Genomic DNA, 57,671 nt, shown 5'->3' with positions numbered 1-57,671 from the left:
GCTTTGGTAACTGATAATCCAGCGAAACCGGCTTCGGCCTGGGGTGTGGAACATCTAAGCCCAAAAGAACGCGTCAAAAAAATTATCGATGCCGGGGTGGATATGTTAGGTGGGGAGTCTTGTGCGGAGTTGGTAGTCGATGTAGTCAAAGAAGGCAGCATTACCGAATCCAGATTGGATGAATCTATCCGTAGGATATTACACGATAAATTTGTTTTAGGACTTTTTGACAACCCCTATTTGAACAAAGAGGATTTAAAGGTTTTTAAAAATGAGTCTTTTAAGGAAAAAGGAAAGGAGGCGCAGCGGAAATCATTAGTGCTTTTAAAAAATGAAGGGAGCATTCTACCCCTTGACCAAAATATCAAAGTTTATCCTAGTGGGATAGATGCCAAAGCAATAAGCAAATATGCCATTATTGCTGCAACGCCTGAAGAAGCTGATGTCATAGTTCTAAAATTTGGAACGCCCTTCACGCCAGTTGAAGACCCAAAATTCTTTTTAGAGCGAATCTTTCATCAAGGCCGGTTAGATTTTCCAGAAGCCAAAAAGCGTGAGATGCTGAAATTGATTAATACCAAACCCACCATTTCCATATTTACCATGAACCGTCCCGCTGTAATCCCAGAAATTAATACTGGTAGCAGCGCTTTAATTGTTGATTTCGAATGCCAGGATGATATTTTAGCAGAATTGATATTTGGTAAATTCAATCCTACAGGAAAATTGCCTATTGAAATGCCTTCTAGTGTGAAAGCAGTAGAAGATCAATTGGAAGACGTCCCTCATGATTCGAAAAATCCTTTATATCGATTTGGCTTTGGATTGGAATTTAAAGAGAACAATCACTGACTGTAACAAAGCCTAAAATAGATTGCTTGCGGATTTCCTAAACGGAAATCACGCGCAAAAAGCTATCTTTAGGATCGGCTGGATTATCCTTCGGACGAATCAAAGCAACGAACCTTAGCCGAACCGTTATTTGTAATTAAATACAACCAATTAACTATTTAAAAAAATAGACATTATGAAAATCCGAATACAATTATCAATAGTTCTTTTTTTAATTGTTGGACATAATTCTAATTTATTCAGTCAAACGCATCAAAAGGATTTTGATTGGGACGAATTCAATAGGAAGGCAACTTATCTGAGTGATATTCAATTTTCAGCGGATGGCAATTATATTCTATACGCTAAGAGGAATTCAGATTTTGATTCAAATAAATGGGTTATTGAATATCATGTAATGAATATTTCGAACAAGAAGGATTCCATTTTAAATTTTGAACAAAAAGGTGTTCGTGAAATTAAATGGTCCCCTTCAGGGAAGTATTTGTCATTTTTGGCAACTGACGACGGTAAAAGTCAGATTTACGTGCAAGATTATTCAACAGGAGAAGTAAAAGCCATTAGTGATCATGACACAAATATTTCACGGTTTTACTGGAGTAATGACGAAAGCAAAATAGCTTTTTTATCAAAGGATACCCCAATTGAAAAAGAAGAAAATGAAAAATTTATTTCCGCCTTTGAAGTAGGGCCACAAGGGTATCTTAGTGACGATCAATACTTGCCTTCTCACCTCTATCTATTAGATGTTAAAACTCAAAATGAAGAACGATTGACCCAGGGAAAATGGACCATCAATTCTGCTATAAGCTGGGCGTTAAATGACGAAAAACTTGTGTTTACAAAAAAAGCAGATGCTTATTCTTCTCGCTGGAATGATTCTGAAATCATGTTTTATGATTTAGCAACTAAGTCTTTGATTCCTTTTTCCAAAAACAACAAATTTGAATTTAATCCTGAATTTACACCAAAGAATAACCGGCTGTTATTTTGGTATAAAACAGATAAAAATCCCGCAGGATTTACGGACTTATATATCAGAAATGAAGACAACGAATCGATAAATCTTAGTTCATCATTAGATAGAAATATAAAATCCTATGATTGGCTCAGTTCCGATGAAGGAATTCTTGCATATGGCCAAGACGGCACTAAAGATGGTGTTTGGATTATTTCTCTTGATGGCAAAATCAGAAATGCATCTTTCAGCAATTCTTTTGTGATTTCCAGTTTGACTATTAATAAAAATGGGGAAATAGTCTTAATAGGCTCTAAAGGGAATCAACCTTTGGAATTGTTTTATCTAAAAGATCATTCCTCTGCACCAATTCAACTTACTCAATATAATGACACTTTTAAAAAAATGAAACTGGGTAGCGTAGAAACCATTGAATGGAAAACAGATCTAAATTTAACAACAGATGGTGTAGTAACCTATCCACCAAATTTTTCAGCCGGCAAAAAATATCCCTTGGTATTGTTAATTCACGGAGGTCCTACTGCCTCATCAATGGAGTCATTTAATCCGGTAGCACAAGAGATGGCAAGGAACGGATGGATTGTATTCCAACCAAATTATCGCGGAAGCAATAACCGTGGCGATTCATTCCAGGAAGCTATTATGAATGATGGTGGCGAAGGGCCGGGCAGAGATGTAATGAAAGGCATTGAGGCCTTGAAATCCCGGGGATATATAAATGAATCCAAAATAGCGGTTACGGGTTGGTCGTATGGAGGTTTTATGACCTCATGGCTTATTGGAAGATATCCCGACTTCTGGAAAGTTGCAGTAGCCGGTGCCGCTCCAATCGATTTTACAGATATGACCAGTCTAAGTAATATGAATCTTACCTTACGTCATGCTATCACTAATTCACCATGGGTAGGAGATAACTACAAGGATCATTACAATATGTCCCCTTTAAAAAATCTATCTAAGATAAAAGCTCCAACATTAGTAATGTCTAAGGTAGAAGACCAGGTTGTAACAGTGACAGGATCATATAAATTATACCATGCTTTATTGGCAAATAACATCCCTACAAAGTTCATTGCTTATCCGGGAGGAGGTCATTTCCCTTCCGACCCTATAAATAGAAAAGATGTTTATGACAGGTGGATTAGCTGGTTAAAAGAATATTTGAATTAATAAAAACATGAAAAATATTCTGCTCTGCATTACTATCCTATTATTTATTTCCTGTGAAAGGAAATCGAACAAGGCATTGGAACTTTCGGAAGGAGTTTCGAAAGAACTTGCATCGTATCGAAAAAATCAGGTTTCAAACGTCAAATACCAGCTCTTCTTTAAAATTCCTTTAATAAAAGAAGACTCCATAAATTCCAAACTCATTTTAGAATTGTCAGTACATGATTTAAGTAAACCTCTAATCTTAGATTTTAAGTCGAACAAAAAAATACCTCAATCATCTATTGTAAACGGTAAAAGTGTTCCAATTCAATATCAAAAGGAACATTTAATTATCCCCGTTGAACATTTGGTAATAGGCAGCAATAAAATTGAAATCGAATTCATAGCAGGGGAAATGTCATTGAACAGAAACGATGACTATCTGTATACCCTGCTTGTACCAGACCGGGCAAGAACTTTATTCCCTTGTTTTGATCAGCCAAATATTAAAGCAACCTACCTGTTAAACATTAGTGCCCCGAAAGACTGGAAAGTGTTATGTGGGGCACCATTAGATAAAACTAAAGACAGGGCTGGTTTTGTAGAATATCAATTTAAAGAATCTGATAGAATGAGCACCTATCTATTCTCATTTGTCGCAGGAAAATTTGATGCCGTAAACTCAAGCGACACAAGATTCGAAATGTCTTTACTTCATCATGAGAAAGACAGTGCTAAAATTCAATTAAGTACCTCAAGAATATTCGATTTACATCAACAATCAGTTGACTTTTTAGAAAAGTACACGAACTATAATTTTCCATTTCAAAAATTAGATTATGCCTCCATATATAGTCATCCATATGGAGGCATGGAACATACCGGGGCCATTCAATACCGTCAATCTCCTCTCTTCCTGGATAAAAGTGCCACGAAAAAACAGAAATTAAGGCGTGCCAAACTAATAGCACATGAAACTGCTCACATGTGGTTTGGCAATTTAGTAACCATGCAATGGTTTAGCGATGTTTGGCTAAAAGAGGTCTTTGCTAATTTTATGGCAGACAAAATCGTAAATCCACAGTTTAAGAGTATAAACCACGATTTGTCTTTCTTTATCGACCATTATCCGGCGGCCTATACTATAGACCGCAGCACAGGGGCAAATCCCATCCGCCAAAATCTTGACAACCTCAACAACGCAGGATCGCTATATGGTAATATAATCTATCATAAAGCACCAATAATGATGCGCCAACTGGAGGCCCTAATTGGGAAAGACAATTTCCAAAAAGGAATAATAGAGTACATAAAAGCGTTCGAAAATGATAATGCGGATTGGAGCGATCTGGTAAATATCCTCGATAAATATTCGGTGTTAGATTTAAAGGAATGGAGTAATGTATGGGTTAATTCACCAGGGCGCCCCGTTATTGAAAGCACAATTCTCTATGATGATAGAAATAATATAAAATCCTTTGTTATTGAGCAGCGGTCAGAAAATAATTCCGGAAATATCTGGCCTCAGCTATTCGAAATATCACTTATTTATCCGGACAGTGTGCATGTAATAGAAGTTGGTTTAAAAAAACAAAAAATCCGGCTTACGGAAGCAGAGGGTTTGCCAAAACCAAATTACGTAATATACAATAGCAATGGACTGGGGTATGGCGTATTTCCTGTATCTGATACAGCCTTAGAATTTGTGTCAAAAGTCAACGATGAAATAGCCCGGGCAAGCATATACATTAGCTGCTATGAAAATGTATTAAACGGTAAAATATCCAAAAATAATGCGTTCGGAATTTTTCAGGAGGGGTTAAAAAAAGAAAAAAACGAGTTGCTGTTATCATTACTCTCCAACCAAATAATTCATTTATTCTGGACCTATTTTTCTGAAGAGGAACGAAATAAGAAACAAAGCGAAATAGAGGAACTCCTATTTGCCCGGCTCCAACAGGATGAAGAACCGAGTATTAAAAAAACGCTGTTTAATACATTTCAATCCTTTGCTTATAACGGGATTGCCAGGGATAGACTCTACAAAATTTGGCGTAAGGAAATAGTAATTCCCAAGCTGATTCTGAATGAAGATGACTTTACCGGAATTGCAATGAGATTGGCTCTTTTTGAACACCAGGGATCATCTGAAATACTTAAGGAAGCAAGGACTGTACTAAAAGATTCTAATAAGGTGAAACGATTTGATTTCCTTATGCCCGCATTATCTGCTGAAAATGAAATTAGAATGGATTTTTTCCGGTCATTGGCAGATGAAAAAAATAGGGAAAAGGAAAATTGGGTGCTGTCTGCCTGCTATTACATCCACCATCCTTTAAGACAAGAAACGGCCATTGAATCGCTAGACCTTAGCCTAAATCTCATTGAAGAAATTCAGCAAACCGGGGATATATTTTTCCCGAAAGGATGGTTAGACAACACCATAGGATTGTATTCATCCGGTGAGGCATACGCCATCTTAACGGAGTTTCTCGATGCTAATCCCAATCTAAACCCGCTACTCAGGTTGAAGATCTTACAAGCGACGGATGATTTATATCGAATTCAGCGTAACGTAAATGGGGCATCCTTAATCAAATAAAGAGTCTTGCTGCAGATAAAGAATTTATAAAAGTGATTGTGAAGGTTCTGCGTGAATCAATGTATGCATTGAAATCATTAGGTATAACTACTATGCTAAAAAGAAACAGATATCTGCAGTTTTTCCCTGATTTTTTTCTGGAATTCATTTTCGGAAAATTGCTTAATTCAGAGTATGCTGAAATTGCACTTGCCGGACATGCTGAGGCAGCTCGAACAGAAATAAGAGCCCTTGCAGATGGTTTCTAAGTTCTTTGTGAGAAATCAAAAGTCGACTATGGAACTCTTAAAAAGCTAACTAGTTATATCTAGTATAATTAAGCCAGGTGATGGAATGCACATAAATAGGTCCTTCTCGTACGGCCGTTTTGTGTAATTAGAATATTCATACTCCTTTGTAACATTCCGGAGTTTCCAACGTCCTATCCTCTATCAATCGACTATTCAATCCAAATATGAAATCAAATAAAAAAACCGGAAGGCTTGCAGGGCTATTGTTTCTACTAATTTTTATAACTGGCATAGTAGTCTATCAAATTTTGCAAGGCCCTGTATTATTTTCGGATGATTATCTAACCGCCACATCTGCAAACTCAACTGAAATCATTATTTCCACCTTGCTTTTATTTTTAAGCGGCATAACTTCTGTTGTTATAGCTGCAATTTTATTGCCAATTTTCAAAAAATATAGCACCCCCTTGGCTTTTATATATTTAGCATTTAACATTCTAAGCTTTATAGCTATAGCTATTGATAACATTAGTGTTTTATCTATGTTAGAGTTAAGTCGGGAGTACGTTGGAAATGGAAATGCTAATTCTGGCATATTAAGTACATTAGGTACTGTACTATATAAAAGACATTGGTGGACACACTACTTGAGCCTGCTGATTTCTTGCTTCCCACTTTTTATTTTATACTATACATTCTATGTATCCAAATTAATTCCAAAAGTCATTTCAATCTTTGGGATAATAGCTGTAATTCTAATGTTTATAGAGATATTATCTTCTATTTTAGGAAATAGCATTAGTATGAATATGCTTCTTCCATTAGGACTCATTCAACTAATTCTTCCACTTTGGTTAATTTTCAAAGGATTGAATTCATCAACTTTAAAAACTGAAAAATAATTACTGAATTAATTGTTATCTTGAAACTGAAGGATTTTAATACACGATAATGAAAAGACTACAAATTAATTTATGGACAGTTTTGGCAATACTCATACTAATGGTCGTTGGTTGTGAGTCTAAAACCAGGCTTATTTCGGGGGAAGGCTATACCGAAGTCAAAGGTGGACAAATATGGTATAGAATTGTTGGTGACAGCGACAAAACCCCGCTACTATTAGTACACGGCGGGCCGGGATTCCCAAGTTATTATCTTAATCCATTGAAAGAATTAGGTAAGGACAGGCCTGTAATTTTTTATGATCAGCTTGGTTGTGGAAGGTCAGAAACTGAGGTTGACAGCACTTTAATGACTGTTGAAAATTTTGTTGAACAACTTGAAACCCTTAGGGTAAATTTAGGGCTTGAGAAATTTTACCTATATGGTCATTCATGGGGTACTATGTTGGGAATGGATTATTATCTTAAATATCCCGATCGTGTAAAAGCATTGATCTTTGCAAGTCCGGCATTGAGCATTTCGAAATGGACAGAAGATACAGCAGAATTAATAAAGACACTCCCGGATTCCATCCAATCTGCTATTAAAGTTAATAATGAGAACGGAACCTATGATTCGCCTGAATACCAGCAGGCCATAAATGTATTTTATGAGAATTTTGTGGCTAAAAAACTGCCATGGGATGCCAATATGGATAGTACGTTTACAGGAGCAAATATGAATGTTTACAATTATATGTGGGGGCCGAGCGAATTCAATGCAACGGGGATACTAGAGGATTATGAACGGGGCGAACAATTAAAAGAAATAGAAATCCCTACCCTGTTCGTTTGTGGTGAGTTCGACGAAGCCAGACCTTCAACAGTTCGGCATTTTCAAAGTCTTGTGCCAAACTCAAAGATGGTGGTAATTGAGGATGCCGCTCACATATCAATGCATGATAACCCGGATGAAAACAACCAGGCAATCAGAGACTTTTTGCTGGAATTGGAGAATTGAATTTAAACATTATTCATATTGAGTTATTGTTGCGGTAGAAATGGAAGTATAATCAAACCCTAGGGTGGTAAATAAAAAAATATGCAGACAATATTAGGCGCAGGTGGAGCCATTGGGGTAGAACTTGCCAGGGCATTAAAAGATTATACCAATGACATAAGGTTGGTTAGTAGAAATCCGAAAAAAGTGAATGAGATGGATGAACTTTTTAAGGCAGATCTCCTCAATGCTTCGGAAGTAAAGAACGCCGTGAAAGGCTCATCCATAGTCTACGTTACAGTTGGGTTTCCATATAATTACAAAACCTGGAAAGAATGCTGGCCAAAATTTACAAAAAATGTTATTGGTGCCTGTATGGAATATGATTGCAAACTGGTATTTTTTGATAATATCTATATGTATGACCCAAACTACCTGAACCGTATGAATGAGGAGACACCCATAAATCCCCCAAGTAAAAAAGGTAAAATACGTGCACAAATAGCAGATATGATCCTGTCTAAAGTGAAAGAAGGAAAACTTACTGCCCTTATTGCCCGTTCGGCAGATTTTTATGGCCCGGGCATTAAAAACACAAGCATGTTAACAGAAACGGTTTTTAATCCTTTCTCTTCAGGCAAAAAGGCAAACTGGATGGCTTCACTAAACTATAAACACTCTTTTACCTATACTCCGGACGCAGCCAAGGCCACGGCGCTGCTGGGTAATACTGAAGAGGCCTATAACCAGGTATGGCATCTTCCTACAGCTAAAAACCCATATACCGGTCGGGAATGGATTCAGGCAATTGCAAAGGAAATGGGTGTTAAACCTAAAACTCAAACGGCTGGCAAATTTATCGTACGCTTACTTGGACTTTTTGTTCCCCTGATGAGGGAAATGCCTGAAATGATGTACCAGTACGACAGGGATTATGTCTTTAATTCGGATAAGTTTGATACGCATTTCGATTTTGAAGTCACCCCCTATTCAGATGGAATAAAGGAAATTGTACAATCAGATTATAGTAAATAGCAAAACGTAGTAATAAAATAATTAAATGAAGAAAATTGGTTTTTACATCGCAATATTCTTAATAGCTATAGCTTGTCAGACTCATACTAACATAGTATCTGTTGAGCCTGAGGGCCTGGACTGGCTCCCGGATAGTGAGGAATTCAAAGCTGGAGCAATCCTGGTACCGGAAAATCATGATAACCCGGATGGAAAAAAAATTCAGATTACGTATATCGTAATAAAAGCTAAAGACACCCTTTCCAAGGAGTTTCCAATGATCTTCTTTTCCGGTGGCCCGGGAGGCAATACATTAGGTCCCGGGATGATCCAATTTTTAAAGGAACACCCCCTGAGAAATAACCGTGATATCATTTTATTTGATCAGCGTGGTATTGGCTATTCATCTGCCATGCCGGATATGTCTTTTGATGCTTTTAATATTATGGCCGAAGATGCTAATGAGGAACAAGAACTGGCATTAACTGTTAACATGATAAGCAAATATAAGAAGATGTGTGAGGAGCAGGGAATTAGCCCGGAATACTATAACACTATACAAAATGCCAGGGACGTAGGAATGCTTTTTAGTCATTTGGGTTATGAGAAATACAATCTGTTTGGAGGTTCTTATGGCACACGCATAGCACGGGTAGTGCAGGATATGTTTCCGGACTATATTCATAGTTCAATCCTCGATTCACCTGCGCCACTAAGTGGTGATTTTCTTGTTAATAGACTTGACAGCTATTCGCTGGCTCTGGGTAGAATTTTTGAATTTTGTGATAATGATCCCGATTGCAAAACAGAATACCCAAGTCTAAAGGAAGATTATTTTAAAGCAATTTCCATTTTAGAGGAAAAGCCCTTAAAAACAAGCTTGAATGATTCTATAAATGTAACTATTAATGCCCAGGATGGGATTTATTTATTGCGAAGGTTGTTATATCAAAGTAACTCCAGGGAAAAGGCTCCTGAACTCATTAAAGCCTTTGTTGACGGTGGTGGTGAGGTAATTAATCAAGTTTTGGGGTTTGAATACCAGTTAACGGGCGGACTAAATCTTACAATGTTGTTGTCTGTAGAAAAATTCGAAAATTTTAATCCTGCCAATACCCCCGAAGTCATCTTGGAAAATTATAACAAATATCCTTTAATTCCTGTTAAACTGGGCTTTTTTGATGCTTTTTATATTGCCGGGGCCAATTGGCACAGCAACAATTTACCTCTGGAAGATCGAAAATTTCAGGATTCTGATGTACCCACCCTTATTTTTGTAAACAGGTTTGATCCTGTTACTCCACCAAAAAATGGTGCTCTTTTCAAGGAAAATCTAACTAATGGAACCCTGTTAATACTAGATGAAGGTGGTCACGGTGGTGGAAACCAGGAATGCAAAGACAAGGTTATGATCAATTTCATGAACAACCCGAATGCGAAACCGGATTTTTCCTGCCTTAATTTATTTGAAGAATAAAATTGAACAAGCAGTTTAGGCAATTGATCCCAAAGGTTCTTAAGTTGGAATTGCCTGAGTAAAAAGCTGTTTGAAGAATTCTACCAATATCACCAGGCAAATGGCATATCTCCAAGCTGGTATAAAAAATCTCAGGATGGCGTAAGTATTTTTTTGTTTTGGGACTATATTGCAATAAATTGTTACACCTTGATAGCTATAGATACCCAAACACCCTTGCCCTCACTTCAGAAATTACTGGAAGCCAACAACTGGTTAAATCCGAATGAAAAAATAAACACACTTTCAAAACCCGGGGAAGGTAATATGAATGTTGTACTCCGTGTAAAAACAAATCAGCGTTCATTTATCCTGAAACAATCACGCCCTTTTGTTCAAAAGTACCAGCAAATTGAAGCCCCGCTTAACAGAATAGAAGTAGAATATAAGTTCTATGAAGCCATTCAGGAAACATCCATAACATCTCACATCCCTGCAATTTTAGGTTTTGATCCAAAAAATTACCTCATGCAAATGCAAGACCTGGGGCAGTGTGAAGACATGACAGCTTGCTACGAGGATCGAGCCATCTCACAAGACATTCTTGAAAAACTGATCAACATAGCAGAAACTATCCATGAAGTAGGGCGAATAGATAATTTTCCCCAAAATTTAGCCCTCAGGGAGTTAAACCACAAGCACATTTTTGTATTGCCATTTCTGGAAGACAATGGATTTCAGTTAAATGATGTACAACAAGGTTTACAGGAATTATCGCTTCCTTATAAAAGGGATAATGCAATTAAAGCTGTTGTTAATAACCTTGGAGATATGTACCTTTCCAAAGGAAATGTTTTGATCCATGGCGACTATTACCCCGGCAGCTGGATGCAATTAAAAAATGAAGTTTATATCATAGATCCGGAGTTTAGTTTTATGGGTTTCAGGGAATTTGATCTTGGCGTTATGACAGCTCATTTAATTATGGCCACTATGGAGCCATCTTCCTTAAAAAAAGTAATGCAACTTTACAAGGCTGATGCAGATTCTGGTCTGGTTTCGCAGGTGGCAGGAGTTGAAATTATGAGGCGTTTAATTGGACTCGCGCAGTTACCGCTGGAAAGAACCATTAATGAAAAAGATGATCTTTTACAACTCGCCAGAAAAATGATTTTAGTATGAAATATACCCTTTTTATTATCGTCTTGGTTTTGTCCGCAATCTTATTATCATGCAAGGATCAGAAAACGCAAATAGATATCCCTGAACCAAAGAAATCTGCTTACGCCCAGGATTCCCTGGTTTTAAACAAGGAAGAGCTATATGATAAGATTCTGGGTGCACTGGTGGGTTCTGCAATTGGAGATGCCATGGGTGCATCTACCGAGATGTGGCACAGATCTGACATTCAGAATAAATATGGGTATATCACCGGCCTTACACCAGCAGAGCGGATTCAATCTCCAGAAGGAACCTGGGAGCATAACCTCAACGCCGGAGCAACTACAGATGATACAAGATGGAAGTACTTTATGGTTTCTTATTTTGAAACCTATTCACCCGGACTAAATGCGAAGAATTTTACAAAATTTATTATAGATTATTATAAATCCATCGCCTCAAAGCTTGGTGATAAAGAAATTCTGGCTTCGCCAGATGCCCTGGATGCCAGATTGGAAAAGGTAGATTGGATTAAAGAATGGGCCAGGGTGGCGCTCGCCTACCAGGAAAGTACAGAGGCGTACCTGGAGGCTCAGAATAGATTTTATGGAGGGGAAATGTCCTGTGCAGGCATGTTATATACCCCTATGTTTGGCTTATTGGAACCCAACCCGGAGATTGCATATCTCACAGCCTACCAACATTCCCTTTTTGATATTGGATATGCCAAGGACATTTCCGGACTGGTAGCCGCCATGACACAAATGGCTATGAGAACCACAAATATGGACTCAATACTCAACACGGCTGTCTTTATAGACCCGATGCGTTATCAGGACAGCAGACTTGTAGGACGACTTTCATACAATACCGCAGACGCCACCAGAAAATATGTGTACCTGTCCAGAGAAATAAAAGTTTCAGATTCCATCTTGTCAAAGGATACGATAGAAATGAAAATTCCTGATCATTATAATGGGACAAAAACGGATTGGGCACAGCAGGATTTTGTTTACAAATTATTGGAAGAAGACGAAAAGGCGATTGCTTTTCATGCCGGTGAGATCTGGCAAATATTAATAGCCGGACTGGCTTTTGGTGATGGCGATTTTGAAAAGAGCATTCAGTTTATTGTGAACTATGGCAGAGATAATGATACTGTGGCTGCAGTAGCAGGTATGATCCTTGGGGCAAAAGACGGATTTAATAAATTACCCCCTGAATTGCGCACCGTAGTACTTGAGGTTAACAAGGAACAATTGGGAATTGATCTGGAGGCACTAGCATCCAGAATGGTTGAAAGTATGATTCCTGAAACTGAAACTTCAAATTAAAATGGCTATAAAAAACTTTATACATGAAGATTTTTTATTGCAGAACTCTTTTGCGAGCAGGCTGTATCATGACTATGCCAAAGATCTACCCATCATTGATTACCACAATCATTTATCGCCTGAGAAAATAGCAGAAGACTACAGGTTTGACAATATCTCTGAGGTTTGGCTGCATGGTGACCATTATAAATGGAGAGCAATGCGTACACTAGGAATTGATGAAAAATATATTACCGGGAATGCCTCCGATTCAGAGAAATTTATGAAATGGGGGGAAACTGTTCCATATACAGTTCGCAATCCCTTGTATCACTGGACACATCTTGAATTAAAGCGCTATTTCAATATCGATGTCCTGCTGGACCAGAATAACGCAGAAGAAATTTACAACACTTGTTCTCAAAATTTACAAAGTCCGGATTATAGTACTATGGGTCTCCTGGAAAAAATGAAGGTTGAAGTCGTCTGCACCACAGATGACCCTTTGGATACCCTTGAATATCATAAAAAAGCGAGCAATAACGACCTCTTAAAATTATTACCCGCATTCAGGCCCGATAAAGCCTACGCAGTTGAAAATACCACCGTCTTTCTTGAATACCTGGGCAAATTAGAAGAGGTTGTTTCAGCCTCAATCCATACATATACCGATCTTCTGGATGCTTTAGAATCCAGGATAGACTATTTCCATGAAAATGGGTGCAGACTGGCTGATCACGGTTTGGATTACCTCCCTTATTATAAAAGTGAAACTTTCAATGTCTCTAAAATCTTTAGTTCTCTAAAAACTGGGGAGTCACTTAATTCGGATGAAGTTGCCTATTTTAAATCGGAGGTATTAAAATTTCTATCCAAGTGTTATCATGAAAAGGGATGGGTTCAGCAATTTCACCTCGGTGCGCTGAGGAATAATAACCAAAGAATGCTTCAACAACTTGGACCTGATACCGGATTTGATTCTATCGGCGATTTTTCACAGGCGAGTTCATTAGGGAACTTCCTGAATTATCTGGATAGCACAGATCAGCTAGCCAAGACTATTATTTATAATTTAAACCCGGCAGATAATGAAGTTATCGCCGCTATGATCGGGAATTTTAACGATGGGAGTGTAAAGGGCAAAATTCAATTTGGTTCGGCATGGTGGTTTCTCGACCAAAAAGATGGTATGGAAAAACAGTTGAATACTCTTTCCAATATTGGCCTGCTTAGTTGTTTTATAGGAATGTTAACAGATTCCAGGAGTTTCCTGTCATTTCCCAGACATGAATATTTTAGGAGAGTACTCTGTAACCTTATTGGCAAAGACGTAGCAAATGGTGAATTACCGGAAGATGAAAAATGGTTGGGCAAAATTGTATCCGATATTTGTTACCACAACGCAAAGGCCTATTTTCCATTTTAGATTTAGCAGTCCTTCAGGAATTTAACTTTCTTAAGTTATATTTGATAGTAATAAGTAATATTTAATCAATGTCTGATTTATTTTCTGTAGAAGACAAAATTATTGTCATTAGTGGAGCCACAGGGGTATTAGGTTCAGCTATATCAGCTTATCTGGCCCAGCAAGGTGCCAAAGTAGTTGCTTTGGGAAGAAATCAGGATAAAGTCAATACGTTAATCAGGGAAATTACAGGCACAAAGCATAAAGTAACTGCTTTGATTGCTGATGTAACCAATGAGCAAGATTTGGACCGTGCAAAATTGGAACTTGAAAATGAATTCGGAAAAATAGATGTCCTGATCAATATGGCAGGTGGGAATATGACCGGGGCCGTGATAACCCCGGAACAAACCATATTGGATGCCGGAATAGATGATCTGAATAAAGTAATGGAATTAAACTATATGGGTTCTTTCCTTCCCATAAAAACATTCCTGCCATTGTTTCTGAAAGATCTAAAAGGAAGTATCATAAATATTTCTTCCATGGCAGCTCAAAGGCCAATTACCCGGGTGCTGGGATACGGCTCAGCCAAGGCGGCTATTGATAACCTTACCAAATGGTTGGCCACTGAATTTTGTAATAAACACAGTGCGGAATTAAGAGTAAACGCCATTGCTCCGGGTTTCTTTTTAACGGAACAAAACCGTGCACTACTTACCGAAGCAGATGGCCAATTAACTAAACGCGGCAACCAAATTATAGCGAATACCCCAATGGGTAGATTTGGCAATCCTGATGAACTCTTTGGCGTGCTTCAATGGCTGTGCAGTGATGCTTCAAAATTTGTGACAGGAACTATTATTCCTGTTGATGGTGGTTTTAACGCATATTCGGGAGTATGAGGACAATGGAACAAACTATGCGATGGTATGGGCCAAAAGACCCCGTAACCCTGAGTGATATCAAACAAGCCGGAGCAACAGGGATTGTCACCGCATTACATGAAATACCTAATGGTGAGTTATGGAGTGTAGAGGAAATACAAAAACGAAAAGGTCTCATAGAAGATGCCGGACTGAGATGGTCTGTTGTAGAAAGTGTGCCAGTTCATGAATTAATTAAGCGGCGAAGCGGCAATTTTCAGGAACTGATAGAAAACTATAAGAAAACTATCATAAATCTGGCCTCAGCAGATATCAATATTATCTGCTACAATTTTATGCCCATTTTAGATTGGATTCGAACTGAACTGGATCATGAGCTTCCAAATGGTGCCAGAACATTAAATTTTGAAATGAAGGCCCTTGCCGCTTTTGACTGTTTTATATTGAAGCGAAAGGGAGCCAGGGAATCTTATCCTCCCGCCATTATTGAAAAGGCCGAATCATATTATACAAGTTTGGATTCCGATGGGAAAGAAAAGCTTAAAAGAACCATTCTGGATAACCTCCCTGGAGCAGAAGTTGGTTATACCCTGGAAGAATTTCAACTTGCATTAGACGATTATCGGAACATTGATAGTGCTATTTTAGAACGGAATCTGCATCTTTTTTTGAATGAGGTACTTCCTGTTGCTGAGGAGAATAATGTTTTTATGGCCATTCATCCGGATGATCCTCCTTATCCGATTCTCGGTCTGCCAAGGATTATGAGTACAACGGATGATATTAAAAGAATTCTTTCAGAAAATAATAGCCCAAATAATGGAATTACTTTTTGTACAGGTTCACTCGGCGTAAGGGAGGATAATGACCTGGTACGAATAGTGAGAGAATATGGTCATCATATTCACTTTGTTCATCTACGAAGCACAAAAAGAGATAAAGAAGGAAATTTCTATGAGGCTAGTCACCTTGAAGGGGATGTACCAATGTATAGTGTAGTAAAGGAGCTCCTACAATTACAGGAAAAAAGAAAGAAACAATTACCTATGCGGCCAGATCATGGTCAACAAATCTTAAACGACCTCAGCTTAAAGACTAATCCGGGTTATCCTGGGATAGGGCGACTTAAAGGTTTGGCAGAATTAAGAGGGCTTATGCATGGAATTGTAAATCAAAACAAATGAGGGTTTACCATATTGCCTCTGCCCTGCTCACTTCAAACTTATTGATTGTCAAAATTTCAGCAGATGAATTTTTGAAGGTTAGCTTTGTATAGTTTTCATTCGGAAATAACTGTGCGGTCATCACACGCTGCCCGCCGTTGATAAAAATTTCAACGGATGACCAGTCCATCAAAACCCGCAATTCAATTTCCCCATCAGGTATAGTGGTAATGGGTAATTTCTGAATATTTTTTCCAAACTCTTCTTTGAATGCCGTTTTACCAGATTTGCTTCGATCTAATAAAAACTGCCCCTTTTCTCCATCTAACTTCAGTAACAGTTGCTCTCCTAAACTATTATTAAAGGAAATTTCAAAATTTCGGTTAGGCGTTTTAAACCTTATTTCTGACTGATTATAATGATCAAAGTCTATCGTTTCTGAGTCTCCGGCTAACAGTTCAAAGTCCTTTTTCAATTCTGATTTAAAAATGGTTCCCAAATTATCCAAAGGATAATTCGTTAATTCATAGATATCTCCCAATTTAATTAATGACAGACTTCTCGGCACTGTCATTGCACTTCTCCATTCCTCAGTGGGTGTATCTCTTGCGTAGGCCCAATTACTCATCCATCCTATAAAGATCCGCTGGTTATTTGGTTCATTGTTATAAGTTATTCCGGCATAATTATCCGTCCCCCAATCTATCCACTTATCCTCCTTCTGGTCTGAAGTAAATGTGGTTCCATTAAATTCCCCGATAAAATATTGGGTTCCGCTACCACCATTAGGTGCACCGGGGTTTATGCTAATAATAAGAACCCATTTTTCTTCCCCGGAACCGGGGGTTTTTAATGGGAAAAGATCAGGACATTCCCAAACTCCGCCATGTGCTCCCGCATTTTTCCCGAATTCACTTAAAAAGGTCCAGTCAATCAGATCATCAGATCTGTAAAATTGCGCACGGTCGCCGGCAACCAATACCATTATCCAACTTTGGGTAGGTTCATGCCAAAAAACTTTGGGATCCCTAAAGTCCCTAATCCCTTCATTTCCCAATACCGGGTTAGCATGATATTTAGTCCAGGAATCTCCATTATCCAGGCTATATGCAATTCCCTGTGTCTGAAAATCATCAGAACCATCTTTTTCTTTGTTTATGTCGTGGTAGGTAAATATAGCAACCAGAGGTGGGTTATCCTGAGTTCCCAGACCGGATGTATTATTTCTATCTACAACAGCGCTCCCGGAAAAAATATAACCATTCTCATCAGGGAACAACGCAATAGGTTTATGTTCCCAATATACAAGGTCTTTACTGGTGGCATGTCCCCAATGCATAGGCCCCCAAACAATATCTTCAGGATGGTACTGATAGAAAAGATGATATATCCCATTATTGAAAACAAGTCCGTTAGGATCATTCATCCACATCTCCGTAGGTGTAAAATGGAATTGTGGCCGATAAGGTTCTTTAAAAAATGATACTTCAGGTTTAGAGACTATTTCTGTATTCATATCCCCTTCTTTGTTCTTGCATGAAAATGCAAAAAGTACAAGTAAGAACATAAAAGGATATATGATATTGGTTCGCATAATACACGGTTGAATTATGTAAAAATACATTTAATTTATTGGTCCTTAAAATCCAACATTAGAGAAAATTTTTACTTAAATGAGTATCTTTACACAAAGCATAATTATGTTATAATGCAGTATTCGATAAACTTATTATTTACCTTTTTTCTTTTACTTTCTGCTTGTGCTCAGTCTTCAATAGATCAGGCTCTTGAGAGGTATAATAATGAAAGTGTTCCTTACATTACGGTTGCAGAAATGCAAAATTTTCAGGATAAAATTATTTTAGATGCAAGAGAATGGGAAGAATACAATGTAAGTCATTTGAAAAATGCAATATGGGTAGGTTATGATGATTTCAAATTATCGGAAGTAGAAAAAAAATTACCGGATAAAAGCGCGGAGATCGTTGTCTATTGTTCCATAGGGGTAAGATCTGAGAATATTGGCGAAGAACTTTTGGAATCTGGTTATTCCAGGACAAAAAATTTATATGGAGGTATTTTTGAATGGACCAATCAGGGGTACCCGGTGTATAACCCTAAAGGCGATAAAACGAAAAAAGTACATGCTTATGGTAAGCTATGGGGGAAATACCTGACCAAGGCAGAAAAAGTATATAAGGATTAATTAATAAATGAAGTTGGAAGAAAATAAAGAAAGGTTACTAATTATTTTTACAAGAAATCCCAAATTAGGAAAGTGCAAAACAAGATTGGCGGCAGCAATAGGAGATCAGGCTGCATTGGATATCTATATGATCTTACTTCGGCACACCGCTGAGATCACTAAAGACCTTAATTGTTCAAAAGAAGTTCATTATACTGAAGAACCAGAGTCTAATGATTTATGGGATGAATTGATCTACTCCAAACACTTGCAAAATGGCAAAGACCTGGGAGAACGTATGTATAATGCTTTTAAAACAGGCTTTCAAAAGGGTTATAAAAAGGTCATTATAATAGGAAGTGATATCTATGATTTAAGTAGTGAAATTATTGAAAAAGCTTTTACAGAATTGGAAAACTCTGATTACGTAATTGGTCCTGCCGCAGATGGTGGGTACTACCTGCTTGGAATGAAATCAATAAATAAAGAGATATTCACTAACAAGAGCTGGGGAACAAATTCTGTGTTGAAAGATACACTTGATGACCTAAGGGATAAAAAAGTAAAACTACTGCAAATTAAAAATGATATTGATGTCTATGAGGATTTAAAAGATATTGATGTTTTTCAAACCTTTTTAACAGTTTAAACCCATGACCCAAAAGCAGCTCGAAAAATCTTGTCAATACCTGAGGAATAAAGGTTTTGAAAATCCTGAAATTGGAATTGTATTAGGTACAGGGCTTGGAAGGTTAATTGAACATATTGAATCTGGTATTGTAGCTCATTACCACAACATTCCTTTTTTCCCCTTGGCTACTGTAGAATTTCACAGTGGTAAGCTTATCTATGGTACTCTTGAAAATAAGAAAGTATTGGTTATGCAGGGTCGTTTTCATGTTTACGAAGGTTATGAATTTGACGAGGTTACATATCCTATCCGGGTAATGCGGGAACTGGGAATAGAGAAATTGTTCATCTCCAATGCAGCAGGAGCTATTAACCTAAACTTCAAAAAAGGTGAATTAATGCTCATAGAAGATCATATTAATCTTCAGGGTGGATCACCCTTGGCATTTAAAAATGTTGCTAGTTTTGGTGTTCGCTTTGTGGATATGAGCCAACCCTATGATATAGAGATGTGTGAAAAAATTAAAAAAATTGCCCGGCATGAAAACATTGTTTTGCATAATGGGGTATACGCTTCGGTCATTGGGCCTCAGCTGGAAACAAAGGCCGAATATCGGATGTTAAAAACTATAGGGGCAGATGCCGTTGGTATGAGCACTGTGCCTGAGGTTATTGTTGCCAATCACTTAAATCTCCCCGTGATAGCGGTCTCCGTACTAACAGATGATTGTGACCCGGATAATCTGGAGCCCGTCCATATATCGGAAATAATTAAGGTCGCTGAGGAAACCGAACCCAAAATGATTAAATTGTTTATGGAACTGATAAAGGATTTATAATTAAGTAACGCGTTTCATTAAACTTTAAAATTTCATAAACATGAATTGCATACCCAATGTAACAGAAATATGATGTAAGGTTTAAATTACCTATTCAACTAAGTATTAAAAATATTCAATGCTCCAAATAAGTTCACTTCTTTTATTTCTTCTGCTGCAGCCCATTTCTTTATTTTCGGACTCATTATTTTTAGTTCCAATTTCCAATGAACAGACTTGCGCTATTGCAGACCATAAAAGCTGGGGGCAATTGCTAAATAGATTTGTTGACGAGAATGGGAACGTAAATTACAGCGGTTTTAAAAAGGAATCAGAAACTTTAAATCGGTACTTAGAACAATTGGGCAGTAATACTGTAAATGAAAACTGGTCCAAAAACAAAAAACTGGCATATTATATTAATCTTTACAATGCGGCAACAGTAAAATTAATTTTAGATAATTATCCGCTGAGAAGCATAACAGACATAAAAAAACCCTGGGACAAAAAATGGATCAAAAATAATGGAGAACTCATTTCATTGGGACAAATAGAGCATAAAATCCTTAGAAAAATGAATGAACCCCGAATTCATTTTGCAATCAATTGCGCCTCATTTTCATGCCCAAAATTGCTAAACGAAGCATATACTGAAGATAAACTGGAAAAGCAATTGCAGAGGGCTGCGAAAGAGTTTATAAACGATCCCAGCAGGAATATAATATCTGAAAACGAAGTAAAATTATCAAAGATCTTTAAATGGTATAAAAAAGATTTTGAAAGCAACGGTTCCTTAATAGCATATTTGAACCAATATTTAAAATCATCAATAAATCCTGACACGAAAATTGAATACATTAATTACAATTGGAGTTTAAATGAATTTAAGTGATAATCCCAGTATTAGTATAATAATACCCGTTCTAAATGAGGAACACTGCATAATAAAACTTTTGGAATATATTCGGGAAAATTCAAGCAATACGAATATTAAAGAAATTCTTGTAGTTGATGGCGGGAGCACGGATGGCACCAAAGAAGCCGCTTCGAAATATGATGCCCAGGTCCTTCATTCACAAAAAGGTAGGGCAAAACAAATGAACCTGGGTGCGAAAAAGGCCAAAGGTGAAGTACTATATTTTCTGCACGCAGATACTTTTCCACCAAAAAACTTTGACAAGATAATTCTGAGTGCTATTCAAAAAGGTAATGAAACAGGTTGTTTTAGAATGAAATTTGATAGCGATAGCAAGTTTTTGAGTTTCTTCTCCTGGTTTAGCAGGATAAACCATAAAATATGCAGGGGTGGAGACCAATCACTCTTCATTACCAGGGAATTATTCAATATATCCGGTGGTTATGATGAATCTTACAAAATTTACGAGGACAATGAATTTATAGGTCGCCTCTATAAGCTTACCAATTTTATTATCCTTCCGGATCAGGTGCGAACCTCAGCGCGAAAATATGAGCAAATTGGAAACATCAAACTCCAATTTTACTTTGGCATAATTCATCTTAAGAATTATTTGGGGGCAGATCCCGAGCAGCTATACCAATACTATAAAAGAAAAATTTCTACTTAATTTTGATTGTGAATCATTAGTCCTTATTTACCCTCGTAATCAAGAATTACTCCTTCTGAAATCCATTTAGCCAGGGCTTGCCTATTGTCGTAATCCAGTATACGCCGTTGGTCCTTTTTATTTCGAATATTCCCAATTTCAATAAAGGTCATTGCGGGAAGGGTTTTCTTTACCAGGTATAAATTGCTCCTGTCTTCAAAGGTTCCCGAATAACTTCTGTTTGGCTGGTACTTTTTGTATTTCTTTTTAAATGTATTGTGAATACTTTCAGCTAGTTTTTTTCCATTTTTACTTTTCTCGTGGTAGTAGAAAAAAACATCTATATTTTGTCCTTTACTACGACTGTCTACATGGGTAACTACCAAACGTTGATGTTTACCCTTATGTTTTAAATATAATTTATTGACCGCATCTACCCTTTGGTCTAGTCTTTCCTTTTGGTTCAATGGGATGGTCTGGTCTGGTAAGACTAATTCGTCCTTATCCATTTCCAGAATTCGAGCATCACGAATACCATCATCCGGGTCCCTTACAATAATATATACCAATGCGCCATGGGAAAGTAATTCTCTGGCTAAACGTAAAGTGACATCATAAGCGTATTCATCCTCCGAAATGGACTTCCCTGCAGTTTGAGTCATTGCCCCTGGATCAGGGCCCCCATGACCTGAAATTAAATAATATACAGTTCCTTTTAAGCGCTCACTTTTACCGGGTACCTCAGCATATTTCTCACCAAATATTTCATAGGAATTGGTCTCATCCTTATTAGTAGTTTCGTCTTCTTCCGTTTCCTCTGGAGCTATTTCCAGACTTTCCTCTGATGTTTCGGGAATTATGTAGGTCATTCCCTCATACAAATGCATACTATCCCTAAGCCTTGGAAGGTTCAGAGCAATAAAATCATCATAGGTAATATAAGGGTCAACCCCTTGCTTGCGTAGCAAAGAATAAATACCATCTCCTTTTTGGGCGATAGCAGTATTTAGAGAATCCTGGGCAATCAAAATAGTGATTGGAAAACACAGGAGTAGAAAAAGAGATATAATAGATTTCAGAAGCACAATAATCTTTTTTTACAAAGATTATCAAAAATGTTGCCAAATTGCAAATACATCCGGACAGGAAAAATTGATAAAAATATACTGGTTAATTGGTTTGATAGAATAATTTAATGATATCTTCTGCTGGTTTATTCTGAGGTGTAAATCTGTTATCCATACCACCACCGGCTTTTTCGTGATTAAGAAACCACTTCCATACAAAACCACCTGCAAACCATTCTTCATCCCAAAATTCTTCAAAAATGGCTTTTTTGGCGTTTACCTGAGCTACCAGGTTCACGCCTTCGTCATTGCGATCAACCAGCCAGGGTTTTTTGGCTGTATAATCCATACTTCTATATCCAAATTCGGTAAAAAGTACAGGGCGGGAAGTTTCTTTAGCAAGTGCCGCAATTTTTTCCTTCCATGGTTTCCATCCTTCTTTTAATTGCTCTACACTTGGGGTTTTGGCATCAGATAACGGAAAATAGGCATCTATTCCAATATAGTCCAGAGATTCCCAAAAAGGTGTTCGCTTATATTCATCCCAGTTGGAAGCATAGGTAAGTTTTCCTTTATACACCTTTCGAATTTTTAAAATTAAATTTTCCCAATACTGAGGCCTGTTGCTGACAAATTGCTCCAATTCTGTACCAATACAAAGAATTTCTGCTTTAGTTTCCTGGGCTAACCTTGCATAGGTAAGCATAAATTTATCATAGGATGCCTCCAGAATCTTCCAGTCTTCCTCTGTTTCCATCTTTAAGCCCCCTGTGAATTCGCCACGCCATATCCAGATTTGCGGCTTAAGCATCACCTTAACTTTGTTCGCCCTTAAGAGTTGAATATATTGCCTGGCACCGCCCTGGGTTTCTCCATACCATTGACGATCCGTATCAAAAATTATTTCAGGGCTTTTAATATCCCTTATAAAACCGAAAGGCATTACGGCTGCATGATCCGCATGAATCTTCAGAAAAGCATCTACATGCTCCTGCACGGCTTTATCCCTGGAAGCAACAAAACTTATTCCATTGATCTTATTAACCGCTGATTGGCTGGTACAAGACAATTGGAGAAGGAACAATAGTAAAAACCCGTATCTCTTCATAGTTAATTTATAAGGACATATGCAAAAATAAGGTAATAAATCTTGATGTAATTTTAAAGTAGCCGTTAAGTAATTTTCTTTATATTCGACATAATAGCTATCAACCTCTCAGCAACATGGAAAATATTGTAATTATTGGGAATGGAGTTGCAGGTGTAACTGCCGCCAGACATATCCGCAAGAACTCAAACAAGAGAATTATAATAATTTCGGCTGAAACAGATCATTTCTTTTCCAGAACTGCATTGATGTATGTATATATGGGTCATATGAAGTTTGAACATATTAAGCCATATGAAGACTGGTTCTGGGAAAAAAATAGAATTGAACTCATACGAGCTTACGTCAGCAAGGTAGATCATGAGAACAAAGAGCTACAGATTGAGGACGCCAGGGTATTAAAATACGACAAGTTAATTCTGGCTACCGGATCGAAACCTAATAAATTTGGATGGCCAGGGCAAGATCTCCATGGTGTACAGGGTTTGTATTCCAAGCAAGATCTGGATCTGTTAGAAATCAATGCCCCCAATAAGGAAGTATGCAAGCGTGCTGTTATTGTTGGAGGTGGATTAATTGGAATTGAATTAGCCGAAATGCTGAGAAGCAGGGATATCCCTGTAACTTTTCTGGTGCGTGAAGAAAGTTTTTGGAATGTTATACTTCCTGACGGAGAATCGGAGATGATAAATGAACACATTCTGGAACATCACATAGACCTGCGTCTGGAGACCAATTTAAAGGAAATCGTGGCTGATAAAAATGGCAGGGTAAAGTCTGTTATTACGGATAAAGAAGAAATCATTGAATGTCAAGTAGTAGGATTAACGCCCGGTGTTTCGCCTAATGTCTCCTTTTTAAATGACTCCGGAATTGAATTGGGAAGGGGCATCAAGGTAAACCGATTTCTTGAAACTAACATCAAGGATATTTATGCCATTGGAGATTGTGCAGAACAACATGAGCCCATTGGAAATCGACGCCCTATAGAAGCTGTCTGGTATACGGGTCGAATGATGGGAGAAACGGTGGCACAGACTATTTGTGGGAACAGGACCGAATACAAACCAGGACACTGGTTTAATTCGGCTAAATTTTTTGATATAGAATACCAGACTTATGGTTGGGTCTTTAGCACCAAAGGCAAGAAAGCGTATGAACAACATTTTCATTGGAGACATCCTGCTGAAAAAATATGCCTGACGATTGCTTTTGATAAGGAAACCAGGCAATTTCTGGGCATAAATACTTTTGGAATTCGCATGCGTCATGAGATCTTCGATAGGTGGCTGAATGAAGAACGAGATGTTATGCATGTGATAAAATATCTTAAGGATGCCAATTTTGATCCTGAATTCTACGCTGTATATGAAAATGAAATTGCGGCTAAATTCAATTTGGAATATGGTACTGACCTTAAACCGGAAAAGAAAAACTGGAAACGAATTTTTGCAATCGGATGAGTTGATAACTGTAAAATGTAATCTGCAAAATCTTACTAATACTTATATAAGGTATGAGCACTCTAGATAAAAGTATGGAACTGGCAGGACAACCTCCGGTGGCTTTAAGCCGATTTCAAAAAATAGCTGTAATCCTGGGATTATCGGGCCTTTTTATAATTCTCCTCGCCGGTTTTAATTCAAGTTTTCCAAATAAAGGAATGTGGCTCATCATTTCCATCATGGCAATGTTTATTGGGGTATTCTGGTTTACAAAAGAGGCATATTCTCAAAAACTTAAGGGCATAAAAAATGATGGAGTTTGGTTTAAATCAATATCCTCTAAAGGATTATGGGCCTGGATAACCGGAATAATAATTACCGGATTCTACATCGTCCTATATTTCTTCCCCGAATTCCTGGGACTAGTGAAGAATGGTGCAAATACCGGTATCATTGCATTATTTGATCCTTTAAGCAGATTATTGAGCGGAAATCCCGCCAGCCAATGGTTTGTCTACGGAACTCTATATACTGTTGCTATTCTGGCTTTCGGCATTAAATTTATTTCAAAATACAGACATAACAGATACGAGATCTTTCGCACCATAAGTGTTATGTTTTTTCAGCTGGCATTTGCATTTATGATTCCCGAAATAATGGCCAGATTAAATGGAAAGCTCCCCTATTATGACCTGAAAAATATCTGGCCTTTGAACTACTACAATTTTGAAAGATACCGTATAAATGCATTTATAGATTCAGGTGATGTGGGCATGGCAATGCTATTTTTCGGCATACTGTCTGTTTTTGTGATCTCCCCTATTCTGACGTATAAATATGGAAAACGCTGGTACTGTTCATGGGTTTGTGGTTGTGGAGGATTGGCAGAAACTGCAGGTGATGCCTTTAGACAGCTAAGCGACAAAAGCTTATCCGCCTGGAAAGTAGAACGTTGGGTGGTTCATAGTGTTGTGGTTTTTGTTACCCTAATGACTACAGCCGTAATTTATTCCTATCTGGGTAATGACACAAGCAAGTATTGGTTGACTAAAAGTACTTTTCTTATTGGAGTAGCCCTTTTATTAACGGTGATTTTTGTTTTTGCTATGATATTTAAAAGAGAGCAATTTCAAAAAGATGCCCGATATGGTGCTATTGGATATTTCGTAATTATTATGGCCCTGATTGGTTTTCATTTAATTAGCGGAGAGGGCAATGTATTCCTGTTTAAATCCGAAACCTTAAGGAAATCGTACGGCTTTCTTATTGGCAGTATATTCTCCGGTGTTATAGGCACAGGCTTCTATCCCATTTTCGGGAATCGGGTCTGGTGTCGTTTTGGTTGTCCTATGGCCGCAATTTTGGGTTTTCAACAACGTTTATTTTCGAAGTTTAGAATAACTACAAACGGAGGTCAGTGTATTTCTTGTGGCAATTGTTCTACGTATTGTGAAATGGGTATTGATGTGCGGGCTTATGCCCAGAAAGGTGAAAACATAGTACGTTCCAGCTGTGTTGGATGTGGTATATGTTCTGCAGTCTGCCCCAGAGGTGTTTTGAAACTTGAGAATGGCCCCTTAAAAGGACGTATCGATAGTAATGAGGTCCTTTTAGGAAATGATGTAGATTTAATGAACCTGGTCAACCAAAACAAATAATAAATTATTTCAGTTGCTTCTCTATTGTCTTTAAATTCCATTTTTCTAGTTGTGGTATTTACCGGGACCCTTAGGTTCTGCATAAAAGCATCCGACTAAAAAGAAATAATACAAGTGTCATCGGTGAAATAAATAATGATATTTTTGCACCGCAAAGGCGGAAAAAAGTATAGGACTCATCAGGAAATATCCAAAAAAATAAGCCAAGTGGAGATCAACATGTCATTATGGAACATAATATGACGGACATCAACGTTATTATTCCGGCATATAATGAAGCAAATTCTATTGCCAAGGTAATTCAGGAAATTCCGTCTACGGTTTCTGAAATAATTGTTGTAAACAATAATTCAACCGATGATACGGCTATAAATGCAAACAGAGCGGGGGCTACGGTATTAAATGAAACAAGAAAAGGCTATGGCTATGCATGCCTTTGTGGTATGGATTACATAGCAAAGAAGTCCAGAAAGCCCGATATCATCGTATTTATCGACGGAGACTATTCAGATTACCCTGAAGAGTTAAATAAAATTGTAAAACCTATACTGGATGATAATGTGGATTTGGTGATTGGTGCTAGAACAAAAGCTTTAAGAGAAGAAGGCTCTATGACCCCCCATCAAATTTTTGGTAATAAACTGGCCACATTTTTAATGAAGATATTTTTTGGGTCAACATTTACAGATTTAGGGCCTTTTAGAGCTATAAAATATGAGAAGCTTATGGCGATGCAAATGGAAGATAAAACCTACGGGTGGACCATTGAAATGCAGCTAAAAGCACTCAAAAACAAAATGACATATATCGAAATACCAGTGCGTTACAAGAAAAGAATTGGTGTCTCCAAAGTGTCAGGTACAGTAAAAGGTAGTATCTTTGCAGGATTAAAAATATTGGGTTGGATTTTTAAATATAGTTTAAGATAATATGGGACTAACAATTGCTTACATCATTATTGGTATTTACAGCACGGCTCTCGTACTGATCTTTTTTTACAGTCTGGCACAATTAAACCTTCTGGTTAATTATTTAGGCAACAAAAAGATAAATGAGGTTGCCCCAAAATATAATTTGCTGGACCCAAAAGAGATTCCGCTTGTAACCATTCAGCTGCCTATCTATAATGAAGAATACGTGGTAGAGCGATTACTGGCTAATATCTCAAAAATAGAATACCCGAAAAGCAAACTGGAAATTCAGGTACTGGACGATTCCACAGACGATTCCGTTGAAGAAACAGCTGCAAGAATAAAAGCCTTGCAGGAAAAAGGATTAGATATTCAGCACATCCGCAGAGAAAACAGAACAGGCTATAAAGCTGGAGCCCTAAAGGAAGGACTACAAATAGCGAAAGGTGATTTTATCGCTATTTTTGATGCTGACTTCCTTCCGGATAGCGATTGGTTGAAGAAAACTGTTATTTATTTTAAAGATGAGGAAATAGGTGTTGTTCAAACAAGATGGGGACATATTAATCGGAACTATTCCACACTCACAAAAATTCAGGCTTTTGCACTTGATGCTCACTTTACTCTTGAACAGGTTGGACGAAATGCCAAAGGCCACTTTATAAACTTCAATGGTACTGCAGGCATCTGGAGAAAAGAATGTATTCTTGATGCAGGCAACTGGGAGGGTGATACTTTAACCGAAGACCTGGACCTTAGTTACAGAGCTCAGCTAAAGAATTGGAAATTTAAATATCTTGAGGATGTTGAAACACCAGCGGAACTTCCGGTAGTAATTAGTGCCGCCAGGTCTCAGCAATTCAGATGGAATAAAGGTGGTGCTGAAAACTTTAGAAAAACAGTTTGGAGTGTAATTACAGCTAAAAATATTTCATTCAAAACCAAATTTCACGGAGTAATGCACCTTTTAAACAGCTCCATGTTCCTTTGTGTTTTTATAGTAGCTATGTTGAGTATTCCTATGCTCTACATAAAAAATAGCTATGGCCATTTAGGTTGGATATTTGAGGTGACAAGCTTTTTCATTTTAAGTACCGTCATACTATTTATTTGCTATTGGTTCACTTATAAAAGTATTCAGGGGAGTAGTTTTGACAATTTTGTGGATTATATAAGACTATTCTTTACATTTTTCTCGGTAGCCCTTGGCTTCTCTTTACACAATTCCGTTGCCGTTCTTGAAGGTCATATGGGAAAAAGAAGTGAATTTGTTCGTACGCCAAAATTCAATATCAATAACCTTACAGACAGCTGGAAGGGTAATAAATATCTGGCTAAAAAGATATCTCCAAATATGGTAATTGAATTTGGCCTTATGATCTATTTCCTTTTTGGAATGTACAGTGCTATTCCACTAAATGATTTTGGTTTATTCCCATTTCATTTTATGTTATTCCTTGGATTCGGTTTTGTCGCTTTTAAATCGCTGACAGCCAAAGCATAAGACTTCATTATTTTAGCCAAATCCCTGGATTTAAAAAAATCTAAGAGATTTTTATACCGTGCCTTTTGTATAAGTTTTAGTACTTGAGAATTGTCTTTTTTTGTGTACTTTGTAAAGACCAAACTATAAAGACCAATGGCTTCAAGGATTTCTTCATATTGGAATCTTCATAAGTTGTCAATTCTATTGGTATTAGCAAGTCTATTGTTCTATACCAGCTTCGCATACGACCTTGTAAGAACAGATTTTATTAAGCTTATAAGCCTTTTTTTTGCTCTTTTTTTTCTCTGCTATAAACTGATTCAATTTGAAAAGTGGAATTTTAATTTTCTGCTGGTTTCCGGAATTCTTTTTCGTTTGATTTTTCTAATGGTAGAACCAAACCTATCCCAGGATTTCTATAGGTTTATATGGGATGGTGAATTAGTACTATCTGGTATAAATCCATATTTACAGACACCTGATGCTATTATGGCAAACGGCGAGATACTTCTGGCTAATGCAAAGGAACTGCACAATGGCATGGGCTCATTAAGCGCCAGGCATTTTAGCAATTATCCTCCATTAAATCAATTGCTGTTTGCCATTTCTGCCTTTTTGGGAGGTAAGAGCATAATGGGATCCTTAATTGTCATGAGATCTATAATTATACTGGCAGATATTGGGATCTACTATTTTGGAAAGAAATTACTACGCTACTTAAACAGATCACCACATCTTATTTTTTGGTACTTTTTAAATCCTCTGATTATTATAGAACTAACGGGCAATCTGCACTTTGAAGGAGTTATGCTCTTTTTCTTTATTTGGGGCCTTTGTTTCCTTTCGGCAAATAAATGGTTGTTTGCTGCCATTGCATTCGCATGTTCCATTTCGGTTAAACTCGTACCCTTAATGTTCCTTCCTCTATTTGTTACCTACTTTGGGTTTATGAAAAGTATAAGGTTTTATGTAGCACTCGGTATAACAATTTTATTATGTCTTCTGCCATTTTATTCAATCGAATTCTTTAACAATTATGCCAATACTGTTGGCTTGTGGTTTTCTAATTTTGAATTCAATGCAAGCCTATACAATATCATAAAACAGATCGCTGTAAAATTTGATGCAAAACCCTGGGAGTTAATAAAAACCTATGGGAAATTGGTCCCTTATATAATGATTGGTTTTGTTTTATTATTGACTTTTTTTAGGGATAACAAAAAGTTGTCTGTGCTCATAAGTTCCATGTTATGGGTGCTTGCGCTTTATTATTTTCTATCTTCAACAGTGCACCCATGGTATATAATTTTTTTAGCAGGGCTGACTGTTTTTACAGAATATCGATTCCCTCTCGCCTGGACATTGGCGATCATTTTAAGTTATTCCGCTTACGAAAATCCTGAATTTAAAGAGAATCTTGGATTTTTATTAATTGAATATTTAATAGTTTTTGGGTTTATGGCTTACGAAATTTATAAACTGAAAGGTCAAAAGTTGCGAATTCATAAAAATTAGAAGACAAATTATAATAGTTCAATTTAATTTGTACATTTGATCTGCAATGGAAAAATGCACAAACATAACTTTACCAACCCGGAATTCTATTCCCGTACGCTCCTTTGTACGTCCACGCCCGTAAGGGTGTATTTCTTTCTTGGAAATAGGTGAGTCCATTTCCGCATAATCAAAACAAATATTTTTTATCATTTTAAAAAAGCTAGCAATGGAAATATTAATTGCTAACGAATCGCACTTTAAATACGCTAAAATAATTAGTGACACTATTACCGAATCGGCTAGTGTTAGGGGAACAGGAATTGCACAAAGAACTCCACAGTACATCATTAAAAGACTGGAACATGGGAATGCCGTCATTGCTCTGGATGGCGAGAAATTTGCCGGATTCTGTTATATAGAAGTATGGGGACACAAAAAGTTTGTTGCAAATTCCGGGCTTATAGTTCATCCGGATTACAGAAATCAAGGCCTGGCAAAAAAAATTAAAAAAACAATTTTTGAACTTTCTTTGAAAAAATTCCCTGAAGCTAAAATTTTTGGTATTACAACCGGTCTTGCAGTAATGAAAATGAATTACGAACTGGGGTATAAACCAGTTACATTTTCAGAATTAACCGATGATCCAGCTTTTTGGAAAGGATGCCAAACATGTAAAAATTTTGATGTACTGACCAGGACAGAACAAAAAATGTGTTTATGTACGGGTATGTTATATGATCCTGCATTAGCAGCTGCAAAAAAAGAAAAGCTTAACGTTAAGGCTTTTAAAAGGCTAAAAAGAATAAAGCAGCAATTATTTCTTAAAAGAAAGAACAAATGAAAAAATTAGTTTTGGCATATAGCGGTGGACTTGATACTTCATATTGCGCTAAATATTTATCCAAGGAAGAAGGCTTTGAAGTACATGCAGTCAGTGTTAATACCGGCGGGTTTTCCCCGGAAGAAATTAAGATCATTGAGGAAAAGGCAATTCAGTTAGGTGCGTCCAGCTATACTTCTATAGATGCCCTGGAACATTTTTATGAAAAGGTAGTAAAATACTTGATTTTTGGAAACGTACTAAGAAATAATACCTATCCCTTATCTGTAAGTGCTGAAAGAATAGTACAGGCTATCGAAATTGTGAACCATGCAAAAAATATAGGCGCGGATTATATTGCTCATGGCAGTACAGGCGCAGGTAATGATCAGGTGAGGTTTGATATGATTTTCCAAATTCTAGCGCCTAATATCAAAATTATTACACCAATCAGAGATAAAAGTTTGTCGAGGGAAGCCGAGATTAAGTACCTTCAGGAAAACGGTATTAAATATTCCTGGGAAAAGGCTAAATATTCAATAAATAAAGGCTTGTGGGGTACTTCAGTTGGTGGCGATGAAACCCTTACTTCTGATTTACCTTTACCGGAATCTGCATATCCTTCTCAGTTAGTTTCTACAGAATCAAAAGATATTAAGCTGGTCTTTTTTAAAGGAGAACTGGTCTCCATTAATGGTGAAAAGGGGACTCCGATTGAAAATATTATTAAACTGGATTCTCTAGCCTCAGCATATGCCATAGGAAGAGATATTCACGTGGGTGATACCATCATAGGTATAAAGGGTAGAGTAGGATTTGAAGCTGCAGCTTCAGTAATCATTATCAAAGCCCATCATTTACTGGAAAAACACACCCTTAGCAAATGGCAGCAATTCCAAAAGGAACAATTGGGTAATTTTTACGGAATGCTCTTACATGAAGGAAATTATCTGGATGAAGTAATGAGAAACATCGAAGCCTTTTTAGCCGATACGCAAAGAAACGTATCCGGAGAGGTGTCGGTAAGTTTACACCCCTATCGATTTGAATTGAACGGCATTAAGTCTGAGAATGATTTAATGAATGCTTCATTTGGAAATTATGGAGAAACAAATAAAGCCTGGACAGCAGATGACGCTAAAGGTTTCATTAAAATCTTATCCAATCCGGGAAAAATAGCTAATCCAATAATTAAAAATCATGATTAGAGCAGGTATTATTGGGGGATCCGGATATACCGGTGGTGAGCTTATCAGGCTTTTGATAAATCATCCCAAAGTAACCATAGACTTTGTATATAGCAGTACAAAGGCAGGTAAAAAAATTAGTGTTGCGCATGCAGATTTATTGGGCACTTTGGATTTGGCTTTCACAGATTCCATCAATTCGAAAGTAGATATTCTTTTCCTATGCCTGGGTCATGGAAATTCCAAGAGTTTTTTAAACAAGTATTCTTTTTCTTCCAAAACAAGGATTGTTGATTTAAGCAATGACTTCAGGTTAAAACAAGATGCTACTTTCGTGGGAAAAGATTTTGTATATGGCCTTCCCGAATTAAATAGAACCGCAATTCGCAATGCACAAAATATTGCTAATCCGGGTTGTTTTGCGACCTGTATTCAGTTGGCTTTACTTCCTTTGGCCGGTGCCAAATTGTTGAATTCAGAGATCCACGTCAATGCGGTTACCGGAAGTACAGGTGCGGGAATTATGCCATCTGCAACCACACATTTTAGCTGGAGAAATAACAACGCATCCTCGTATAAAGCATTTACACACCAACATCTTGGAGAAATAAATGAAAGTCTCGAATCGCTGCAAGAAGGTATTGGAGAACTCTATTTTATTCCCAATAGGGGCAACTTTTCCCGTGGTATACTGAGTACGGCATATACAAAGTTTTCTGGCAGCGTGGAAGAAGCTTCTGATTTATATCATAAATTCTATAAAAATGCAATTTTCACACAGATCTCAGAAGAACCTGTTCACCTTAAGCAAGTAGTAAATACTAATAATTGCCATATCCACCTGCATAAGCACAAAGATGTTCTGCTGATAACAACTGTAATCGACAACCTGCTTAAAGGAGCATCCGGACAGGCTATTCAGAACATGAATTTAATGTGTGGGTTTGATGAAAACCAGGGTCTGAATTTAAAAGCGACAGTTTATTAAAAAGAGTGCGAAATAGAAACTAAGATCTTAAATAAGTAAATATGAAAATAGCCATTATTGGAGCAGGAAATTTAGGCTTGTCCATTGCGAAAGGAATTTTACATAGCAATGGAGCTACCACCATGCATCTGACCAAAAGACATGTAGACAGTATTAAGAACTATGAAAAATATGGAAATGTAACCGTAAGTTCAGATAATAGAAAAGCGGTAGAAAAATCTGATATTTTAATTTTTGCTGTGCAGCCACGAGATTTTGCAACGATTTTGGAAGAAGTTAAGGATCTTCTCACGGACAAACATGTAATAATCTCTACGATAACGGGCTTTAGCATAGAAAAAATGGAAACTATTCTGGGAAAAGAAAAGCATATTATCCGCAGTATGCCAAATACGGCAATTTCCGTTGGTAAATCTATGACTTGTGTCTGCTCTAATGAGGCGGGTAATAAACGTATAGATCTGGCAAAAGCCATATTTAACAGAATGGGGTATTCTTTAGAAATACCTGAAAACCAAATGCAGGCAGCAACGGTAATATGTGCAAGTGGGATAGCGTTTTGGATGAGACTTATAAGAGCAACAACACAGGGTGCTATTCAATTAGGTTTCGATGCAAAAGAAGCACAGGAACTTGCAATGTATACCTGTAATGGGGCAGCAGGATTACTAATAGAATCAGGGAATCATCCGGAAGAAGAAATCGATAAGGTAACCACTCCAATGGGTTGTACTATACAAGGATTAAACGAAATGGAGCATCAGGGTTTAAGCTCTTCTCTTATCAGGGGAATAGTAGCTTCTTTTGAGAAAATAAATGAATTTAAAATAAATAATTAGGTACTGAGATTAATTCCTGTTCAACCTTTTCTAAAAAGAAACTAATGGAACTATTTGATGTGTATCCGCTATATGATGTAACTCCGGTTAACGCTAAAGGTATTGTGATAACTGATGATAAGGGGGATGAATATCTCGATTTTTATGGGGGACATGCCGTCATCTCTATTGGGCATTCCCACCCACATTACATCGCATGCATTAAAAACCAATTAGATCAAATAGGCTTTTATAGTAACTCGGTTAAAAATCCATTACAAAAAAGATTGGCAGCCAAATTGGGACAAGTATCAAATTGCAGGGATTATAATTTATTCTTGTGCAATTCGGGGGCAGAGGCGAATGAGAATGCCTTAAAATTAGCTTCTTTTCACACTAATAAATCGCGGGTAATTGCATTTACCAATAGTTTTCATGGCAGAACATCTGCTGCAGTTGCTGCAACGGATAATGAAAAAATAAATGCTCCTATAAATAAACAACAAAAGGTTACTTTTTTACCGTTTGAAGATCTTAAAGCCTTTGAAGCCGAAATTAAAAAGGGAGATGTTTGTGCTGTTATTCTGGAAGCTATTCAGGGGGTTGGTGGTCTGGATGAACCATCGGGTATGTTCTATAAGGAAATTGCCGCACTATGCAAAGAGCTTAATGTAGTTCTAATTGCCGATGAGGTACAATCTGGATTTGGCCGTAGTGGTTCTTTTTTTGCCTTTCAGCATCATGGCATTGAACCGGATATTATTACTATAGCTAAGGGCATGGGAAATGGCTTCCCGGTTGGTGGCGTATTAATTCACAATAGCATTCAGGCATCCTATGGCTTGCTCGGGACTACATTTGGTGGAAATCATCTTGCATGCACAGCGGTCCTGGCTGTTTTAGAGGTGATGGAAAAAGAAAAGCTAATTGAAAATGCCGAAAAACTGGGAAAATATTTCAAAGAAAAAGCCCTGGAAATACCACAGGTTAAGGAAATAAAAGGCAAGGGACTAATGCTTGGTTTAAAGTTTGACTTTGAGGTTGCAGATTTGCGAAAACGACTAATACACAACCAACACCTTTTTACAGGAGGTGCAAAAGACAAACATGTTCTAAGGGTTCTTCCGGCGCTGACAATTAGTGAAAAGGAACTGGATTTATTTTTTGAAGCCTTAAAAAAAGAATTGCAATGAAGCATTATCTTTCAGTAAATGACATTGATTCGGTTAATGAGTGGGTTGAAGATGCCTTAATTCTTAAGAAAAAACCATTGGCCTATAAGAAGCTTGGAAAGCAAAAGACCATTGGGTTGTTATTTTTTAATAATAGCTTAAGAACACGGCTCAGCACGCAAAAGGCTGCAATGAACCTGGGGATGCAATTTATGTCATTGAATTTTGGAAAAGACGGATGGGCTCTGGAGTTTGAAGACGGGACTATTATGGATAAAGGTAGTGCAGAACATATAAAGGAAGCAGCACAGGTAGTCTCACAATATTGCGATATCCTTGGAATTCGAGCTTTTGCTTCATTGAAAAACAAGGAAGAAGATGAATCTGAAATGATTATAAATTCATTCAGGAAATACGCAAGTATACCTGTATTAAATATGGAGAGTTCACTAAGTCATCCACTGCAAGCATTAGCCGATATTATAACCATTGAAGAACACCAAAAGAAAACAAATCCTAAAATTGTATTGTCCTGGGCTCCACATCCCAGACCTCTTCCTCATGCCGTTGCAAATTCCTTTGTTAAAGCTATGCAATTAAAGCATGCTAATTTAATAATCACACATCCTGAGGGATATGAACTTGATCCTGAAATCACCAATGGTTCCCAAATTGAGTATGATCAGGAAAAAGCACTAAAAAATGCGGATTTTGTGTATGTTAAGAATTGGAGTAATTATAAAGATTATGGTAAGGTAATTAACCAGGACAGAAATTGGATGATGACTCAAAAAAAACTGGGAGACGCCAAATTTATGCATTGTCTTCCCGTAAGACGTAATGTAGTTGTTGAAGATGAAGTACTGGACGGGAATCAGTCTCTGGTTATTGCACAGGCTAACAACAGAACCTATGCAGCACAAATCGTTTTAAAAAAAATGTTAGAATCACTAAAATAATAAGAATTTTGCCTTATATACAGCATAATTAAGAAGCTATGAAACAAAAACTTTCAATAATAAAAATTGGAGGGAATATAATAGAAGATCAGGATTTCTTATCTCAATTTCTTAAACTATTTGCCCAACTTGAAGGCAACAAAATTTTGGTTCATGGAGGAGGAAAACGAGCTACAGAATTTGGCAAAAGACTTGGAATAGAATCTAAAATGGTAGAAGGAAGAAGAATTACAGATGCCAAAAGTCTCGAACTTGTTGTTATGGTCTATGCCGGCTTAGTTAACAAAAACATAGTCGCTGAGCTTCAGTCAAATAATTCTAATGCGATCGGATTAAGCGGGGCCGATGCAAATACAGTTATTGCAGTAAAGAGACCAGTAAACCCTATGGACTTTGGCTTTGTCGGAGACATCGTTAATGTAAATACTAATTCAATATCCAAACTATTAAGCGCTGAATTCGTCCCTGTTTTTTGTGCGTTGACCCATGATAGAAATGGGCAGTTATTCAATACAAATGCAGATACAATTGCCTCGGAAGTGGCCATTGCCATGAGTCAGGCATATGATACAACATTATATTATTGTTTCGAGAAAAAAGGAGTGCTTCGCTCTATAACAGATGAAGATTCCGTTATACGGAAAATTGACCAAAAAAGTTATGAAAAGCTGAAACAACAAAAAATCGTTGCCGATGGAATGCTTCCAAAATTGGATAACTGTTTTCATGCCCTGAACAAGGATGTTCAGCAGGTCTGTATTGGAGACATCTCTATGTTTGAGCCCGAAGCCGAATTATTTACTACAATCACCTTATGATAACAGAACAGAATTTGCTGATTGAAAAAGCAATTGAACTACTTCAAAAGTTAATTGCCACACCCTCTTTTTCTTCAGAAGAAGATATGTCTGCACAACATCTTGAATTTTGGTTTCAAGAATTTGGTATTCCTTACAAAAGAGTAAACAATAACGTATACGCCTTTAATAAATACTTTGATAAGGACAAACCTACTTTACTGCTTAATTCACATCACGATACTGTACAACCCAACAAAGCATATTCCAGAGACCCGTTTGAACCTCATATTGTTGATGGTAAACTTTTTGGTCTTGGAAGTAATGATGCCGGGGGATGCTTGGTTTCACTCATTGCAACATTTACCTTTTTTTACGAATCGAAGAATTTAAATCACAATATAATAATTGCGGCTACAGCAGAAGAAGAAAGTTCTGGAAACAAAGGTCTAAATAGCCTTTTAACGATCCTTCCAGAAATTGACGTTGCAATTGTTGGAGAACCTACACTGATGAACCTGGCCATTGCAGAAAAAGGTCTTGTTGTTTTTGATGCTACAGTTCATGGTACTCCTTCTCATGCCGCACATCCAAATAGTAACAATGCCATTTATAATACGATGGAAGTGTTGGAATGGTTTAAGAATTATAAATTTCCGAAAATATCAGAAGTACTAGGTGAAGTAAAATTAACGGTTACTCAAATTAATGCAGGTAGCCAGCATAATGTCGTTCCTGCTATAGTTAATCTTGTTATTGATGTACGCGTTAATGACAGATACAATAATAAAGAAATTGCAGAAATATTGTCGAATGAAGCCCCGTGCGAACTAAAGCCAAGGTCATTGAGATTAAATTCTTCATCTATAGAGAAGAATCATCCTTTGGTAATTTCGGGGATTGCCCTAGGAAGAAGAACATACGGATCTCCTACCCTTTCAGATCAGGCAGCGCTGAGCTGTCCTTCATTAAAATTAGGTCCGGGAGACAGTACACGCTCACATTCTGCCGATGAGTTTATCTTTATTAAGGAAATTGAAGAAGCAATTGATCTTTATATTAAGATTCTCAATGGATTTTTAAAAAAATAAAATAGCAGCTTTGCAGGCGAATAACCACTAAAAACGAGAGTAATGAAACTTTGGGACAAAGGATACAGCACAGACAAGAAAATAGATCATTTTACAGTGGGTAATGACAGGGAGCTGGATATGGTGCTGGCCAAATACGATATAGAAGCTTCCATAGCACATGCCAAAATGCTGGGTAAAATTGGATTATTGACACGCGAGGAAACCCATGCCCTGGTTCAGGAACTGCAAAATATAGCCCTTAGTATCAAGGAAGGAAACTTTATCATTGAAGATTCATTTGAGGATGTCCATTCTAAAATAGAATTTATCCTCACTGAAAGACTCGGCGATACCGGAAAAAAGATTCATACCGCCCGTTCCAGAAATGATCAGGTTTTGGTGGCCATGCAATTATATCTAAAGGACGAATTATCTGAAATAAAAAGCCTTTCAAAGAAACTATTTAATTTGCTGCTGGAACTTGCAGAAAAACATAAAGAAAATCTTTTACCGGGTTATACGCATTTGCAGATTGCAATGCCTTCTTCATTTGGGTTGTGGTTCTCAGCCGGATATGGAAGTTCTTTTCCTATAGATCGTTCCTATACAACTTCGGAAATGGGTTTCGCAGATTTAAAATATAATGTTATCGCTGCCCAAATGGGTCGGGGAAAAGTCGAGAAAGCTGCGGCATATGGAATTTCTGGAATTGCAGGTACACTATCAAAACTCGCAATGGATGTTTGTCTTTATATGAGTCAGAATTTCAACTTTATATCTTTTCCCGATTCATTAACGACAGGCAGCAGTATTATGCCACATAAAAAAAATCCTGATGTCTTTGAGCTTATCAGAGCTAAATGCAACAGCCTGCAGGCCATCCCCGGCCAGATAACATTAATCACAAGCAATTTACCCAGCGGGTATCACAGGGATCTGCAAATGGTAAAGGGACTGATAATTCCTGCCATTCAAGAAATAAAATCTTGTTTGGAAATGATGACTTTCAGTTTAAAAGATGTTAAAGTAAATACCAATATTCTGAATGATACTAAGTACGATTATCTTTTTAGTGTAGATACATTAAATCATCTTGTACTTAAGGGAATACCCTTCCGCGAAGCCTATAAACAAATAGGTTCGCAAATTGAAGCGGGAAATTTTAAACCTGAAAAGCAATTAAACCATACTCATGAAGGGAGCATTGGCAATTTATGCCTCGACAAGATAAGGGCCAAAATGAAATCATAAATTTTATATGCTTTTTTTTTAATTGATGCCAGAAAATACCTTAAACAATAAATATTTTTATCTTTAGGGTAGACGCTATTGCAGATAACAAATTATTAATGTTTTGTCTCGTTTATAGATCCACTGCGCAAACAACTTTTAAGCAAGTTGATGTAAAAGAAATGCTCGAAAAAGCAAGGCTTAGTAATGCGCGTAATAGTATTACAGGTTGTTTGCTCTATTATGAAGGAGAGTTTATTCAGTATCTCGAAGGTAATCAGATAAAGGTTCTAAACCTCTTCGATAAGATCAAAGCAGATAAACGGCATAAGGATGTTACCATTTTAGCTTATGGTGCAACAGATTCCCGCGAATTTAAGGATTGGGAAATGGCCTATGAAGACTTCTTTGGCGATAATGATAAGATAAATTATTTCAGATTATTGATCGAGTCATATAACGAAAGAGAAGATTCCTCCATTCACCCAAACCCGTCTTTTAATGCATTTTGGCTTGCTGTCAGGGAAAATCTTGGAAAACCTTTAGAGTCACAGCCCTAAATTATTGGTTCATCCCTAAATTTATAACTTCCTGTTTGGTTAGATGCCTCCAATGCCCGCGGGGAAGATCTTTTTTAGTTAACCCCGCAAATATTACCCTGTCCAGTTTTTTTACTTCATACCCCAGATGCTCAAAGATACGCCTTACAATCCTGTTTCTGCCGCTGTGTATCTCTATTCCTACTTCGCGTTTCGGAGAATTGTTTATATAGCTTATCTCATCAACCTTAATCTGTCCATCATCTAACATAAGTCCTGTTTGAATATTCTTCAAATCTTCAGCGCTAAGGTTTTTGTTCAATTCAACATGGTAAATCTTTCGTATGCCATGTTTAGGATGAGTAAGTTTTTTTGCCAGATCCCCGTCATTGGTAAAAAGCAAGAGACCGGTAGTGTTCCTGTCCAGTCTTCCTACCGGTACTAATCTGGATTTCGAAGCTTTGGAAATTAATTCCATTACTGTTCTTCGCCCTCTTTCATCACTTGTAGTAGTGATAAAATTCTTGGGCTTGTTCAAGAGTACATATTCCTTTTTTTGAGGATTGAGTACGCGTCCGTCGAACTTAACAATATCCGTAAGTTTAACTTTGTGACCCATCTCAGTAATGGTCTTTCCGTTAACCGTAACGTTCCCTGCTTCTATGTAGGTGTCGGCTTCCCGCCTCGAGCAAACTCCGGCATTCGCTACATAACGATTGAGTCTTATTAAATCGGGGTCTGAAGAAACGCGACTAGAAGTTTTGGTGCTTGTTTTAGCACCTACTTTTGAGAAAGATTTTTTTACATACCCTCTACTTTTCCCCGGGGAATTTCTTTTATCCTTATTTGATTGCGGTCTGCGCATTTTCCATATTTTGAGCAAAGGTAGTGAAGGGAATTGGATGTAGCTTATGGTAAAAGTCAATATATCTGAAAGTTAATCCTCAACCTCAATTGTTGACTGCCTCTGTCTGTTTACCACCAACCTGGTTACATCTGGCCTCGAATAGTGACCGGCAGGATCAAAATTCTGTCGTTCTTCATATACAGCGTTAAAATCAATTGTTTGAAAAATAACTTCTTCCTTTCCAACAACAGGTGCCAGGATCCATTCTCCATCAGGACCTGCTATACACGATCCCCCATTGGCCAGGATTTCAGGTGTCTTTTTCAATAAGTGCTCTATATGGGGCAAATTATCCGGGAAATCTTTTTTATTCATGAAAGATGAAACAGAGACTACAAAACTCCTTGATTCCCTGGCTATAAAACGGGTAATGTCTTTTGTGTTATGATCGCTCCCAGGCCAAACAGCAATATGTAAATTTTCTCCTAAACCATACATTGCAGCCCTCACCAGAGGCATCCAGTTTTCCCAGCAATTCAGCCCTCCTACTGTAAACTGTTTAAGTTTATGGGTTTTAAGACCGTGACCGTCTCCTTGTGCCCACGTAAGTCGTTCGTCATAGGTAGGTTGTAGTTTTCGATGAACAGATTTTATTTCGCCCTTATTACTGATAAATACCAAAGAACAATACAAACTATGACCCCCTCTATCCGGGGCTCGTTCTATAATTCCAAGGTAAACAGCAAGTTTATGTTCCCGGGCTAAATCGCAAATCTCATCGAGATCTCCATTTTCAACCTGAATGGCATTATGCATATAATGCGCATGTATTTCCTTATTTATCTTTAGATCCCAGGAAGCGCCATCTGTATATGCCAGCCAGAAAGGATACCCGGGCACTAATCCCTCTCCAAAGATTAAGAGTTCGGCATTATTTTCAGCCGCTGTGTGTATGGTTTCCTTTACCTTGGTAATGGTGCCTTTTTGGTCTAACCATACCGGAGAAATTTGTGCCAGTGCTAATTTTAAATGATTCTGCATCAGAATATTCGGTTTAGAACAAGATCTACATCAATCAATAATATACTAAAAACGCCGGCAACTATTATAAACTTAAGAATATTGTGTAGCCATATATAGTCTATTTTCGTCCTGGACTTCCAAAGCAGAATCAGAAATAATATTAATAAAAGAATACAGGCAATAAAGTAAATATACATATAGCCAACGTCAAATTTCCTTATTAACAAAGATGCCGGAATCAATGTCAGAAGAATAAGAACAGTAATAATAAGTTTTGAATAGAAGGGACCATATAAAACAGGAATGGTCTTATAATTTTGAGCAAGGTCTCCTGTAATATTCTCTAAATCCTTAATCACTTCCCGGGCTAAAATCAGAAGAAACAGAAAAGTGGCATGAACAAATATTACAGTTTCAAAATTCCTGTAATAGACTAAAATTGCAAAAAAAGGAGTGACTATTAATGTGGCGGAAACTATGTTTCCTAAAAAAGGTATTTTTTTTAATTTATGTGAATACAACCAAATTCCGAATACATAAGCTGAGAAAAATAGCACTGCTCTGAAAGATACATAGCTGGCAAACAAAACGGCAAGGAAATTAAAAACAAAATAGGCGCTAAGCTTTGTTCTCTGATTTACCAACCGGTCCAGCATACTCTTTTGAGGTCTGTTAATAAGATCCTTTTCAGAGTCATAAAAACTATTAATAATATAGCCGGCAGATATAACCAGAGCTGATGCCAATACCAGAACAAAAAGATTTGGATCGAATACTACCTCACGCAAGGGAAGTTTGGGAGCAAGTATATAAATAGAAGCCAAATATTGGGCAAGGGTTATCATAAGAACATTATATCCTCTTATGATAGAAAACAGACTCAGGCCTTTTAATAGCAGGAGTTTGTTCTTTCTACTAAGCATTTTAAGGGACTTAGAAGTTGTATACCACTTCTAACTGATATCCTTTTAAGGCAGTTTTCGCTTTTTCCAAATCCTGGGTGAATCCTAGAATATATCCACCCCCTCCGGATCCGCATAATTTCAGGTAGTAATCATTAGTTTCTATACCTCGTTCCCAAAGTTTATGAAATTCCTTGGGAATCATAGGTTTAAAATGGTCTAAAACCACATGTGAAAGTTGCTTAAGATTCCCGAATAGCGATTTTACATTACCACTTACAAAATCCTCAACACAGGCATCGGTGTGTTTAATAAACTGATCTTTCAAAACTTTACGGAAACCTTCATTTTTCATCTTTTCCATAAATATTTGTACCATAGGGGCCGTTTCTCCGGTAATTCCGCTATCCAATAAAAAGACTGCGCCTTTACCGTCCAAATTCTGAGAAGGAATACTTGTTGATTCTATATTCTCCTGGGAATTAATTAGAATAGGCAAACTAAGATAACTATTTAAAGGGTCCAGCCCGGAAGACTTACCGTGGAAAAATGATTCCATTTTACCAAAAATCTCCTTGAGCTTTAGCAATTTTTCGCGTGTAAGGTTTTCCAGTACAGTTATTTTTTCTATAGAATACTTGTCATAAATTGCAGCCACCAGTGCGCCACTGCTTCCAATTCCATAACCCTGGGGAATAGAGCTGTCAAAATACATCCCACTATCTACATCGACCTTTAATGTCTTTAGATCTAATGAGAATAACTTCGGTTCCTGTTCCTGCAAATCGCCTAAATAATAATAATACTTTTTCAGGCTTTCATTAGATTTCTTAGCCGTATCAGAGAGATCTTCGTCTTTTTTAAGGGCTCCCTTAAAGAAATTGTAGGGAATGGAAAGTCCCTTCGAATCTTTGATGATTCCATATTCACCAAATAGTAAAATTTTTGAATAAAAAAGGGGTCCTTTCATTTAAATTCAATTAAATATGTCACTAAGATAAGATGTATTAGCTTTAATAAAGGCACAAATTACATTTTTTTGGCTCCAAAACCAATTTGGTCGCAAATATACTGCCCATTTTCACAATAGGCAACTAGCTCTTCTTTTATAAATTTTTTCACCTCTTTTTTCTCATTATTTGGATAAAGGAGGTGTACGTTAGCCCCTGCATCTAAAGTAAAACAAAGGTGCTTTTTACTCGCCCTGCGAAATTCCCATATTTTCTCAATTATGTTTAGGGTATTCGGTTTCATCAGTATAAAATATGGGATACTGGTCATCATCATTGCATGCAAAGTAAGTGCTTCACTTTCAACTACTTCAATAAATTCATCAAGGTTACCTTCGGCGAAAATTGAACGCAATCGCTTAAGATTGTCATGAGCCTGTTCAAATCGTTTTTCACTAAAGGGGTGGCCGTGCATAAGGTTGTGGCCTACAGTACTGCTTACACTTTTCTGTCCTTTATGTACAAGCAGGATTGTATCCTGATAACTTTTAAACACCTCGTTTACGGGATATGGATAAGGTATTCCATATAAATTTGTACTCCCCATAATGTCATTGTGTTCTCCCCATTGAACAAGATTACCTTTTATGCTTCTGCAGGCACTACCTGATCCCAATCTTGCCAAAAAAGATGCTTTTTTAAAGAAAAAATCCGGATCCATTTCTGAAACCATTTGTCTTTCTATATCCATTAAACATAATGATAATGCTGCCATACCACTGGCAGAGGAAGCTATTCCACTGCTATGTGGAAAGGTATTCGAGGTATTAATTGAAAAATGATAATTTTTAAGAAAAGGAATATACCTTTCAATTCTTTCAAAAAATGTTTCAATCTTTGGTTTAAAATCTTTCCTATTCTTTCCTTCAAAAATTAAATCGAATGAAAATTCTTTATTTTCTTTATCGAGCTTAGTATATACCACCGAGGTTATGGTTCTGCAATTATCCAGTGTAAAACTTACAGAGGCATTGGCCGGTATTTGATTTTGCTTCTTACCCCAATACTTAACTAATGCAATATTACTTGGGGCTTTCCACTGTACCCTGCCTTCTTCCTTTTCAAACTTATAGGATGCAGGAATAAAGTCGTTTTCAATCATGCACAAAACAATTTGTGCAAAGATAGTTTTTAACCGCCTTTGCACTGCCCTCAATTAAAATAATTTACTATTTTAGATAACTTACATCAACTGATTTTGAAAAAGAAACTCACCTATATTGCCATTTCCGTAGCTATATGTCTAATCATTGGTTTCTTGTCCGGGTTTGCAACCCAGTCTTCTGTAAATGATTGGTATGTGACACTGAACAAACCCAGCTTTAATCCACCAAATTGGATTTTTGGCCCTGTCTGGACACTGTTATACATACTAATGGGGATCGCCGCAGGTATTGTTTGGGCAAAAGGATTTTATCATATTTGGGTAAAAACAGCATTGTATAATTTTGGATTTCAGTTATTATTTAATGCGCTTTGGAGTGTTGTTTTTTTTGGATTTAAGAACCCTTTCTGGGCACTTTTGGTAATTCTGTTTCTGCTCGCATTAATTCTAGTAACTATCAAGTGGTTCAATGTGGTGAGCCGGACAGCTGCATATCTCCTTATCCCCTATTTTCTATGGGTTTGCTTTGCCACTATCTTAAATTATAAAATTTGGGAAATGAATTAGTTGTCTGCAAGCTCCAATAGTTTTAAAGTAGTTTTATGGTTTCTTGCTGTAGCTTCAACACCTAGTCTTTTTTCAAAAATATTGGTAGTAAGTTTGGCTTTCCCCATCCCTGCCAGACATTTCAGATAAATATAATCCCCTTGAATAAAAAACCTTTCATTTTCATATTTAGTCTTATTGAATAATTCTACTGCTGCTTTTTGTGGTACATCTTTCAGGAATACGTAAAATATTTTACTGATATCACCCTCATCAAAAGGTTTAAATGGATTGTCCTTAATTATTTTATCCAGATGAGACGCTGCTAAAACTAATACAGGCACCTTAAATCCATACGTATTTTCTATTTCTTGTTCAATTTGCTGTTCTAACTTAGAGATATCAGGTTCATGGCAGTGAAATATAATATTCCCACTTTGGATGTAAGATGCGACATCTGAAAAACCCAATTTTTGGAATAAGATCCTTAAATCAGTCATGATTATTTTCTTGTGCCCTCCAACGTTGATACCACGTAATAGCGCTATATATTTAGTCATTTTATAACAAATTCTTTAAGCTTAGATAAAAACACAAGGTTTAAATTAGGCATTAATGAAGTATAAAATAAATCAATTACATTTATTACCTTACGTTTTTTAATTATTTAAATCCACTTTCAAATAGTATGCAAACCTATATCCTTGCATTCGATCAAGGCACTACCAGCTGCAGAGCACTAATTTTTGATAAAAAAGGAACAATTATTTCCACTTCTCAGAGAGAATTCACACAGTATTTTCCGCAACCGGGCTGGGTAGAGCACGATGCAATGGAAATTTGGTCTACGCAGGTGGCTATGGCTGCTGAAACTGTTACTAAAAAAGGATTAGAAGCAAAAGATATAGCCGCCATAGGAATTACAAATCAACGTGAAACCGTTGTTGTCTGGGACAAAAAAACCGGTAAGCCCGTTTATAATGCCATCGTATGGCAAGATAAAAGAACAGCCGAATATTGCGACCTTTTAAAAAGCGAAGGCAAATCCAAATGGATAAGAGAAAAAACAGGTCTGGTCATTGACGCTTATTTCTCCGGAACAAAAGTAAAATGGATATTAGATAATATAGAAGGGGTAAGGGAAAGAGCTGAGGCAGGTGAATTAATAATGGGAACCATAGATTCCTGGCTTATCTGGAATATGACCAAAGGTGAATTGCACGTGACCGATGTAACCAACGCTTGCAGAACACTTTTATTTAATATCAACACGCTGGAATGGGATGACGAACTTTTAAAATTGTTTACCATACCAAAAAGCATGTTGCCAAGTGTAAAACAGTCTAGTGAAGTCTATGGACATACAGCACCGGGATTGTTTGCTACCAGAATTCCAATTTCCGGGATAGCAGGGGATCAGCAAGCTGCCTTATTTGGACAGATGTGTACCAGGCAGGGAATGGTAAAAAACACCTATGGTACCGGATGTTTTATGTTAATGAATATTGGTGATAAACCAATAGTATCTGAGAACAATCTTCTTACTTCGGTGGCCTGGCAAATTAATGGAAAAGCTGAGTACGTCCTGGAAGGAAGTATATTTATTGCCGGCGCTGTTGTGCAGTGGCTTAGAGATAGTCTTAAAATCATAAAAACATCTAAGGAAGTGGAACAACTGGCGGGCTCTGTAGAGGATTCCGGCGGGGTATATTTTGTTCCTGCTTTTGCAGGATTGGGTGCACCACACTGGAATCAGCATGCACAGGGCACTATTTTTGGTCTTACCCGGGGCAGTACAGATGCCCATATTGCCAGGGCTGCACTGGAATCGATTGCGTTCCAGACCATGGATATTTTAAAGGCTATGGAAGCAGATTCGGGAATTTCAATTAAGGAATTACGAGTAGATGGAGGCGCTACAGTCAACAATTTACTTATGCAATTCCAGGCTGATGTATTAAATACAGTAACAATAAGACCTAAAATTATTGAAACTACGGTGATGGGAGCTGCTTTCCTAGCAGGACTGGCAGTAGGTTATTGGGAAAATCTTGAAGAAATTCAGGAAATCTGGCAATCCGATGTACATTTTAAACCAACCACAGACCGAGATTCAATAAACAGTCATATTGCAGGCTGGTATAAAGCCATAAATGCTTTAGAATTTTGGACAAAATAGCTAAAAATCAATAGTATATATGACACCATTTATCGCAGAAATAATAGGCACCTTTCTGTTAATCCTTCTGGGGTGCGGAGTAAATGCCAATGTAGTGCTGAAAGATACAAAAGGACACAATAGTGGATGGATTGTAATTACCACGGGATGGGCCTTTGCGGTTTATATAGGCGTACTCGTTGCCGCTCCATACAGTGGTGCGCATATCAATCCGGCTGTGAGTATAGGTCTGGCCGCTGCAGGGGAGTTTCCCTGGGAAAGTGTTCCCTCCTTTTTGCTTGCCCAATTTATTGGAGCTATGCTGGGTGCCGCATTAGTATGGCTGATGCACAAAGATCATTTTGACCGTACTGAAGAACAAAGTTTAAAACTTGCGGTGTTTAGTACCAGCCCGGCAATCAAAAATACCTTCACAAATCTTCTGGGGGAAATTTCCGGAACATTTGTGCTGGTTTTCGCTGTTCTGTTCTTTACCGATGCCACGATTATTGAGTCGGAAGCTGTAATAGGCTTAGGCTCTCTTGGAGCCTTACCCGTAGCCATTGTCGTTTGGGGGGTTGGTCTATGCCTGGGCGGAACCACTGGTTATGCAATTAACCCGGCAAGGGATCTCGGACCAAGAATTATGCATGCTCTTTTACCCATAAAAAATAAAGGCTTGAACAATTGGTCCTATTCATGGATACCTGTAATTGGACCCATTGTGGGAGGAGTACTTGCCGCCCTCCTTTACCTGGCGTTTCCTATGGTTTAAATGCAATATTTTCTATAAAGATTTTACAATTGCCTGTGAAGCAATGTAAGCCCCGGTCCATGCGTTTTGAAAATTAAATCCACCGGTAACCGCATCTATATTCAGTACTTCACCGGCGAAATACAGATGTGGAAGAATTTTACTCTCAAAAGTCTTAAAATTTACCTCTTTCAAATCTACACCCCCGGCAGTAACAAATTCTTCTTTAAAGGTGCTCTTGCCATCGACATTGAATTCTGAAGCTGTTATAAACTGACTGAGCCTTTCCAGCTGCTTCCGGGAAACATCGGCCCATTTCAAATCCTTGGCTATATCTGATGCAACTACCAATTTACCCCATAACCTGGCCGGGATATCGATAGCCTTTGTCTTATAAATCGTCTTCTTTGGATCGATTTGTTTAATTTCATTAAAAAGAGACAAAAGTCCCTGTTTATGATAGTCCGGCATCCAATTTATCCTAACTCTAAATCTGTAGTCGTAGTCATTTAACAATCTGGCAGCCCTAGCCGATAGTTTTAAGACAGCGGGACCGCTCAGACCCCAATGGGTGATTAGAACAGGGCCTTCCTCAATCAAATTAAGAGCTCTGTTTACCCTGCTTTTAAATTTAGCATTAACCTCCTTCCCCATCATTTGTCGGGGTAAAATTTCAATTCTGGCTTGCATACTCAGTCCCGGTATTCCGGAAATTCTACTATCATTAATATTAAATGTGAATAAAGAAGGTACAGGGCTCACAATTTTATGTCCGAGCTGTTCTAACAAAGTCCAAATTTTAGTACTACTCCCTGTTGCAACGACAATTCTTTTTGCCTGATATGTCTTTTTAACAGATTGAACTTGCCATGCAACTTTTTCATCTAATTTTGAATCTTTCTGAGGCAGCAGATTTATTACTGAACTGCTCTTAAGGAGGGTAATTTCGTATTTCCGAATTTCGTTAAGAAAACAATTGATAATGGTTTGGGAAGAGTTAGATTCAGGAAACATTCTGCCATCAGACTCCGTTTTTATATGTATTCCGCGTTTCTCAAAAAACGCTATGGTATCTAAAGTAGAATAGATGTGAAATGGACCCAGAAGTTCCTTTTCTCCTCTCGGATAGTTTTTTACCAATGAAGATGGTTCAAATTCGGCATGTGTAACATTGCAACGGCCACCACCAGATACTTTAACTTTAGAGAGGACCTGTTTTCCGCGTTCCAGAATCGCTACTTTTAGTTCAGGATTTGCTTCTGCGATATGAATTGCACAGTAAAATCCGGCGGCTCCTCCTCCTATTATAATGACATCAAACATTACCTGACCCGCTCCGGGTAATTAGTGATAATACCATCAACCCCGTATGATTTCAGTTTTGAAATTTGTTCTGCATCATTTACGGTCCATGTATATATTTTTAAACCATGACTTTGAATTTTCGAAACGTTTGCTTTGGTTAAGCTCATATAATTGGGGTTTATAGCTACAGCATCTAATTCTTCTGCAATAGCAATGGCATCTAAAGGATTGGCTTCCGTGAGGACAGCAATTTGTATGTTCTTATTAATAGTGCGCATGTCCTTTAGTTCCTCCCAGTTAAAGCTGGATATCAGAAAATCATCCAAACCCCAGCCCTTGTTCTCCATATAAGAATTTATAATTTGAGTTACACCTGCAGAGGTGCCCGGTCCTTTTAGTTCAATATTTAAGGATACCTTATGATCTATTAAATCTAAAACTTCAATTAGTAAAGGAATTTTGTGATCTCCTGTTACGGTCAAATTTTTAAGATCATCCAAGTTCAAACTTTCAATATCACCGCTGCCATTTGTTAACCGATCTATTTTATCATCATGAAACACTACTATTTCACCGCTTGCGATTTTAAAGACATCTATTTCTATCATGTCCACATTCAGATCCAATGCTTTCTGAATAGAGGCCAGGGTATTTTCTGTCTCATGCCCCATGGCCCCCCTGTGTCCTATATTTAAAATGGTGTTATCTTTTTCTCTACAATTCATAAAAAATAGAATAAGTATAAATGGTAGTAATCTTCTCATCAAATTGAACTTTTATTTACTCAAAAGTACGATATGATCCTTAGAATTATCAATAATGAGCCATTTATTAATAATGAAATATTATTATGGTTTATTTACGTATATAATATTATTAATATTAATTATTTATGAATATCATAATAAATATTTATTAATTTTATCATATCAGCAACCAATTAATTTGAAAACTATGTTTACAAAACAAAATTTATTAGCTACATTGGCCGGCTTTGTGGTCATGTTCGTACTTGGTTACGCGATCTGGGGATTCGCGATGGTTGATTTTTTTGAACCACACATCATAAATGACGTCATGAAAGACCCCCCTGAAATGCTTCTGCTTGCCATAAGTAATGTTATTGCAGTCTTTGCCCTAAGCACTATTTATAGCAAGTGGGCAGGAGGAATCCATAATGCAGGACAGGGTTTTAAATTTGGAATCTGGATCGGAATTTTTACTGGTCTCGGATTAGGTCTTCTTAATCAGTCTACATCTGAGATAATGGATATGACAGGTCAGATAGTGGAGGCTTTATTAGAAATTATCTTTTATGGTATTATCGGAGCTGTAATTGCTTTGGTGTATAAAGCAACCGCTCCAAAAGAATCCGCAGCATAAGTATTCCTTATGATGAATCTGCGATGTATATTTTGCATTGCAGATTCACTATAATTTTATCAAATTAATCTAAAAGATTATAGATAAAAGATTCTAGTGGAGAAATCTCCACATTAATTTTACCTATTCCATCAATAATCTTCAGCTCTTTCTCGGTTTTGCCATACAAGGCATCTTTCACCTTAAATGACCCCTCTTTCAACTGCCATTGCTTTATAATTTCAGGTGGAATTTTTAATTGAAAAGAATAGGATTCCCCGGCATCAAAATTAGAAATGACTATTACTTTTTGATTGCCGGACCATCGTACATATGAAAGTACTCTGTGGTTATAATTCTGCGTATGCTCTTTGTTGTAATAATGTATATCTGCATATTTACCCATTAAGGCCTCGCTGCCAATAGTAAAATTGAGTAATCGTTTATAAAAGTCTCTTAATTCCTTTTCTTCAGGCAAAAGTTGACCTCCATCAAACTCTTTATTATTTACCCACCGTTGATGGTTGGGTACCCCGATATAGTCAAATATGGATGTACGGGTAGGGCTGCCGAAACCAGCATTTTCTTTAGCGGGTTCACCCACTTCCTGACCAAAATAGATCATAGTTGGCGAAGTGCTAATTGTAGCTGAAACCACCATGGCAGGTTTTCCCTTTTCAGCACTCCCGGCAAAATCCGGACTCGCAATACGCTGTTCGTCATGATTTTCAAGAAAATGCAACATTTGATGTTCAATATCCTGCATTCCTTTTTGTACCATCGGAATATGGTCTGTCCAGCCATGACCTTGCATAATGTGCTTCAGGCTGTCGTAGAATTCAACCTTGTCATAGAGGTAATCCATTTTGCCTTTATAAATATAAGTCCTGTATAAATTGGGATTATATACCTCAGCCAAGAGAAAAGCATCAGGGTTTTTCATTTTAATATTCGAATTCAGGTAGCTCCAGAATTCCACAGGTACCATTTCGGCCATGTCAAAACGAAATCCATCCACTCCCATCTCCAGCCAATACAAGGCAATATCCTTAAACTTTATCCAAGAATCCGGGAGGTCCTTATCAGACCAAAAAGCATAGTGTGCCATATAATCCTTTTGAGTGAATTCATCAGGTAAGGTTTCAAAATCATATGATCCATCAGGCCGCACGCCATAATTTATTTTCACAGTTTCATACCAATCATTAATGTCCGGTTGCGCCAGACGCGAGCCATTCCCTGTCCATTTTGCGGGGTTCTCATCAAATTTACCATCTGCCATAGGGTGTTTTTCACCTCCAAGAGGCAAGTAACCGTTTGGCCATACCGGTACTTTAAAGGATTGCTCCGTGATATAATAATAATTGTTATCCTTATTGTATTCAATGGTTGAATCGTCATTTGCCCCGAATGGTTCGTGACCATCCGGTGTTGACCCACCTTCATATTTTCGCGCAACATGATTTGGCACTATGTCTATTAAAACTTTTAATCCGACATTATGTGTCCGCTCAATCAAAGATCTGAACTCCTCCAGCCTGTTTGTCGGGTCATCCGCAAGGTCTGGATTTACATTGTAGTAATCTTTAACGGCATAGGGAGATCCAGCCCTTCCTTTTACAACATCCGGGTCATCATTAGAAATATCATATACTGTATAATCCGTTACCAAAGCATGATGTGGCACCCCGGTATACCATATATGAGTGATACCCAGATCTTTGATCTCTTTTAAAGCCTTTTCTGTAAAATCAGAAAATTTTCCCACTCCATTTTCCTCAATAGTTCCCCAGGGCTTATTTGTGGTATTTGTATTACCAAATAAACGAGTAAATACCTGATAGACAACTTTTTTATTTGATTGATTTAAGCTATTCATTTGTTTAATATTTGTTCGTTCTTTTTCCTCAACGCATCCTAGGAGTACAAAGCAACTTAATAACACCAATATGATCCTTCGCATTTTAGTCAGATTTTTTGGTTAATAGTACTACTCCATTATTTTTTAATTGCAATTCATTTTTCAAAATAACTTCCTCTAAGGAAAGTATATTTTTAAATCTATTATCAAAGAGATTCATTTCGTTAAAACGTTCCAGGTTTAAGGAATAGGGTTTCTCATTTTTGTTTAGAATAAGCATTACAGTTTCATCCTCATTCTGCCTGAAAATTACATAAACCCCTTCTTTTGGAACAAAATGAACCGTTTTACCTGTATGGATAGCCGAACTTTTTTTTCTATAGTTCAGCAATGTTTTGGTAAATTCCTGCATTTCTTTTTGTGCTTTTTTTAGACCTTCCCCCGTAAAGGCGTTAACAACATCCTTTTTCCATCCCCCCGGAAAATCGGACCGGATTAGACCATGATCTCCGGGATTTTCAGTATTGCTTAGTAATACTTCCGTACCATAATAAATTTGTGGTATTCGTGGAGCAGAAATAATAAATGCGAGTGCCATTTTTGTTTTAACAAAATCATCATTTAACTGGGTAAATAAACGATCCATGTCATGATTATCTCCAAAAAACAATATTGAGGAAGGATCGTGATAAGCAAAATCATTGGCCAGTCCTTCATACAGTTTTATTAAACCCGAATCCCAATTCTCTTCCTCATTAAGTGCTTCTACTAATGCACGTTGTAAGGGAAAGTCCATTGTTGTTTTCAGGTTAGATTGATAACCATCAGAATTTAGTATTCCCTGTTGCCAATAGCGAACCAAAAGAGGGTTATATGTCCATTCCTCTCCAACAATATTGAATTCCGGATATTCTTCCATAATTTCTCCGGCCCATCTAGACATAAACTCCTTATCCGGATAAGGGTACGTATCCTGTCTTATTCCTCCTAGTTTTAAAGTTTCTATCCACCAAATACTATTCTGAATAATATAATTGGCCATGAACGGATTCTCTTGATTTAAATCTGGCATTGAGGGCACAAACCAGCCTTTATTCATAAGGTCTCTATCTGCCTGAGAAGCGTAAAGATCCTGATTAACCATTCGCTGATGGTTCGTAATCCTGGGGGCAGATCCTTTCTCATAATCTGATTGATAGTTTATCCAATCTTTAAATGGCAAATCTGACATCCACCAATGTTTGGTTCCGCAATGATTGGCCACCTGTTCCATTATTAATTTAATGCCTTTTTCAGATGCCTTTTTTGAAAGCAACTTATATTTCTCAAGATTTCCAAAACGCGGATCCACCTTGTAAAAGTCTGTCATTGCATAGCCATGATACGAAGTCTTAGGCATATCGTTAATCAATAACGGGGTAGGCCATAAAGCGGTAAAACCCATTTCAGATATATAGTCTAAATGATTAATAATTCCCTGAATATCTCCACCATGCCGGGCATAATCATCTTTTCTGTTGATCTTTTTTTCGAGCAATCCGGAGACAATATCTATTTCAGGATCACCATTGGCAAATCGATCCGGAGTAATTAAGTAAATCACATCTGAGGCATCAAAACCTATAAACTCATCAGAAGGCCTTTCCCTTCCAAGTAAAGGATATTCATATGAGATTTCATTTCCTTGCTCACTAGTAAACACAATTTCCATGACACCGGGTGAAGTATCTGTCTCAATTGTAAAATCTAAAAATAAATAATTGGGGCTTTCAGCTCTATGGAAGGCATTCAGGCTAACTCCTTTGTACAGAATAGAGGGCGTAGTTGTGCCTATTCCCTTACCATTTACCATTAATTGCAAATTGGAATTCTTGAATCCCAACCACCAATTCGGAGGCTTTACCCTATTTATTTGAGCGGTTGAAAAAGATACTATCAAAAAGAGCATACCACTTAAAACAATTGATTTAATCAACCCTCCAATTTTCATCATAGGTTAATTTCTTGTGCAGCATCATCTAAATAAAATTATAGAATCGGGCCTTTTAGATGTTTTGAACAATTGTTTCCTGAGATGGTTTCAAAATAACCCTTTTATCGTTTATACGTAGCGTCATTTCAGCGGTCCCATTATATTCAAAACTGGTTTGATTTTCTGTGACATTTACCTTTATAATACGATTTCTGAAATTTACTTTAAATGAATACGATTTCCATTGCTTTGGGATTTTCGGCGCAAAAGACAGTTTGTCATCTTTCATTCGCATGCCTCCAAACCCTTCTACAATACTCATCCAGGTACCAGCCATAGAAGTGATATGTAAACCTTCTTCCACCTCTTTGTTATAATCATCCAGATCCAGTCTTGAAGTACGTAAATAAAACTTATAAGCCTGCTCCATTCTTCCCAACTTCGCAGCCTGAATACTGTGAACACATGGTGACAGGGATGATTCATGGACGGTAAAAGGCTCATAAAAATCGAAATGCCTTTCAAGTTCTTCAACACTGAAATGATCTTCAAATAAATAAAACCCCTGTAAAGTATCTGCTTGTTTTATATAAGGCGAACGCAAAATTCTATCCCAGCTCCATTTTTGATTAATTGGCCTTTGTGAAATATCAAGATCTTCGACTGTAATAAGTTCTTTGTCCAGGAACCCATCCTGCTGAAGGAAAATTTGCAATTCATCCGAATAAGGGAAATATAAATTTTGTGTAATCTCTTTCCATTTATCTGTCTCCGTTTCAGTAAGCGAGGTCCTTCCAATGATCCTGGTATAATCTTCTGTATAACCTTCTTTTACTCTTTGTAATTGTTGCAACGTATATTCCATACACCATTTTGCAAGGTAATTGGTATACCAATTATTATTGACGTTATTCTCGTATTCATTCGGTCCGGTTACCCCAAGAATTACATATTTATTTTTGTCATTGGAAAATGTAGCTCTTTGGCCCCAGAAACGTGAAATCCCTATCAGAACTTCGAGACCCATTTCAGGTATATAAGAATAGTCTCCAGTAAATCTGAAATAATTATATATGGCAAATGCTATTGCTCCATTACGATGGATTTCTTCAAAAGTAATTTCCCATTCATTATGGCATTCTTCCCCATTCATTGTTACCATGGGGTATAAAGCCGCACCATTAACAAAACCCAATTTTTTGGCATTTTCAATGGCCTTTTCCAGGTGATTATATCTGTATTGGAGCAGGTTCCTGGCCACAAGGTGATCCTTGGTAGCCATATAAAAAGGAATACAATAGGCTTCAGTATCCCAGTAGGTACTACCTCCATATTTCTCACCGGTAAATCCTTTTGGCCCAATATTTAATCTGGAATCTGTTCCCAAATACGTTTGGTTCAGGTGAAAAATATTAAACCGAATACCCTGTTGTGCTTTAACATCACCCTGAATGCTTATATCACTCATTTCCCAAATTTTGGCCCAGGCAGCTATTTGATTTTCCAATAGTTTGTCGAATCCTGAGGTGGTAGCAGCTTTCAGGGCTGTTTTTGCAGCCTTCACCAGCTTATCAGCTTTGTGATCTCTAGAAACGGTGTAGCCTCCATATTTATAAAAAGTAACATCTTCACCTTTTTTAGCAGCATGCTCATATTTATGCCCAACCCATACTTCTTTAACTTCTTCAGAAACATCTTCAGCTACCGGTGATCCATCAGCAGTTAATTGGCATTCCATAAAAGTGCAAATCTCAAAATTAGTTTTCATGGTATGGGCTTCTATAAAAGCTTGTTTCCCTTCAGAACTTACATTGGTAACATTCCAGAATTTATCATCCCAATTGCTATCCTCATTAGTAATGCCATTATCTAAATATGGAATAAATTTGATTGCAGCGCTTTTGTTAACCGGTATGATTTTATATTTAATAGCCCCTACTTCATCAATGTCGAGACTTAAAAACCGGGTCACTTCCACATCAACAATAGTTGTATTGGGTAACGTAGCTGTAAAGCTTCTTTTATACCACCCCCCCTTCATATTAAGTTCTCGCCTGAAGCTTTGAATATTGGTGCATGTATTAAGATCTAAAGGTTCTTCATCAACAAAAACATCAATACCAATCCAATTGGGTGCATTTAAGACTTTTGCAAAATACTCGGGGTAACCATTTTTCCACCAACCTACTTTTGTTTTATCCGGGTAGTACACCCCTGCAATATAACTTCCCTGAAATGTGGAACCGGAGTACTGTTCTTCAAAATTTGCACGTTGCCCCATTGCGCCGTTACCAATACTAAAGAGGCTTTCAGATGATTTTACATTTTCCTTGTTAAATCCTTCTTCAATTATGCTCCATTCGTCTGCTATAATGTATTCTTTATTCATTTTCTAATACGTTACTGTCTTATTTAAGAATTGTTTAAAATAGGTAATTACGGATAATTTGCCGGATAAATATCCTAATTTTTACTCTTAAGCAGTAAAATCAGGTCATCCAAAAACTTATAATCTATTTCAGTGAAGTTGTTAAAGCCATGGTCAGCATCAGATAAAACTTTCATATCTCCAATTCCTATACTCTCCATACCGGCTATATTTGCAGCCTCTATTCCGGCCAATGCATCCTCAAAAACAACACAATTTGCCGGTTCTACTCCAATTCTTTTTGCGGCTATTAAAAATACTTCGGGATCTGGTTTTGCCTTTGTAACCTGAGTTCCATCTACAATGGCTTCAAAATAAGGCATTAACTCAACCTTTTCCAAAATAGAAAC

The 57,671-nt window shown here is 37.3% G+C and carries 53 protein-coding genes (1 of these 53 running past the window's edge); 37 read left to right on the top strand and 16 right to left on the bottom strand.

Going from position 1 to position 57,671, the window contains the following annotated elements; all coding sequences use genetic code 11:
• The 13 genes from Q0X89_RS03130 to uxuA all read left to right on the top strand — a co-directional run.
• A protein-coding gene (locus Q0X89_RS03130) for a glycoside hydrolase family 3 N-terminal domain-containing protein (protein WP_297691148.1) crosses the window boundary here: on the top strand, positions 1 to 852 show its end. The gene continues 981 nt to the left of window position 1, outside the view; 852 of the gene's 1,833 nt are visible here — the last part of the coding sequence; its start codon lies beyond the left edge, outside the window; it ends in the stop codon at positions 850 to 852.
• A gap of 175 nt (positions 853 to 1,027) precedes the next feature.
• On the top strand, positions 1,028 to 3,001 hold the full coding sequence (locus Q0X89_RS03125; protein ID WP_297691147.1) for a S9 family peptidase: 1,974 nt from the start codon (positions 1,028 to 1,030) through the stop codon (positions 2,999 to 3,001).
• A 7-nt stretch (positions 3,002 to 3,008) separates the two neighbouring features.
• A complete protein-coding gene (locus tag Q0X89_RS03120; protein ID WP_297691146.1) occupies positions 3,009 to 5,585 on the top strand; it encodes a M1 family aminopeptidase in 2,577 nt (858 codons plus the stop codon).
• Between the two features lie 38 nt (positions 5,586 to 5,623).
• On the top strand, positions 5,624 to 5,833 hold the full coding sequence (locus tag Q0X89_RS03115) for a hypothetical protein (protein ID WP_297691145.1): 210 nt from the start codon (positions 5,624 to 5,626) through the stop codon (positions 5,831 to 5,833).
• Positions 5,834 to 6,039: 206 nt separating this feature from the next.
• Positions 6,040 to 6,717, top strand: coding sequence for a DUF4386 domain-containing protein (locus Q0X89_RS03110; RefSeq protein ID WP_297691144.1), 678 nt, complete (start codon positions 6,040 to 6,042; stop codon positions 6,715 to 6,717).
• Positions 6,718 to 6,766: 49 nt separating this feature from the next.
• Complete coding sequence (locus tag Q0X89_RS03105) at positions 6,767 to 7,717, top strand: proline iminopeptidase-family hydrolase (RefSeq protein ID WP_297691143.1); 951 nt, start codon at positions 6,767 to 6,769, stop codon at positions 7,715 to 7,717.
• Positions 7,718 to 7,798: 81 nt separating this feature from the next.
• Positions 7,799 to 8,731, top strand: a complete 933-nt coding sequence (locus Q0X89_RS03100) for an NAD-dependent epimerase/dehydratase family protein (RefSeq protein WP_297691142.1) — start codon at positions 7,799 to 7,801, stop codon at positions 8,729 to 8,731.
• A 25-nt stretch (positions 8,732 to 8,756) separates the two neighbouring features.
• Positions 8,757 to 10,187: an alpha/beta fold hydrolase gene (locus Q0X89_RS03095; protein WP_297691141.1), complete on the top strand. Its 1,431-nt coding sequence runs from the start codon at positions 8,757 to 8,759 to the stop codon at positions 10,185 to 10,187.
• Positions 10,188 to 10,376: 189 nt separating this feature from the next.
• A complete protein-coding gene (locus Q0X89_RS03090; protein WP_297691140.1) occupies positions 10,377 to 11,348 on the top strand; it encodes a phosphotransferase in 972 nt (323 codons plus the stop codon).
• Positions 11,345 to 12,661 (top strand): ADP-ribosylglycohydrolase family protein, encoded by a 1,317-nt coding sequence (locus Q0X89_RS03085; RefSeq protein WP_297691139.1) that lies wholly within the window; start codon positions 11,345 to 11,347, stop codon positions 12,659 to 12,661. The genes Q0X89_RS03090 and Q0X89_RS03085 overlap by 4 nt, the downstream gene beginning before the upstream one ends.
• Position 12,662: 1 nt before the next feature.
• Entirely contained in the window at positions 12,663 to 14,066 is a 1,404-nt protein-coding gene (gene uxaC, locus Q0X89_RS03080; RefSeq protein ID WP_297691138.1) for a glucuronate isomerase, read from the top strand.
• 68 nt (positions 14,067 to 14,134) lie between these two features.
• Positions 14,135 to 14,950 (top strand): SDR family oxidoreductase, encoded by an 816-nt coding sequence (locus Q0X89_RS03075; protein WP_297691137.1) that lies wholly within the window; start codon positions 14,135 to 14,137, stop codon positions 14,948 to 14,950.
• A gap of 5 nt (positions 14,951 to 14,955) precedes the next feature.
• Positions 14,956 to 16,116, top strand: a complete 1,161-nt coding sequence (gene uxuA / locus Q0X89_RS03070) for a mannonate dehydratase (protein ID WP_297691157.1) — start codon at positions 14,956 to 14,958, stop codon at positions 16,114 to 16,116.
• Between the two features lie 4 nt (positions 16,117 to 16,120).
• Here the strand turns inward: uxuA and Q0X89_RS03065 are convergent, their stop codons facing one another.
• The gene (locus Q0X89_RS03065) at positions 16,121 to 17,689 is read right to left on the bottom strand and encodes a glycoside hydrolase family 32 protein (RefSeq protein WP_297691136.1); all 1,569 of its coding nucleotides are present in this window, start codon (positions 17,687 to 17,689) and stop codon (positions 16,121 to 16,123) included.
• Between the two features lie 114 nt (positions 17,690 to 17,803).
• On the opposite strand from Q0X89_RS03065, the gene Q0X89_RS03060 reads away from it, so the two are divergent.
• From Q0X89_RS03060 to Q0X89_RS03040, 5 genes are all read left to right on the top strand, one after another.
• A complete protein-coding gene (locus Q0X89_RS03060) occupies positions 17,804 to 18,301 on the top strand; it encodes a rhodanese-like domain-containing protein (protein ID WP_297691135.1) in 498 nt (165 codons plus the stop codon).
• Between the two features lie 7 nt (positions 18,302 to 18,308).
• On the top strand, positions 18,309 to 18,929 hold the full coding sequence (locus Q0X89_RS03055) for a TIGR04282 family arsenosugar biosynthesis glycosyltransferase (RefSeq protein ID WP_297691134.1): 621 nt from the start codon (positions 18,309 to 18,311) through the stop codon (positions 18,927 to 18,929).
• A gap of 4 nt (positions 18,930 to 18,933) precedes the next feature.
• Positions 18,934 to 19,749: a purine-nucleoside phosphorylase gene (locus Q0X89_RS03050; protein WP_297691133.1), complete on the top strand. Its 816-nt coding sequence runs from the start codon at positions 18,934 to 18,936 to the stop codon at positions 19,747 to 19,749.
• Between the two features lie 118 nt (positions 19,750 to 19,867).
• Complete coding sequence (locus Q0X89_RS03045) at positions 19,868 to 20,620, top strand: DUF547 domain-containing protein (RefSeq protein ID WP_297691132.1); 753 nt, start codon at positions 19,868 to 19,870, stop codon at positions 20,618 to 20,620.
• Complete coding sequence (locus Q0X89_RS03040; RefSeq protein WP_297691131.1) at positions 20,607 to 21,314, top strand: TIGR04283 family arsenosugar biosynthesis glycosyltransferase; 708 nt, start codon at positions 20,607 to 20,609, stop codon at positions 21,312 to 21,314. Before Q0X89_RS03045 ends, Q0X89_RS03040 begins: the two co-directional genes overlap by 14 nt.
• Before the next feature lie 23 nt (positions 21,315 to 21,337).
• Here Q0X89_RS03040 and Q0X89_RS03035 read toward each other — a convergent pair whose 3' ends face one another.
• Entirely contained in the window at positions 21,338 to 22,378 is a 1,041-nt protein-coding gene (locus Q0X89_RS03035) for an N-acetylmuramoyl-L-alanine amidase (protein ID WP_367176910.1), read from the bottom strand.
• 85 nt (positions 22,379 to 22,463) lie between these two features.
• Complete coding sequence (locus tag Q0X89_RS03030) at positions 22,464 to 23,468, bottom strand: glycoside hydrolase (RefSeq protein WP_297691130.1); 1,005 nt, start codon at positions 23,466 to 23,468, stop codon at positions 22,464 to 22,466.
• Positions 23,469 to 23,584: 116 nt separating this feature from the next.
• Here Q0X89_RS03030 and Q0X89_RS03025 point away from each other — a divergent pair, with 116 nt between their 5' ends.
• From Q0X89_RS03025 to Q0X89_RS03005, 5 genes are all read left to right on the top strand, one after another.
• Positions 23,585 to 24,931, top strand: a complete 1,347-nt coding sequence (locus Q0X89_RS03025) for an FAD-dependent oxidoreductase (protein WP_297691129.1) — start codon at positions 23,585 to 23,587, stop codon at positions 24,929 to 24,931.
• A 53-nt stretch (positions 24,932 to 24,984) separates the two neighbouring features.
• Entirely contained in the window at positions 24,985 to 26,571 is a 1,587-nt protein-coding gene (locus Q0X89_RS03020) for a 4Fe-4S dicluster domain-containing protein (RefSeq protein WP_297691128.1), read from the top strand.
• A gap of 239 nt (positions 26,572 to 26,810) precedes the next feature.
• Complete coding sequence (locus Q0X89_RS03015) at positions 26,811 to 27,500, top strand: glycosyltransferase family 2 protein (RefSeq protein ID WP_297691155.1); 690 nt, start codon at positions 26,811 to 26,813, stop codon at positions 27,498 to 27,500.
• Position 27,501: 1 nt separating this feature from the next.
• Positions 27,502 to 28,986 carry a cellulose synthase family protein gene (locus Q0X89_RS03010; RefSeq protein WP_297691127.1) on the top strand — a complete coding sequence of 495 codons (1,485 nt, stop codon included), beginning with the start codon at positions 27,502 to 27,504 and terminating at the stop codon, positions 28,984 to 28,986.
• Positions 28,987 to 29,121: 135 nt separating this feature from the next.
• Entirely contained in the window at positions 29,122 to 30,483 is a 1,362-nt protein-coding gene (locus Q0X89_RS03005) for a mannosyltransferase (RefSeq protein WP_297691126.1), read from the top strand.
• A gap of 18 nt (positions 30,484 to 30,501) precedes the next feature.
• Here the strand turns inward: Q0X89_RS03005 and Q0X89_RS03000 are convergent, their stop codons facing one another.
• Positions 30,502 to 30,675, bottom strand: a complete 174-nt coding sequence (locus Q0X89_RS03000) for a hypothetical protein (RefSeq protein ID WP_297691125.1) — start codon at positions 30,673 to 30,675, stop codon at positions 30,502 to 30,504.
• 16 nt (positions 30,676 to 30,691) lie between these two features.
• Between Q0X89_RS03000 and Q0X89_RS02995 the strand changes: the two genes are divergently transcribed.
• From Q0X89_RS02995 to Q0X89_RS02950, 10 genes are all read left to right on the top strand, one after another.
• A complete protein-coding gene (locus Q0X89_RS02995; RefSeq protein ID WP_297691124.1) occupies positions 30,692 to 31,306 on the top strand; it encodes a GNAT family N-acetyltransferase in 615 nt (204 codons plus the stop codon).
• Entirely contained in the window at positions 31,303 to 32,493 is a 1,191-nt protein-coding gene (locus Q0X89_RS02990; RefSeq protein WP_297691123.1) for an argininosuccinate synthase domain-containing protein, read from the top strand. Before Q0X89_RS02995 ends, Q0X89_RS02990 begins: the two co-directional genes overlap by 4 nt.
• A complete protein-coding gene (gene argC, locus Q0X89_RS02985) occupies positions 32,486 to 33,460 on the top strand; it encodes an N-acetyl-gamma-glutamyl-phosphate reductase (RefSeq protein WP_297691122.1) in 975 nt (324 codons plus the stop codon). Before Q0X89_RS02990 ends, argC begins: the two co-directional genes overlap by 8 nt.
• Before the next feature lie 41 nt (positions 33,461 to 33,501).
• Entirely contained in the window at positions 33,502 to 34,299 is a 798-nt protein-coding gene (gene proC / locus Q0X89_RS02980) for a pyrroline-5-carboxylate reductase (protein ID WP_297691121.1), read from the top strand.
• Between the two features lie 44 nt (positions 34,300 to 34,343).
• Positions 34,344 to 35,471: an aminotransferase class III-fold pyridoxal phosphate-dependent enzyme gene (locus Q0X89_RS02975; protein WP_297691120.1), complete on the top strand. Its 1,128-nt coding sequence runs from the start codon at positions 34,344 to 34,346 to the stop codon at positions 35,469 to 35,471.
• Positions 35,468 to 36,409 (top strand): N-acetylornithine carbamoyltransferase, encoded by a 942-nt coding sequence (locus tag Q0X89_RS02970; protein ID WP_297691119.1) that lies wholly within the window; start codon positions 35,468 to 35,470, stop codon positions 36,407 to 36,409. The genes Q0X89_RS02975 and Q0X89_RS02970 overlap by 4 nt, the downstream gene beginning before the upstream one ends.
• A gap of 38 nt (positions 36,410 to 36,447) precedes the next feature.
• Positions 36,448 to 37,227 carry an acetylglutamate kinase gene (gene argB / locus Q0X89_RS02965; RefSeq protein WP_297691118.1) on the top strand — a complete coding sequence of 260 codons (780 nt, stop codon included), beginning with the start codon at positions 36,448 to 36,450 and terminating at the stop codon, positions 37,225 to 37,227.
• Positions 37,224 to 38,297, top strand: coding sequence for a M20 family metallo-hydrolase (locus Q0X89_RS02960; protein ID WP_297691117.1), 1,074 nt, complete (start codon positions 37,224 to 37,226; stop codon positions 38,295 to 38,297). Before argB ends, Q0X89_RS02960 begins: the two co-directional genes overlap by 4 nt.
• Before the next feature lie 42 nt (positions 38,298 to 38,339).
• On the top strand, positions 38,340 to 39,530 hold the full coding sequence (locus Q0X89_RS02955) for an argininosuccinate lyase (protein ID WP_297691116.1): 1,191 nt from the start codon (positions 38,340 to 38,342) through the stop codon (positions 39,528 to 39,530).
• Between the two features lie 98 nt (positions 39,531 to 39,628).
• Entirely contained in the window at positions 39,629 to 40,069 is a 441-nt protein-coding gene (locus Q0X89_RS02950) for a BLUF domain-containing protein (RefSeq protein ID WP_297691115.1), read from the top strand.
• Position 40,070: 1 nt separating this feature from the next.
• Here the strand turns inward: Q0X89_RS02950 and Q0X89_RS02945 are convergent, their stop codons facing one another.
• From Q0X89_RS02945 to Q0X89_RS02925, 5 genes are all read right to left on the bottom strand, one after another.
• Positions 40,071 to 40,913 carry a pseudouridine synthase gene (locus Q0X89_RS02945; protein WP_297691114.1) on the bottom strand — a complete coding sequence of 281 codons (843 nt, stop codon included), beginning with the start codon at positions 40,911 to 40,913 and terminating at the stop codon, positions 40,071 to 40,073.
• 72 nt (positions 40,914 to 40,985) lie between these two features.
• The gene (locus Q0X89_RS02940) at positions 40,986 to 41,936 is read right to left on the bottom strand and encodes a carbon-nitrogen hydrolase family protein (protein WP_297691113.1); all 951 of its coding nucleotides are present in this window, start codon (positions 41,934 to 41,936) and stop codon (positions 40,986 to 40,988) included.
• Positions 41,936 to 42,841, bottom strand: coding sequence for a geranylgeranylglycerol-phosphate geranylgeranyltransferase (locus Q0X89_RS02935; protein WP_297691112.1), 906 nt, complete (start codon positions 42,839 to 42,841; stop codon positions 41,936 to 41,938). Before Q0X89_RS02935 ends, Q0X89_RS02940 begins: the two co-directional genes overlap by 1 nt.
• Positions 42,842 to 42,851: 10 nt before the next feature.
• Positions 42,852 to 43,790 (bottom strand): mevalonate kinase, encoded by a 939-nt coding sequence (locus Q0X89_RS02930; protein ID WP_297691111.1) that lies wholly within the window; start codon positions 43,788 to 43,790, stop codon positions 42,852 to 42,854.
• A gap of 59 nt (positions 43,791 to 43,849) precedes the next feature.
• The gene (locus tag Q0X89_RS02925) at positions 43,850 to 44,932 is read right to left on the bottom strand and encodes a diphosphomevalonate decarboxylase (RefSeq protein ID WP_297691110.1); all 1,083 of its coding nucleotides are present in this window, start codon (positions 44,930 to 44,932) and stop codon (positions 43,850 to 43,852) included.
• Between the two features lie 96 nt (positions 44,933 to 45,028).
• Here Q0X89_RS02925 and Q0X89_RS02920 point away from each other — a divergent pair, with 96 nt between their 5' ends.
• Positions 45,029 to 45,502, top strand: a complete 474-nt coding sequence (locus tag Q0X89_RS02920; protein ID WP_297691109.1) for a TspO/MBR family protein — start codon at positions 45,029 to 45,031, stop codon at positions 45,500 to 45,502.
• Here Q0X89_RS02920 and Q0X89_RS02915 read toward each other — a convergent pair.
• A complete protein-coding gene (locus Q0X89_RS02915) occupies positions 45,499 to 46,041 on the bottom strand; it encodes a DUF1697 domain-containing protein (protein ID WP_297691108.1) in 543 nt (180 codons plus the stop codon). The genes Q0X89_RS02920 and Q0X89_RS02915 overlap by 4 nt on opposite strands.
• Before the next feature lie 128 nt (positions 46,042 to 46,169).
• On the opposite strand from Q0X89_RS02915, the gene glpK reads away from it, so the two are divergent.
• Both glpK and Q0X89_RS02905 read left to right on the top strand, forming a co-directional pair.
• Complete coding sequence (gene glpK / locus Q0X89_RS02910; protein WP_297691107.1) at positions 46,170 to 47,660, top strand: glycerol kinase GlpK; 1,491 nt, start codon at positions 46,170 to 46,172, stop codon at positions 47,658 to 47,660.
• Positions 47,661 to 47,679: 19 nt separating this feature from the next.
• Positions 47,680 to 48,414, top strand: a complete 735-nt coding sequence (locus Q0X89_RS02905; RefSeq protein WP_297691106.1) for an MIP/aquaporin family protein — start codon at positions 47,680 to 47,682, stop codon at positions 48,412 to 48,414.
• Positions 48,415 to 48,426: 12 nt separating this feature from the next.
• Here Q0X89_RS02905 and Q0X89_RS02900 read toward each other — a convergent pair whose 3' ends face one another.
• Together Q0X89_RS02900 and Q0X89_RS02895 are read right to left on the bottom strand one after the other, a co-directional pair.
• Positions 48,427 to 49,716 (bottom strand): NAD(P)/FAD-dependent oxidoreductase, encoded by a 1,290-nt coding sequence (locus tag Q0X89_RS02900; protein WP_297691105.1) that lies wholly within the window; start codon positions 49,714 to 49,716, stop codon positions 48,427 to 48,429.
• Positions 49,716 to 50,423 carry a glycerophosphodiester phosphodiesterase family protein gene (locus tag Q0X89_RS02895; RefSeq protein WP_297691104.1) on the bottom strand — a complete coding sequence of 236 codons (708 nt, stop codon included), beginning with the start codon at positions 50,421 to 50,423 and terminating at the stop codon, positions 49,716 to 49,718. The genes Q0X89_RS02900 and Q0X89_RS02895 overlap by 1 nt, the downstream gene beginning before the upstream one ends.
• Before the next feature lie 229 nt (positions 50,424 to 50,652).
• Here Q0X89_RS02895 and Q0X89_RS02890 point away from each other — a divergent pair, with 229 nt between their 5' ends.
• On the top strand, positions 50,653 to 51,081 hold the full coding sequence (locus tag Q0X89_RS02890; protein WP_297691103.1) for a hypothetical protein: 429 nt from the start codon (positions 50,653 to 50,655) through the stop codon (positions 51,079 to 51,081).
• A 64-nt stretch (positions 51,082 to 51,145) separates the two neighbouring features.
• On the opposite strand, the gene Q0X89_RS02885 is transcribed toward Q0X89_RS02890, so the two are convergent.
• The 4 genes from Q0X89_RS02885 to Q0X89_RS02870 all read right to left on the bottom strand — a co-directional run.
• Complete coding sequence (locus tag Q0X89_RS02885; protein ID WP_297691102.1) at positions 51,146 to 52,939, bottom strand: alpha-amylase family protein; 1,794 nt, start codon at positions 52,937 to 52,939, stop codon at positions 51,146 to 51,148.
• Between the two features lie 85 nt (positions 52,940 to 53,024).
• Positions 53,025 to 54,914, bottom strand: a complete 1,890-nt coding sequence (locus Q0X89_RS02880; RefSeq protein WP_367176902.1) for a glycoside hydrolase family 13 protein — start codon at positions 54,912 to 54,914, stop codon at positions 53,025 to 53,027.
• A 52-nt stretch (positions 54,915 to 54,966) separates the two neighbouring features.
• Positions 54,967 to 57,282 carry a glycoside hydrolase family 65 protein gene (locus Q0X89_RS02875; RefSeq protein ID WP_297691101.1) on the bottom strand — a complete coding sequence of 772 codons (2,316 nt, stop codon included), beginning with the start codon at positions 57,280 to 57,282 and terminating at the stop codon, positions 54,967 to 54,969.
• Between the two features lie 74 nt (positions 57,283 to 57,356).
• Positions 57,357 to 57,671, bottom strand: a 315-nt coding sequence (locus tag Q0X89_RS02870; protein ID WP_297691100.1) for an HAD-IA family hydrolase, incomplete at its 5' end; no start/stop codon positions are given.

The organism is uncultured Eudoraea sp. (genome assembly GCF_947258525.1).
Classification (GTDB): domain Bacteria; phylum Bacteroidota; class Bacteroidia; order Flavobacteriales; family Flavobacteriaceae; genus Eudoraea.
The sequence above is the reverse complement of the archived record's forward strand: the minus strand, read 5'-3'. Positions and strand labels throughout refer to the sequence as shown.

What these genes read in the sequence shown, in the direction of transcription:
- Q0X89_RS02970 (WP_297691119.1), top strand. Translation starts at nt 35,468, where the DNA reads ATGAAGCATTATCTTTCAGTAAATGACATTGATTCGGTTAATGAGTGG.
- Q0X89_RS02950 (WP_297691115.1), top strand. Translation starts at nt 39,629, where the DNA reads ATGTTTTGTCTCGTTTATAGATCCACTGCGCAAACAACTTTTAAGCAA.
- proC (WP_297691121.1), top strand. Translation starts at nt 33,502, where the DNA reads ATGAAAATAGCCATTATTGGAGCAGGAAATTTAGGCTTGTCCATTGCG.
- Q0X89_RS03020 (WP_297691128.1), top strand. Translation starts at nt 24,985, where the DNA reads ATGAGCACTCTAGATAAAAGTATGGAACTGGCAGGACAACCTCCGGTG.
- Q0X89_RS03030 (WP_297691130.1), bottom strand. Translation starts at nt 23,468, where the DNA reads ATGAAGAGATACGGGTTTTTACTATTGTTCCTTCTCCAATTGTCTTGT.
- glpK (WP_297691107.1), top strand. Translation starts at nt 46,170, where the DNA reads ATGCAAACCTATATCCTTGCATTCGATCAAGGCACTACCAGCTGCAGA.
- Q0X89_RS02905 (WP_297691106.1), top strand. Translation starts at nt 47,680, where the DNA reads ATGACACCATTTATCGCAGAAATAATAGGCACCTTTCTGTTAATCCTT.
- Q0X89_RS02940 (WP_297691113.1), bottom strand. Translation starts at nt 41,936, where the DNA reads ATGCAGAATCATTTAAAATTAGCACTGGCACAAATTTCTCCGGTATGG.
- uxuA (WP_297691157.1), top strand. Translation starts at nt 14,956, where the DNA reads ATGGAACAAACTATGCGATGGTATGGGCCAAAAGACCCCGTAACCCTG.
- Q0X89_RS03110 (WP_297691144.1), top strand. Translation starts at nt 6,040, where the DNA reads ATGAAATCAAATAAAAAAACCGGAAGGCTTGCAGGGCTATTGTTTCTA.
- Q0X89_RS02935 (WP_297691112.1), bottom strand. Translation starts at nt 42,841, where the DNA reads ATGCTTAGTAGAAAGAACAAACTCCTGCTATTAAAAGGCCTGAGTCTG.
- Q0X89_RS02875 (WP_297691101.1), bottom strand. Translation starts at nt 57,282, where the DNA reads ATGAATAAAGAATACATTATAGCAGACGAATGGAGCATAATTGAAGAA.
- Q0X89_RS02900 (WP_297691105.1), bottom strand. Translation starts at nt 49,716, where the DNA reads ATGTTTGATGTCATTATAATAGGAGGAGGAGCCGCCGGATTTTACTGT.
- Q0X89_RS03120 (WP_297691146.1), top strand. Translation starts at nt 3,009, where the DNA reads ATGAAAAATATTCTGCTCTGCATTACTATCCTATTATTTATTTCCTGT.
- Q0X89_RS02960 (WP_297691117.1), top strand. Translation starts at nt 37,224, where the DNA reads ATGATAACAGAACAGAATTTGCTGATTGAAAAAGCAATTGAACTACTT.
- Q0X89_RS02930 (WP_297691111.1), bottom strand. Translation starts at nt 43,790, where the DNA reads ATGAAAGGACCCCTTTTTTATTCAAAAATTTTACTATTTGGTGAATAT.
- Q0X89_RS02945 (WP_297691114.1), bottom strand. Translation starts at nt 40,913, where the DNA reads ATGCGCAGACCGCAATCAAATAAGGATAAAAGAAATTCCCCGGGGAAA.
- Q0X89_RS02895 (WP_297691104.1), bottom strand. Translation starts at nt 50,423, where the DNA reads ATGAATTGTAGAGAAAAAGATAACACCATTTTAAATATAGGACACAGG.
- Q0X89_RS03125 (WP_297691147.1), top strand. Translation starts at nt 1,028, where the DNA reads ATGAAAATCCGAATACAATTATCAATAGTTCTTTTTTTAATTGTTGGA.
- Q0X89_RS02890 (WP_297691103.1), top strand. Translation starts at nt 50,653, where the DNA reads ATGTTTACAAAACAAAATTTATTAGCTACATTGGCCGGCTTTGTGGTC.
- Q0X89_RS03060 (WP_297691135.1), top strand. Translation starts at nt 17,804, where the DNA reads ATGCAGTATTCGATAAACTTATTATTTACCTTTTTTCTTTTACTTTCT.
- Q0X89_RS03055 (WP_297691134.1), top strand. Translation starts at nt 18,309, where the DNA reads ATGAAGTTGGAAGAAAATAAAGAAAGGTTACTAATTATTTTTACAAGA.
- Q0X89_RS02955 (WP_297691116.1), top strand. Translation starts at nt 38,340, where the DNA reads ATGAAACTTTGGGACAAAGGATACAGCACAGACAAGAAAATAGATCAT.
- Q0X89_RS03105 (WP_297691143.1), top strand. Translation starts at nt 6,767, where the DNA reads ATGAAAAGACTACAAATTAATTTATGGACAGTTTTGGCAATACTCATA.
- Q0X89_RS03065 (WP_297691136.1), bottom strand. Translation starts at nt 17,689, where the DNA reads ATGCGAACCAATATCATATATCCTTTTATGTTCTTACTTGTACTTTTT.
- Q0X89_RS03085 (WP_297691139.1), top strand. Translation starts at nt 11,345, where the DNA reads ATGAAATATACCCTTTTTATTATCGTCTTGGTTTTGTCCGCAATCTTA.
- Q0X89_RS03095 (WP_297691141.1), top strand. Translation starts at nt 8,757, where the DNA reads ATGAAGAAAATTGGTTTTTACATCGCAATATTCTTAATAGCTATAGCT.
- Q0X89_RS02990 (WP_297691123.1), top strand. Translation starts at nt 31,303, where the DNA reads ATGAAAAAATTAGTTTTGGCATATAGCGGTGGACTTGATACTTCATAT.
- Q0X89_RS03025 (WP_297691129.1), top strand. Translation starts at nt 23,585, where the DNA reads ATGGAAAATATTGTAATTATTGGGAATGGAGTTGCAGGTGTAACTGCC.
- Q0X89_RS03045 (WP_297691132.1), top strand. Translation starts at nt 19,868, where the DNA reads ATGCTCCAAATAAGTTCACTTCTTTTATTTCTTCTGCTGCAGCCCATT.
- Q0X89_RS02975 (WP_297691120.1), top strand. Translation starts at nt 34,344, where the DNA reads ATGGAACTATTTGATGTGTATCCGCTATATGATGTAACTCCGGTTAAC.
- argC (WP_297691122.1), top strand. Translation starts at nt 32,486, where the DNA reads ATGATTAGAGCAGGTATTATTGGGGGATCCGGATATACCGGTGGTGAG.
- Q0X89_RS02995 (WP_297691124.1), top strand. Translation starts at nt 30,692, where the DNA reads ATGGAAATATTAATTGCTAACGAATCGCACTTTAAATACGCTAAAATA.
- Q0X89_RS02925 (WP_297691110.1), bottom strand. Translation starts at nt 44,932, where the DNA reads ATGATTGAAAACGACTTTATTCCTGCATCCTATAAGTTTGAAAAGGAA.
- Q0X89_RS03010 (WP_297691127.1), top strand. Translation starts at nt 27,502, where the DNA reads ATGGGACTAACAATTGCTTACATCATTATTGGTATTTACAGCACGGCT.
- Q0X89_RS03040 (WP_297691131.1), top strand. Translation starts at nt 20,607, where the DNA reads ATGAATTTAAGTGATAATCCCAGTATTAGTATAATAATACCCGTTCTA.
- Q0X89_RS03000 (WP_297691125.1), bottom strand. Translation starts at nt 30,675, where the DNA reads ATGATAAAAAATATTTGTTTTGATTATGCGGAAATGGACTCACCTATT.
- Q0X89_RS02915 (WP_297691108.1), bottom strand. Translation starts at nt 46,041, where the DNA reads ATGACTAAATATATAGCGCTATTACGTGGTATCAACGTTGGAGGGCAC.
- Q0X89_RS03005 (WP_297691126.1), top strand. Translation starts at nt 29,122, where the DNA reads ATGGCTTCAAGGATTTCTTCATATTGGAATCTTCATAAGTTGTCAATT.
- Q0X89_RS03015 (WP_297691155.1), top strand. Translation starts at nt 26,811, where the DNA reads ATGACGGACATCAACGTTATTATTCCGGCATATAATGAAGCAAATTCT.
- Q0X89_RS03075 (WP_297691137.1), top strand. Translation starts at nt 14,135, where the DNA reads ATGTCTGATTTATTTTCTGTAGAAGACAAAATTATTGTCATTAGTGGA.
- Q0X89_RS03100 (WP_297691142.1), top strand. Translation starts at nt 7,799, where the DNA reads ATGCAGACAATATTAGGCGCAGGTGGAGCCATTGGGGTAGAACTTGCC.
- uxaC (WP_297691138.1), top strand. Translation starts at nt 12,663, where the DNA reads ATGGCTATAAAAAACTTTATACATGAAGATTTTTTATTGCAGAACTCT.
- Q0X89_RS02885 (WP_297691102.1), bottom strand. Translation starts at nt 52,939, where the DNA reads ATGAATAGCTTAAATCAATCAAATAAAAAAGTTGTCTATCAGGTATTT.
- Q0X89_RS03050 (WP_297691133.1), top strand. Translation starts at nt 18,934, where the DNA reads ATGACCCAAAAGCAGCTCGAAAAATCTTGTCAATACCTGAGGAATAAA.
- Q0X89_RS02880 (WP_367176902.1), bottom strand. Translation starts at nt 54,914, where the DNA reads ATGATGAAAATTGGAGGGTTGATTAAATCAATTGTTTTAAGTGGTATG.
- argB (WP_297691118.1), top strand. Translation starts at nt 36,448, where the DNA reads ATGAAACAAAAACTTTCAATAATAAAAATTGGAGGGAATATAATAGAA.